Source organism: Microcoleus sp. D2_18a_B4 (assembly GCF_036702475.1).
Classification (GTDB): domain Bacteria; phylum Cyanobacteriota; class Cyanobacteriia; order Cyanobacteriales; family Microcoleaceae; genus Microcoleus.
On record NZ_JAUBTL010000062.1, the window covers coordinates 1 to 45,508 of the forward strand.

At 45.5% G+C, this 45,508-nt stretch carries 37 protein-coding genes; 19 read left to right on the plus strand and 18 right to left on the minus strand.

Annotated features, from left to right (window positions below):
- The 4 genes from QUB04_RS26750 to QUB04_RS26765 all read right to left on the minus strand — a co-directional run.
- On the minus strand, positions 1–2,198 hold a 2,198-nt coding region (locus tag QUB04_RS26750; RefSeq protein ID WP_333289110.1), incomplete at its 3' end, for an AAA-like domain-containing protein.
- Positions 2,198–3,922 (minus strand): AAA-like domain-containing protein, encoded by a 1,725-nt coding sequence (locus QUB04_RS26755; RefSeq protein WP_333289111.1) that lies wholly within the window; start codon positions 3,920–3,922, stop codon positions 2,198–2,200. The genes QUB04_RS26750 and QUB04_RS26755, both read right to left, overlap by 1 nt.
- 292 nt (positions 3,923–4,214) lie before the next feature.
- Entirely contained in the window at positions 4,215–4,946 is a 732-nt protein-coding gene (locus QUB04_RS26760) for a WecB/TagA/CpsF family glycosyltransferase (RefSeq protein WP_333289112.1), read from the minus strand.
- A gap of 206 nt (positions 4,947–5,152) precedes the next feature.
- The gene (locus QUB04_RS26765; protein ID WP_333038037.1) at positions 5,153–5,290 is read right to left on the minus strand and encodes a hypothetical protein; all 138 of its coding nucleotides are present in this window, start codon (positions 5,288–5,290) and stop codon (positions 5,153–5,155) included.
- A 111-nt stretch (positions 5,291–5,401) separates the two neighbouring features.
- Here QUB04_RS26765 and QUB04_RS26770 point away from each other — a divergent pair, with 111 nt between their 5' ends.
- The 3 genes from QUB04_RS26770 to QUB04_RS26780 all read left to right on the plus strand — a co-directional run bounded on the left by QUB04_RS26770 (position 5,402) and on the right by QUB04_RS26780 (position 9,588).
- Entirely contained in the window at positions 5,402–8,611 is a 3,210-nt protein-coding gene (locus QUB04_RS26770; protein WP_333289113.1) for a glycoside hydrolase family 15 protein, read from the plus strand.
- A 190-nt stretch (positions 8,612–8,801) separates the two neighbouring features.
- A complete protein-coding gene (locus tag QUB04_RS26775) occupies positions 8,802–9,146 on the plus strand; it encodes a hypothetical protein (protein WP_333289114.1) in 345 nt (114 codons plus the stop codon).
- Entirely contained in the window at positions 9,136–9,588 is a 453-nt protein-coding gene (locus tag QUB04_RS26780; protein ID WP_333289115.1) for a DUF7689 domain-containing protein, read from the plus strand. Before QUB04_RS26775 ends, QUB04_RS26780 begins: the two co-directional genes overlap by 11 nt.
- Before the next feature lie 298 nt (positions 9,589–9,886).
- Here QUB04_RS26780 and hisB read toward each other — a convergent pair whose 3' ends face one another.
- Entirely contained in the window at positions 9,887–10,525 is a 639-nt protein-coding gene (hisB, locus tag QUB04_RS26785) for an imidazoleglycerol-phosphate dehydratase HisB (RefSeq protein WP_333289160.1), read from the minus strand.
- 207 nt (positions 10,526–10,732) lie between these two features.
- Positions 10,733–11,509: an enoyl-ACP reductase FabI gene (fabI, locus tag QUB04_RS26790; protein WP_333101974.1), complete on the minus strand. Its 777-nt coding sequence runs from the start codon at positions 11,507–11,509 to the stop codon at positions 10,733–10,735.
- 329 nt (positions 11,510–11,838) lie between these two features.
- Here fabI and ntcA point away from each other — a divergent pair, with 329 nt between their 5' ends.
- The 3 genes from ntcA to QUB04_RS26805 all read left to right on the plus strand — a co-directional run bounded on the left by ntcA (position 11,839) and on the right by QUB04_RS26805 (position 15,737).
- Positions 11,839–12,504, plus strand: coding sequence for a global nitrogen regulator NtcA (gene ntcA / locus QUB04_RS26795; RefSeq protein ID WP_006634020.1), 666 nt, complete (start codon positions 11,839–11,841; stop codon positions 12,502–12,504).
- A gap of 77 nt (positions 12,505–12,581) precedes the next feature.
- Positions 12,582–14,249 (plus strand): DUF3084 domain-containing protein, encoded by a 1,668-nt coding sequence (locus QUB04_RS26800; RefSeq protein WP_333289116.1) that lies wholly within the window; start codon positions 12,582–12,584, stop codon positions 14,247–14,249.
- Between the two features lie 363 nt (positions 14,250–14,612).
- Complete coding sequence (locus tag QUB04_RS26805; protein WP_333289117.1) at positions 14,613–15,737, plus strand: formylglycine-generating enzyme family protein; 1,125 nt, start codon at positions 14,613–14,615, stop codon at positions 15,735–15,737.
- 161 nt (positions 15,738–15,898) lie between these two features.
- Here QUB04_RS26805 and QUB04_RS26810 read toward each other — a convergent pair whose 3' ends face one another.
- Positions 15,899–16,120: a hypothetical protein gene (locus QUB04_RS26810; protein ID WP_333289119.1), complete on the minus strand. Its 222-nt coding sequence runs from the start codon at positions 16,118–16,120 to the stop codon at positions 15,899–15,901.
- 193 nt (positions 16,121–16,313) lie between these two features.
- On the opposite strand from QUB04_RS26810, the gene QUB04_RS26815 reads away from it, so the two are divergent.
- A complete protein-coding gene (locus tag QUB04_RS26815; RefSeq protein WP_333289120.1) occupies positions 16,314–16,724 on the plus strand; it encodes a pre-16S rRNA-processing nuclease YqgF in 411 nt (136 codons plus the stop codon).
- 79 nt (positions 16,725–16,803) lie between these two features.
- Here QUB04_RS26815 and QUB04_RS26820 read toward each other — a convergent pair whose 3' ends face one another.
- From QUB04_RS26820 to QUB04_RS26830, 3 genes are all read right to left on the minus strand, one after another.
- Complete coding sequence (locus QUB04_RS26820) at positions 16,804–17,403, minus strand: hypothetical protein (protein WP_333101970.1); 600 nt, start codon at positions 17,401–17,403, stop codon at positions 16,804–16,806.
- Between the two features lie 139 nt (positions 17,404–17,542).
- A complete protein-coding gene (locus QUB04_RS26825) occupies positions 17,543–18,016 on the minus strand; it encodes a hypothetical protein (protein ID WP_333289121.1) in 474 nt (157 codons plus the stop codon).
- Positions 18,017–18,581: 565 nt separating this feature from the next.
- Positions 18,582–20,162, minus strand: coding sequence for a photosystem II high light acclimation radical SAM protein (locus tag QUB04_RS26830; RefSeq protein WP_333289124.1), 1,581 nt, complete (start codon positions 20,160–20,162; stop codon positions 18,582–18,584).
- Between the two features lie 375 nt (positions 20,163–20,537).
- On the opposite strand from QUB04_RS26830, the gene QUB04_RS26835 reads away from it, so the two are divergent.
- From QUB04_RS26835 to QUB04_RS26880, 10 genes are all read left to right on the plus strand, one after another.
- Complete coding sequence (locus tag QUB04_RS26835; RefSeq protein WP_333140261.1) at positions 20,538–20,927, plus strand: DUF1830 domain-containing protein; 390 nt, start codon at positions 20,538–20,540, stop codon at positions 20,925–20,927.
- 239 nt (positions 20,928–21,166) lie between these two features.
- Positions 21,167–21,757 carry a hypothetical protein gene (locus QUB04_RS26840; protein ID WP_333289125.1) on the plus strand — a complete coding sequence of 197 codons (591 nt, stop codon included), beginning with the start codon at positions 21,167–21,169 and terminating at the stop codon, positions 21,755–21,757.
- Positions 21,758–22,955: 1,198 nt separating this feature from the next.
- Positions 22,956–24,137: a BMP family ABC transporter substrate-binding protein gene (locus QUB04_RS26845; protein ID WP_333289126.1), complete on the plus strand. Its 1,182-nt coding sequence runs from the start codon at positions 22,956–22,958 to the stop codon at positions 24,135–24,137.
- A 441-nt stretch (positions 24,138–24,578) separates the two neighbouring features.
- Positions 24,579–25,865, plus strand: coding sequence for an RNA-guided endonuclease IscB (gene iscB, locus QUB04_RS26850; RefSeq protein WP_333289127.1), 1,287 nt, complete (start codon positions 24,579–24,581; stop codon positions 25,863–25,865).
- A gap of 72 nt (positions 25,866–25,937) precedes the next feature.
- A complete protein-coding gene (locus QUB04_RS26855; RefSeq protein WP_333289130.1) occupies positions 25,938–27,044 on the plus strand; it encodes an ABC transporter permease in 1,107 nt (368 codons plus the stop codon).
- Between the two features lie 45 nt (positions 27,045–27,089).
- Positions 27,090–28,016: an ABC transporter permease gene (locus QUB04_RS26860; RefSeq protein ID WP_333289132.1), complete on the plus strand. Its 927-nt coding sequence runs from the start codon at positions 27,090–27,092 to the stop codon at positions 28,014–28,016.
- A gap of 28 nt (positions 28,017–28,044) precedes the next feature.
- On the plus strand, positions 28,045–28,734 hold the full coding sequence (biuH, locus tag QUB04_RS26865) for a biuret amidohydrolase (RefSeq protein WP_190735225.1): 690 nt from the start codon (positions 28,045–28,047) through the stop codon (positions 28,732–28,734).
- Positions 28,735–28,988: 254 nt separating this feature from the next.
- Positions 28,989–30,578 (plus strand): ABC transporter ATP-binding protein, encoded by a 1,590-nt coding sequence (locus tag QUB04_RS26870; protein ID WP_333289134.1) that lies wholly within the window; start codon positions 28,989–28,991, stop codon positions 30,576–30,578.
- A 17-nt stretch (positions 30,579–30,595) separates the two neighbouring features.
- Positions 30,596–30,958, plus strand: coding sequence for a cupin domain-containing protein (locus QUB04_RS26875; protein WP_333289136.1), 363 nt, complete (start codon positions 30,596–30,598; stop codon positions 30,956–30,958).
- Complete coding sequence (locus QUB04_RS26880; protein WP_333289138.1) at positions 30,949–31,626, plus strand: cysteine hydrolase; 678 nt, start codon at positions 30,949–30,951, stop codon at positions 31,624–31,626. Before QUB04_RS26875 ends, QUB04_RS26880 begins: the two co-directional genes overlap by 10 nt.
- Before the next feature lie 226 nt (positions 31,627–31,852).
- Here QUB04_RS26880 and QUB04_RS26885 read toward each other — a convergent pair whose 3' ends face one another.
- The 8 genes from QUB04_RS26885 to purL form a co-directional block, all read right to left on the minus strand.
- Positions 31,853–32,938: a DUF3474 domain-containing protein gene (locus QUB04_RS26885; protein WP_333289140.1), complete on the minus strand. Its 1,086-nt coding sequence runs from the start codon at positions 32,936–32,938 to the stop codon at positions 31,853–31,855.
- A 733-nt stretch (positions 32,939–33,671) separates the two neighbouring features.
- A complete protein-coding gene (purF, locus tag QUB04_RS26890) occupies positions 33,672–35,138 on the minus strand; it encodes an amidophosphoribosyltransferase (protein WP_333289142.1) in 1,467 nt (488 codons plus the stop codon).
- A gap of 726 nt (positions 35,139–35,864) precedes the next feature.
- Positions 35,865–36,335: a hypothetical protein gene (locus QUB04_RS26895; RefSeq protein ID WP_333289144.1), complete on the minus strand. Its 471-nt coding sequence runs from the start codon at positions 36,333–36,335 to the stop codon at positions 35,865–35,867.
- A gap of 11 nt (positions 36,336–36,346) precedes the next feature.
- Positions 36,347–36,634 carry a hypothetical protein gene (locus tag QUB04_RS26900; protein WP_333289146.1) on the minus strand — a complete coding sequence of 96 codons (288 nt, stop codon included), beginning with the start codon at positions 36,632–36,634 and terminating at the stop codon, positions 36,347–36,349.
- Positions 36,631–36,879, minus strand: coding sequence for a type II toxin-antitoxin system ParD family antitoxin (locus QUB04_RS26905; protein ID WP_333289148.1), 249 nt, complete (start codon positions 36,877–36,879; stop codon positions 36,631–36,633). The genes QUB04_RS26900 and QUB04_RS26905 overlap by 4 nt, the downstream gene beginning before the upstream one ends.
- A 242-nt stretch (positions 36,880–37,121) precedes the next feature.
- Positions 37,122–39,158 carry a bifunctional serine/threonine-protein kinase/formylglycine-generating enzyme family protein gene (locus QUB04_RS26910; RefSeq protein ID WP_333289150.1) on the minus strand — a complete coding sequence of 679 codons (2,037 nt, stop codon included), beginning with the start codon at positions 39,156–39,158 and terminating at the stop codon, positions 37,122–37,124.
- A gap of 276 nt (positions 39,159–39,434) precedes the next feature.
- On the minus strand, positions 39,435–41,261 hold the full coding sequence (locus QUB04_RS26915; RefSeq protein ID WP_333289152.1) for an SUMF1/EgtB/PvdO family nonheme iron enzyme: 1,827 nt from the start codon (positions 41,259–41,261) through the stop codon (positions 39,435–39,437).
- Between the two features lie 200 nt (positions 41,262–41,461).
- Entirely contained in the window at positions 41,462–44,053 is a 2,592-nt protein-coding gene (gene purL / locus QUB04_RS26920) for a phosphoribosylformylglycinamidine synthase subunit PurL (protein ID WP_333289154.1), read from the minus strand.
- Positions 44,054–44,188: 135 nt separating this feature from the next.
- On the opposite strand from purL, the gene QUB04_RS26925 reads away from it, so the two are divergent.
- Together QUB04_RS26925 and QUB04_RS26930 are read left to right on the plus strand one after the other, a co-directional pair.
- Positions 44,189–44,794, plus strand: a complete 606-nt coding sequence (locus QUB04_RS26925) for a pentapeptide repeat-containing protein (RefSeq protein ID WP_333289156.1) — start codon at positions 44,189–44,191, stop codon at positions 44,792–44,794.
- A 35-nt stretch (positions 44,795–44,829) separates the two neighbouring features.
- Complete coding sequence (locus QUB04_RS26930) at positions 44,830–45,435, plus strand: hypothetical protein (RefSeq protein WP_333289158.1); 606 nt, start codon at positions 44,830–44,832, stop codon at positions 45,433–45,435.
- Positions 45,436–45,508 lie beyond the last annotated feature (73 nt).

A 45,508-nucleotide genomic window follows, 5' to 3' on the forward strand; every position in this document is an offset into this window, starting at 1 on the left:
CTGCTATGGCCGGTGAGGGTGGCAATCGGTTTTTGGGTTTGCAGGTTCCACAGTTTTATCGTGTTGTCATCGCTTGCGGTCGCCAAGGTTTTGCCATCTGGGCTAAAGGCGACACTCATGACCCAACTGCTATGGCCGGTGAGGGTGGCAATCGGTTTTTGGGTTTGCAGGTTCCACAGTTTTATCGTGTTGTCATCGCTTGCGGTCGCCAAGGTTTTGCCATCTGGGCTAAAGGCGACACTCCTGACCGAACTGCTATGGCCGGTGAGGGTGGCAATCGGTTTTTGGGTTTGCAGGTTCCACAGTTTTATCGTGTTGTCATCGCTTGCGGTCGCCAAGGTTTTGCCATCTGGGCTAAAGGCGACACTCCTGACCGAACTGCTATGGCCGGTGAGGGTGGCAATCGGTTTTTGGGTTTGCAGGTTCCACAGTTTTATCGTGTTGTCATCGCTTGCAGAAGCCAAGGTTTTGCCATCTGGGCTAAAGGCGACACTCCTGACCCAACTGCTATGGCCTTCCAAACTATTGCGCTCTTTGACTTCGGAAACAGCTTGTTGCAGCGTCTCGATCACTAGTCCTTTGATGTCTTTTGTACTCTCGGCTGAAGGATCTAGTTGTTTGAATCCTTGCCCTGCCTTCAATGCTTCCAGCAGTGCTTGAAATGTCTGCTCAGAAATAAATGCTCGAGTGGAAAAAGCACTTTTCATGACCGTATGTGATAACTTATTAACGTGAGAGACTCGGTTGCTGGTAAAAGAAATTGCCCAATTTGCAATTAACAGAGCCACCCCAGCAAAAACCGAGGTTCCAATTGTAATCCATCGTGCCTTTTGCTGTGCCTTGGTTAGCGTCTGATTCGCTTCAGTCAAAAGTTGATTAGCTTGTCTCTGAGCTGCTAAATCTCGTTCAACTTCCCGTTGTTGTAGTTCCCGACTGGCATTTAAAAACTGATAATCTAAATCGCTCAAACTTTTGCCGGCCGCCCAAGTTTGAGCATCTTGCAACGCCTGACCCCGCAACACTCGCGATTCATCTTGGCAATCAGAATCTTGCCAAGCTTTAAAACTTTCGCTGTAAGGGCGGAGATTCGCTAATTCTTTTTCTACCCAATCAAGGTTAAAAATAAATTGATAAATTGGGTTATAAACTTTAAGTTTAGCAGATTTTTTAACTACCAAACCTGTTAATCGTAGTTCCATTTGTTCGGGAGTATCATCAGCCACTATCTGATTGTTTTGTAAAATTTGCTGATATATCCCCAGCAACCGACTTGCACGTTGTTGGCTCCGTAAAATGCGGTTTCTAATCGTCTTTAAATGCTCCGGCTCATCCTGTCCTTCCCAATTCTCAATCACCTTCTTTTCGACTAAATCCGCTACCAAATCAGGGTGAGTCTCGATTAATTCGGAATTCAGATAATTTTTGAGCAATTTACAAACTTTTTGCGTTAAAAATGGCTGTCCCCCAGTCCAAGATAATATCGCTTCTAACAACGCTTGAGAATTTTCTGTTTTAGTTTCTAACCCAACTGCCAAAGGTTGTGCTTCTGCTAATTGAAAACCCGTTAACTCAATTGCCCGCCCGATATTAAACGGAGTGCGAAGGTGATTACTAATTAGATCGGAAGGTGTTGCTACTCCAATCAAAGCAAAGGTTAGGCGGTTATATCCTGGTTTATCTGCACGCTGATTAAAACAATCGCGAATAACGGCAAAAAAGTCATCAATATTAAATGGCAGAGCCAATACACTATCAATTTCATCAATAAATATCACGATAGATTTATCGATTAATTCCAGCAATACCTCTGGAATAAACTTGCTGAAGCGTTGGACGGGAGAGACGAATTCGTTACTTGTCCACCATTCATAAGAATCAAAATGATTATAAAGTTCAAAACTATTTACCAGGGAGTCAATAATTCCAAAATACCACTCTTGAGGCGTAATATCTGACGTGCCAATTGAGGTGATATCAACAGCAGCACAGGCAAATCCTTCTTGCTGCAATCTCGCCATTGTCTGCACCCGCAAGCTAGATTTTCCCATCTGTCGCGAGTTGAGAACGTAACAAAATTCTCCGGCTTTTAATCCGTCATAAAAATCTTGGTCAGCTTGTCTCCTAACATAGGTTGGTGCATCTACAGGTAGGCTACCACCTACTTGATATTCGTAATGTAAATCAGGTTTGTCATTCATTAATCAACTCCCAATCGATCTTTAAAATAAAGGCGGTAGAGATTGCACAGAGGAATTACATCATTACCCCGCAGGTTCACCAAACCCAGACTGCGAAGTTTAAACGCTAGATTTGCTTCTAATCGTACCGGATTGGAACTAGCAATTACTTGTTTCATTGCTGCTTCCAAATTAGGATCGGCTGTGAGGTTAAATAAATGGCGACGTAAATGATCGCCATAAATTCCTTCTTCTGTAGGTGCCATTTGTAAAAATTGTTTTAGGTTCAAAGAACCGCGATCAATTTCATAGAGGGCTTTTCTTAACAGGTAAGGATGTCCGTCCACCATTCCTATCAGTTGTTCAATTTCACGGGCAGACCACTTCAGTTGATGTTTTTGTACTAATTCATTAATTTGTTGATGGTTGAATTCCGGCAACTCAATTGGTAAGCCGACATTAAACGGCGATTGGTTGATATTGAGGGGAATATAAACTTCTTTGGAATGGGAGATGACTAAACGCAGTTTTTTCCAAGCTGGTTCGTTTTTCCCTTTTTCATGCCACGCCCGCAGTAATCCAAAAAATTCTTGGGCAATCTCAGGATACTGAAAAACTTGATCAACTTCATCTAATCCCAAAGTTAAGGGGGAAGTAATGGTTGCCAACAGATAGCGCTGAAAATAGTTGCCGCATTTTTGCTTGCTCCCCATGCCTTGTTTCCAGTAGTCTGCTACTCGATATTCTAAGTTTAATTCATTGGTGATGTCGCCACAGAACCACTGCAACAGCTCATCAAGGTTGGTAAGAAAACTTGCATCAGCAGATTGAAAGTTTAAATACGCAGTTTGATGTCCTTGTTCCCTTGCCTGGTGCAGAATGCGCTGTAATAAAGAGGTTTTTCCCATTTGACGGGGTGCTTTTACTCGGATCAAAGCTCCTGGTTTGAGAATGGTTTGGTAGCAGTCGGATTCGATGGGAGGACGATCGATATATAGCTGACAATCTAAGCTAACAGAACCTTCTGGGTTATCTAAGTTGGAAATTGAAATACCCGGTGAGGTGATGGATCGGGTATTTTCAACCGCAACAGGTGGATCTTCAACATTCTCGCTCACTGCTGGATCTAAAGCCTCTCTCCCTTCCACTGTTGTCTCTACAGGAGAATCAGGCTTTGTCTTCAATACCGGCGTCAGTTCTTCAGGAATGCCGGCCATACTAATACTGGTACAACCCCATTCATAGGCGAATTCGACAGTTCTACCGGCACCCAATGCGTCATAAAATCCTACTGCGAATTCTCTGGCAGCATTATCACCGACGGCTTGGTTCATGCCAATCACATAAGGAATATGGGCAGCGATGGCTTTGGCTTGCACTTCTGAATAACAAGCGTTTAGTACCACACACTCTACTTGATCCTGAAACAGTTTAAAGAGGCCGGCTAATGCTTTTGCATTCACCAGCTTAATTTGTCCTGTGTCATCTTCAAGGGCTAACCCGCCTTCTCCTGCTCCATGTCCGGAAAAATGGACAATTTCTGGATTAAAATCTAAGACTGCTCGCTGCATTTCTCTGGGTGTCACCGCCCACTGTTGCTCAAGTTGAAATTTGTCACGCTTTTTAGAACGTTGCAACCCATCTGCAATTTCTTGAACCTCTTTACCTAAGCGCAGCGGCGTGGAGTTTTTGGGGTTAGCTGCCAAAAACAAGATGGTTTTTTTCTTTCTTGGGGAACTACTCATAAATGGGACTTTTACTAAAGGTGATTCGCTATTACTCCCTTTGGGCCCCAAGAATATCTAGTGAAGAGGACAAGGCTTTGCTGCGGGCTTTTATAGATATTGGCTCGCGATCGCCCCTACAAGATATTATTGTTTTTTCATGCCGATCTACTTACTAGATTAAGTTTACCAGCTCTACGGTAATATACTGTATCATGTCACGTAAATTAACCAGAATTATTGTAAAGACGGGTTCACGCGCGATCGGCAATATCAGCCATAACTCCCGTAAACCCGATTCGATTGGGAACTTTTAAGCTCGAAAATCCCCCAAAGCTTTCAATGCAAATTGTGGCAAAGCTAACATCCTGCGCCAGCGCCAAGGTTCTTGATAAAGCCGATACAACCATTCTAAATGATTGTCGCAAAACCAAGCCGGCGCGCGGGTTTTTGTTCCCGCCCAAATATCGAAACTGCCGCCAACTCCCACCCAAATCGAATCAGGGCAAAGGTGTCGATGTTCGGCAATCCAAAATTCTTGGCGCGGCACTCCCAAGCCTACAAAAATTAGTTTTGGCTGCATTTGTTTGAGGCTTTCACGGAAGTCTTTCTCTTCATCGGCGGAAAGATAACCGTGTTGAGAAGCAATCGACAATCCGTTAACTTTTTGCTGCCAAGTTTTGGCCGCCGCAGCAGCCACTCCTGGGGAACCTCCAAAGAAAAATAGTGGTTCCGAATCAGGCAATTTTCCGGCTTGTTGCAGCAGCGATTCTGCTAATTCAATCCCCGGATAGCGCTGGGCTGGTTTGCCACGCAGCCGCAAGTACAGCACCACTCCCGAACCGTCGGGAATCACGAGTTCAGCAGAGCGAATTACATCCGCTAAGGCCTGATTTTGCTCGGCTTGCATCGCCATTTCAGCATTCAAAGTCACCACATGACTTCCTAACCCTTGATGCAGACGCTCCATCAGCCAACCTGCATAATCATCTAATATGTGAACTGGTAGTCCCAGCACTGAAAATTGTGGGCGCGATCGATCCATATTTTTTTCTTTGAGATTCCTACACACCTAGTTATTTAAATTAGCTTAGATTGGCGATCGCCGCTAGACCAGTTTTGGTCGCAAAAAAGCCGGTTTGTGCCACCCAGAGTCTGTTAAGTCATCGTTCGGTGGCCAGAAACCGGTTTTTTTGTAAGCGACGGATCGCGCAAGTTCATTAGAGTTTGCCAGCCAAGTGCGATCGAGCATTAGCGTTCGATTTTTTTGACAGAGCCGTCGGCGTACCATTCCATCGGTACTAGCTCAATTTTACCATTAATTTTCACTGTAGAGTAGACAACTTTCACGAAAGGGACGCTGTTGTTATTGTGGTTTTGGGTAGACATGGCAATTACCTTTTTGTGTTTGGATAACTTGAGAAATAATCTAATCTCTGATATATTTAAAAGTCTATTCACCGCAAATCTACTCGCATCAGGAAAAAGCAGGAAAACGAAATGGCGATCGCAAAAAACCAGCGGCAAACCAGGTTAGATTATTACTACGAGCAAATCAAAACCATCATCCTCAAGCGCCAGAACCCAATTACAGGTTTGCTGCCGGCGAGTACCGCCGTTAACGCCCACGGCGACTACACCGATGCCTGGGTGCGCGACAACGTGTACAGCATTCTCGCGGTTTGGGGTTTGGGTTTAGCTTACCGCAAAATAGATGGCGATCAGGGCAGGACATTTGAACTCGAACACAGCACAGTCAAACTGATGCGCGGCTTGCTGTTTGCGATGATGCAGCAATCGAGCAAAGTAGAACATTTTAAAAATACTCAGTCGCCGCTAGATGCCCTGCACGCTAAATACAATACTCAAACTGGAAGTATTGTTGTCGGGGATGACCAGTGGGGACATTTACAGTTAGACGCTACATCTATATTCTTATTAATTCTTGCTCAAATGACGGCTTCCGGGCTGCACGTAATTTTTACAATTGATGAAGTCAATTTCGTGCAAAATTTAGTTTACTACATCGGTAGAGCCTACCGCACGCCGGATTACGGAATTTGGGAAAGAGGTCATAAAATCAATCGAGGCAATGCAGAATTGAACGCCAGTTCTGTTGGCATGGCTAAAGCAGCGCTGGAAGCAATAAATGGGTTGGATTTGTTCGGAATTAAAGGCTCTCAAGCATCGGTGATTCACGTTTTGCCCGACGAAATTGCCAGAAGTCGCATAACTTTGGAATCGCTTTTGCCTCGCGAATCTAGTTCAAAAGAAGTAGATGCCGCTTTATTGAGCGTGATTAGTTTTCCGGCTTTTGCTGTTGAAGACCGAGAATTAATAGAACGGACTCGAAATAAGATTATTGACAAATTGCAAGGAAATTACGGCTGCAAGCGGTTTCTGCGGGACGGACACCAAACAGTGTTGGAAGATGCCGATCGCCTGCACTACGAACCCACAGAATTAAGGCAGTTCGAGCACATTGAATGCGAGTGGCCGCTATTTTTCACTTATTTATTGTTGGACGGCATATTTCAGGGAAATCAAGCCCAAGTGCAGGAGTACCAGCAGCGTTTGGAATCTCTAGCAGTTGATCGCTCTGGTTTGCCGCTACTACCCGAATTGTACTACGTCCCCGCCGAAAATATAGAAGCAGAAAAACTAAATCCCCGCAGCCAGCAGCGCTTACCCAATGAAAATATTCCCCTAGTTTGGGCGCAAAGTTTGTATTTTCTCGGTCAATTGCTAAATGAAGGATTAATCGCAGTGGGCGATATCGACCCGCTGGGAAGGCACCTGTCAGTGGGCCCGCACAGAGAACCTTTAGTGCAAATTGCACTGTTAGCTGAAGACGAAGACTTGCAAGCAGAATTAGCCGCTAACGGCATTGCCGCACAAACTCCAAAACAGGTAGAACCAATTCAAGTCCGCCAGACTAAAGAATTATCAGCTATTTACACGCAAATTGGACGCAACGACCAATTAGGTTTAACCGGCCGCCCTGTGCGCCGTCTGCGGAGTTTAACAACTTCTCGGGTGTTTAAAATTCGCGAAGAGGCGATCGTATTTCTCCCCTCCTTTTTGAACAGACAAGAGTTTTACTTAACTTTAGATTACCATTTTTTAGTAGCTCAAATCAAAAGCGAAATAGCTCACATTCACCGCCACTGGTATCAGTTAGGACGCCCTACGGTAACGCTGATGCTGACTCATACGATGCTGGAAACCGGTCGGGAAGCGTTGTTAGAATTAATGAAAGAATTCCGGGATGGACACTGCAACAACACGCCAGTTAAACTCGGAAATCTTAAGCAGTTAATGCTGACCGCTGGCACCGAAAGAATTTATTCCATGCACGATTTTGAATTTACCGAATCTCCGGTGACAGGTGCAGTAGAAACGCGCAGCTATCTAACTTACCATCCTGAAAAAACTTTGCCTTTGGGTCATACGCAAGAATTTAAATTAGAGTGCGAAACTAATACTCAATTCTTGCTAACTAGCCTGCGCGATTCAGAAAACTTGTACGAACACATTGAGTTGCTGCACACGTTAGTTCGCCTTAAGGGATTAAATTTTGATACAGGATTTGGAGGGGCGGAACAAACAGTTAAAGTTGTGGATTTGGTTAACGAAGTTTATACAAAAGCTGGAGAAAGTTCGCAATCAAAAATCCAATGGGCAGTCATCCGCCATGCCGCAGGTTTGCTGGACAAGGTTGATATCAGCTTATCCGATGCGGTGACAGACATTTTGGTACGGCAAAAACAGATTGCTGTGGGGAAAGCCTACAGCGAAGATTCGATAATTTCGCGACCGGGATCTTACACGGAAGTGATGGACAAAATTCGCCAATTCTGCGGAGAAGACATTCGCGATCGAGTTCTAACTCAAGAAGTTCTCATCTACCTTGGTCTGCTAATTAAAGCCGAACCCCAGTTATTTAAAGGCCTGCTGACGCTGAGAGTTAGCTACTTTATTTTGCTCTTAACAAGCGAATTAGCCCGCGAGTTAGGAGTTACGCAAAATGAAGCTTACGAATATTTAATGCAGCTAAGTCCCTTTGAAATCAAAAATCGCCTGCGCCAAGTGTTGACGGAATACGAGGAAATGAATCAAATCCTCAAACAGCAAGAATCCCTGCGCGTCAAACAGCCGGAAAAAGATATTGAATGGGTAGTAGCGCCAGTTTCTGAAGAACCAACCATGCCTGGGGGAGGATGGCGCCGGAAACGGCAAATGGAAGGTACTGTCAATCGCGTACCGAAGGATTTTTATCCGAGTGTTTGGGGACTGCTGCGGCACTGCAAAGGCTTGATAATTGGCGACAAATTAGAGCGGCGCAATCGGTTAGATAGCCATATCATTTTATCGGAAATGACGCCGGGGGAAAAGAATTTCGCGCTACAAATTGAGCATTTGCTGAATAAAATTGTGGCACCCGAATACCGACAAGTCAATATTGAGGCGCTGATGGAGTTGGCTGCGATCGCCCAGCGCAACCCAGAATTGCAAGTAGAAGAATACATCGTTTTAGATGTATTAGTCGGTCACGCAGTGCGGCTGAATTGGCAAGGAAAACACCCGGAAAGAGCGGGTAAATACGACGAAGATAAAGCGGCGGCTTGGCAAGCTTTTTACAATACTTCGCCTTACGTTTGCGCGAGTCATGTACTCGATGCTTTCCGATTCTTGACGAAGTTTGGATAGACAGGAATAAAGCAAGCGTGTCACACTCAAATCGAATTGTAGGGTGCGTCCGATGAAGTTATATAACGATTATCGAGGTTTTCCAATCTGACGCACCTTAGTCAAATCGAATTGTTTATGCTTTAGCTAATTGGCTGAATACTTTGGGAAGGTAAGGTAATATAGATTTATGAAGTAGCGACGGCTTGACATGAAACTACCAGATCGCATCACAACCTATAAATACCCGATTAAAAGTCAGGTAGAACTCGAAGCGGAGTTTAATAGCCTTGCAGAAGAATGGCGTGCCGAGACAAGGATGCTGTCATTAGTTACACAAAAATCAATGCACCCAGCTTATCAAAGAATTATTGGCATGGGACAGCCTGTTGTACCGTTAATTTTTCGCGATCTCGAACAAAAACCAGATCATTGGTTTTGGGCGTTGAGGGCAATTACTGGTGATAATCCGGTAAAACCAGAGCAGCGCGGTCGAATGAAACAAATGGCTCAAGCGTGGATACAATGGGGAAAAGAACACGGTTATGAATGGTAGGCTGGAATATCGCAAACTCTTGAGATTTCCTAATTTAGAGAATACTGAATATGAAGTAACAAGTGAAGAAACAGTAGATTATAATTGCTTTGCTTTCGTAGCTGGTGAAGAGGACTGTAGATGGGACCCGGTAGACCCAGATGGATACTGGCCCGATGGTGTACCAAGAGAGTTAACGTTGGATGCTTTTATCAAGGCTTATCAAACTATTGGATATCAATGTTGCGATAATGGTGACATTGAATCGGGCTTTCAAAAGATAGCAATATACACCTATAACGGTGAACCACAGCACGCTGCAATACAAGAAGAGAATGGTATGTGGAAAAGTAAATTAGGGGATTGGGAAGATATCCAACATGAATTAACAGGGTTAGAAAATCCTAATTATTATGGGGTAGTTCAACAATTTTTAAAACGACCTGTAAATCTACTAAAGTAGAGCGAGTATCTGCAAAAATTTATGCTGTAGTTGCTAAGATATTAATTCTGATTGCACTCCTTATGATACCGAGGAGACGGCAATGCCGTGTCCCTACCCAAAATAATATTGTAGGGACACGGCAGTGCCGTCTCCTAATTTCTGCTAATAATTCCGATGCTACCGGATTTGATATGATTGGGGGCGCTCGCTCTTTTTGTTAACCGCTGATGAACGCTGATGGGAAATGGTGTTATTAATATCATTATTTTGATTTTCAGGTTCGTAGTAGCGCGCAAACGCTACTACAAACCCCATACTACAAAACTCCTTTAGAACTCGGAATCCGAGTAGCGCGCCGCGGATCGATTTCTACCGCCATCCGCAGAGCTCGCGCAAATGCCTTAAACGCCGCTTCCACAATGTGATGAGAATTCCCGCCCTGCAACTGTCGAATGTGCAGTGTCATCTGAGTGTGGTTCACCACCGCCGAAAAAAACTCTCTCACTAATTCAGTATCGTAAGTGCCGATCCGCTGGTTGGGAATTTCCAAACTGTAACTTAAGTGAGGCCGTCCCGAAAAGTCTAGCACTACTTCAATTAAAGCTTCATCCAAAGGTGCGATGAAATGTCCGAAGCGAGAAATGCCCGATCGATCCCCGACAGCTTTTGCTAGGGCTTGGCCCAAGGTAATTCCCACATCTTCGTTTGTGTGGTGGTCGTCAATCTCCAAATCCCCGATCGCCTGCACGTCCAAATCGATCAATCCGTGAGAAGCAATCTGGTGCAACATATGGTCTAAAAACGGAATCCCGGTAGACGCCTTGCAAGTTCCCACACCGTCGAGATTGAGGCTGGCCGTGACATCCGTTTCTAGTGTCGTGCGTTTCACCAAGGCGGCCCTAGCTGGTTGAACTGAAGTTGCAGGAGGCACAGAAGGGCGATCGATTATCTCCATAATTCGCAATTGGTCATTCATTAGTTATTGATAATTAGTAATTGAAGATTACAGCTTGATAAGCGCTAATTCTCAAGTGTTTAGTTAAGAGAATTATGCAAAACTCAAAACTATCGAAAGGGGCGGCTTTTGCATAAAACTTACTTATTAAAGTAAAAGTTTATTGTCTAAACCCGCCCCTACATAACTCAAAACTCTCGACTACCGTTACATTCCCATGATTTCGTAACCGGCATCGACATACAAAACTTGACCCGTAATCCCGCTAGCGAGATTGCTGCACAGAAAAGCCGCAGCATTTCCCACTTCCTGCTGAGTCACCGTCCGCCGCAGCGGGGCAACTTCCTCAACGTGGTGGATCATGTCCAGAATACCGCCAACTGCTGACGAAGCCAGAGTCCGAATCGGGCCAGAAGAAATCGCATTTACCCGAATATTTAACGGGCCGAGTTCAGCAGCCAGATAGCGAACATTCATTTCCAAAGCCGCCTTAGCAATTCCCATCACATTATAGTTAGGAACTACCCGGACGCCGCCCAAATAAGTCAGGGTCACAATACTGCCACCCTCGGCCATCAGCGGTTTAGCAGCAGCACAAAGCCGCACCAGCGAGTAAGCGCTAATATCCAAAGCATTGGAGAAACCTTGGCGCGAAGTGTTGGTGAAATCTCCCGAAAGTTCGTCCTTGCCAGCAAAAGCCAGACAGTGGATCAGGACATCTAACTTGCCCCACTTGTCGGCGATGGTTTTAAAAGTAGACTCAATTTCGCTCTCGTCTTGGACATTGCAGGGCAAATACAGACTGGGATTGAGCGGTTCCACCAGTTCAGCGACTTTACGCTCGTGCTTGCCTTTCTCGTCCTTCAAATAAGTTATGCCGAGGTTGGCCCCAGCTTTGTGGAGCTGCTGAGCGATGCCCCAGGCGATCGAGCGATTGTTGGCAATGCCCGTAACAAGAGCATTTTTTCCGGTCAAATCTATCATCTGTAGTTTATCTAAAAGCAACTTGCACCGTTCTCATTGGCTATATCTGACAACCCCGCCAGTTTAGACACAACTGATTCAGATTTAACTGATTCAGACACAATTGAGACACAATTGAGACACAATTGATATTAATTTTGCTGTGGAGCTACATGGGGGCGGAATTGAAAAAGTTAAGAGAAGGGCTAGATTTAATCATACAGTGCGTGTTTACCTTAATATTAGATGGAAGTAACCGAATCCTTGCATATTGGAGGTTGGGCAGTATATTTACTCAATAAGGTTAATCCGCAAGTTATAAAGTATTGATTAGTACAAAGGATCTAGTCGTGACGCATGATAGACCGCTAGCAGCCGTGTTCCGCCAAATCAGCGGCGGGGCGTTTCCACCCATTGTGGAAACCTTTGAACGGGGCAAGACAATTTTTTTCCCTGGAGACCCGGCTGAGCGCGTCTACGTTCTCATTAGAGGTGCTGTGAAGCTCTCCAGGGTGTACGAAGCAGGTGAAGAAATTACAGTCGCCCTCCTGCGCGAAAATAGCGTATTTGGGGTGCTGTCTCTGATCACGGGACACCGATCGGACAGGTTTTACCACGCGGTAGCCTTTACGCCGGTGGAATTGATCTCGCTGCCGATCGAACAAGTCGAGAAAGCGCTTAAGGAAGACCCGGAATTATCGATGGTGATGCTGCGGGGACTGTCGTCTCGGATTTTGCAAACCGAGATGATGATCGAAACGCTGGCCCACCGAGATATGGGATCGAGACTCGTCAGCTTTTTGCTGATTCTGTGCCGGGATTTTGGCGTGCCCGGTACAGAGGGGATTACGATAGATTTGAAGCTGTCCCACCAAGCGATCGCCGAAGCGATCGGCTCGACGCGGGTAACGGTGACTCGTTTGCTGGGCGATCTCAGGCAAGAAACCATGATCTCGATCCACAAGAAAAAGATCACAGTCCACAACCCGGTGGCCCTAAGCCAGCAATTCACTTGATGCCGAGAAAGTATAGGATTTTGGATTTTGGATTTTAGATTCAATCCAAAATCCAAAATCCAAAATCTAAAATCGGAATGACTGCTGGATACATCCTGGTATTTGTAATTTTAGTGTTGGGGGGTGTGATCGCCACTGTCAGCGATCGCCTTGGGACGAAAGTCGGCAAGGCAAGGTTGAGCTTGTTCAAGCTTCGCCCCCGCGATACTGCTGTTGTTGTGACAGTGATGGCCGGCAGCATCCTGTCAGCAATTACTCTGGGCATTTTGTTTGCTACTAGCAAGCCGCTGCGAACGGGAGTTTTTAGAATAGACGAGATTCAAAAAAGGCTCAACAACGCCCGCAGAGAAATCAACCAAGCCACTCAAGAAAAAAATCGAGTTGAAAGTGAATTAGCTCAAGCCAGAGCCGCTCAAGCGCAAGCTAGAGCCAATTTAGAGCAAATTAATCAATCCCTCCAAGCAGCTAATGCTGAGCAAGCTCGGACGCAAACAAAATTAAACTCGCTGCGGGCCCAGCTCAACAGCGTGCAAGCAGCCAAGTCTAAAACTGAAGAGCAGTTAAGTCAGGTAGAAGCGGCTAAATCTAAGACAGAAGAACAGCTCAGCAGCGTGGAAGCAGCTAAATCCCGCACCGAAGAACAATTGAAACTGGTGGAAACGATTCGATCGACTACACAAGCTCAGCTCGATCGCACCGAGAACCAATTGAAAACAGTTTCTGCTCAAAAAACGACTTTAGGCTCGGAAATCGCCCAACTGCAAGAAGAGCGCCAACAGTTAATCGAGCAGCGAGAGCAGGTAAAAACTCAAATTGCCCAGCGCGATCGAGAAATTGCCCAACGCGATCGAGAAATTGTCGCTCGCAACGAACTAATTGCCCAGCGAGACAAGGAAATTGCCCAGCGGGTGCAAAATCTGGCAGAGCGCGATCGAATAATTGTCGAGCGCGACAAAGTAATTGCCGAGAGGGAAGCACTCCTAGAAACCTTGGCACAGCAACAAACTCAACTCGAACAGCAACAAACTGTCTTGCAGCAACAAGTGCAAATTTTGGAACGCGACTTTCAGGCAATCCGCGAGGGTACAGTTGCCATCAGGCGCGGTCAAATTTTAGCGGCTGGCGTCGTTCGCATTATCGAACCCGGTATGGCAAGTGGCGCGATCGATCGGCTCTTGCAAGAAGCAAATAAAACCACCGTCGAACTGATGCAGCCGGAAAATAAGAAGGCTAAAGAGCAGGTTATTCAAATTACTAAAGCAGAAATCGATCAACTAATTAGTCAGATTAAAGATGGTCAAGACTACGTGGTGCGGATTGTCGCCGGCGCTAATTACCTGCGGGAAGAAAAGCTAATTAAGGTATTTGCAGAAGCAGAAATCAATCGAGTTGTGTTCCGCGCTGGAGATGTGATTGCAGGGGTTGCTGTCGATTCCGTGACTTTGACCGACGAACAGGTGCGGCAGCAGTTGCTGCAATTGATAGAAGCTTGTCAATTTCGGGCTCGCCTGATCGGCGTTGTCGGCGGTAGAGTCCAAGTGGCCGACAATCAGGTTGAAACTTTAGCTGGTTTTATCGAGCGGTTGCAGCAGTACGATAAACCGCTGGATGTTCAGGCGATCGCCGCAGATGTCACTTACATTGCCGGCCCGCTTAAAATAGATTTAGTTGCTCGTGAAAACGGAGTCGTTGTTTTTCGCACCGGACAACAGATTCAAGGCCAAGGAGACTTGAAACTTAGATAATAAGTGCGATCGACTTATCGAATTATTGCAAAAATTTTGGGCGATTGAATTACAATTTTGCTTGACATTTTCGCGCCCTTGACATATCATTAAATCATGGGAATCTGTGTCCCCATATATATAGCAATCGTAGGGTGTGTCGCCACCAAAAATCTGGAAGCACCACCAACAATCTCACAGCGACGCACCGCACCCAATTAGTAGGGTGTGTCGCCACCAAAAATCTGGAAGCACCACCAACAATCTTACAGCGACGCACCGCACCGCTAAGAGCGCAAAGAAAGAAATTAAGAATCGAACTCTGAGATATTGGCATCACAAAACAAAATTTTGCTCAATTAAAAAGCAGGAGCGTGCGGTGTAATGTCAGACAATCAAAATGAACCCAGAGAATACGATGCCGTCCGTGGCGGTCAAAATTCAATTCCTGTCAATGCTGCGGTACTCGGAGGCATTCCTGGTGTTAAAAGCCGCTTAGCCTCACCCATTGTCGAAGTGAGAATCGCCGCCCTCTCCGAAGCACTCAAATATGGAGAAGCTGGCTTAGATGTGATAATGCAAGCCTTGCGCGAGGAATCAATGCAGGTGAAATTGGCTGCCTATTCACTCCTGAAAGATAGAGATGATTTAAAGATAAAACCGCAGTTTCAAGACTATCTCCCTACATTTGAATTTGATGTCATCACAGTGGATGCTGAAGGAAAAGAAAACAGTCGTAGAAAGTCTTTTGCTCATTACTTCCCGGAAGACTTAGGTAATGGAGTTGTGATCGAAATGGTTTACATTCCCGGAGGCACATTTATGATGGGTTCGCCAGAAACAGAGGCAGGTAGCCGGCCTCACGAACGTCCGCAGCATCAAGTAACTGTACCAACTTTTTATTTAGGAAAATACCCCATCACTCAAGAACAGTGGCAAGCAGTGATGGGACATAACCCATCGAAATTTAAAGGTGCGAAACGACCTGTAGAACAAGTAAGTAGTGGGGGTGTGGTATCTTTCTGTCAGAAGTTGTCGGAGAAAACAGGGAAACACTATCACTTGCCGAGTGAGGCCGAATGGGAATATGCTTGTCGGGCCGGTACGACAACAGCTTTTCATTTCGGGGAAACTATTACTCCAGATTTAGTTAATTATCAGGGCTATTATCCTTACGCTTCGGCGCCGAAAGGACTTGACCGCCGAGAAACTACTCCGGTGGGAAGTTTTCCCCCAAATGGGTTTGGCTTGTACGACATGCACGGCAATGTTTGGGAATTGTGTAAGGATTACTGGCATGATAACTACAATGGCGCACCCTCTTTCGGCAGCGCTTGGGACACAACCGGTTGTCCTAATCAAGTGCGTCGTGGAGGTTCGTGGGACTACGATGCGGTCGATTGCCGTGCTGCCAACCGATCCTACACTCTTGCGGGCAACTCGAACAGGAATTTGGGTGTTCGCGTTGCTGCTTTGCTGCGGCTTCCGGTTTTCTCCTCTTCCCTGTGAGGACTCTTCTTTGCCCTTTATCCTGTTTCCCTTTGCACTATTTCATCTTTCCCCTTTTGCGTGAGTCAGGGCGCTTTAATTTTTTTGGTACTCATCTTTGCACGCAACTCAAAATAGTAGGGTGCGTCGCCATCTGCAATTTGCAAATCAAATCGACAATCTCACAGCGACACACCGCCTGCACAGAGGTGAGAGAAACCGGGTTTTTGCGCGTTGCTGTGAGAAACCGGGTTTTTGAGTTCAATCAAAACTGGGAAGCAAATATTGTGACAAAAACCCGGTTTCTGATTTGTGCGCGTTGCTGTGAGAAACCGGGTTTTTTCGATAAATCCAAACTGGCAAGCAAAGATTGTGGCAAAAACCCGGTTTCTGATTTTAGGCATTATATGGCCGCACGGATTCCCATGATGATATAATATGTCAATCCTGCAAAAAAGTCAAGCAAAATAAGTACGATCGCCCGCAAAGATTTTGAGACATTCAAGAATGCAAGTGTCAAATTAGATATAGGTTGGTGATGGGTTTCCTCTGCCACAACAGCGCAACTACAAACTTATTAACTCAGAACTAATAAATATGATTTTAGGTTTCGATCCCGGTAAAGACAAGTGCGGCATCGCCGTGATGGGTAGAGATAAGAACGTCTGCTACCATCAAGTTGTGCTGTCTGACGAAGCAATATCTACAATTCAATCACTGTGCAAACAGTTTTCGATTGAGTTATTGGTACTCGGAGATCAAACGACTTCTAAGAGTTGGAAACAAAAACTGACGCAGAGTTTGTCGCCTTTGATAAAAATTGTTCAGGTTGACGAGAGGTACAGCAGCTTAGAAGCGAGGGAACGCTACTGGCAAATGTACCCTCCGACCGGACTTTCTCGCTTGATTCCCGAGGGAATGCGGACGCCGCCGAGACCGGTGGATGATATTGTGGCGATCGTCCTAATTGAAAGATATTTGAACAAACAGTTGACAGTTGACAGTTGACAGCGAGGTTTTCAAGCAAGTTCTAAAAACTTTGGGTTTCGTGGGAAATCCTATTTTTTACTGGATCAGTTAAATCTAGCTAATCTTGTTGAACCATCCACACCAAGAATCCTAAAATGGTTTCCACCGGAAGCAGCGGATAATCGGTAAGGTCGATCGTCACTGTTGTTCCTGAAAGCTTGAGAAAACGCCATTGAGTGCCGCTGCTGATACAACCGTAAATAGTGGCGATCGGGTGTTCTGCTGCTTCGTTAAAGCGCTGTGCCGCTACCATTTCAGCAATACATTGACCGATACCTTCGTTCAGATCGGCTTTTTTTGCTTCCACAACTACGATCGCGGGTGCTTCTACGGTAAGCTGTTCGGGCGATCGGCTAATTAAAAAATCGACGTATCCGGTGAGCTCGCAACTGGGGTCAACATTGAATTCCCGTCCCGAAAATAAACTGATTTGGCGGTTCATCAAGCGCCGGACTTCTTGCAAAACTGGGTAGACAATCGCTTCCGATCTGGCTTTTTCTGAACCAACTGCGATCGTCCAAGGCAAATCTTCTAATTCGCTACTCAATCTCGGACTGGGATTAATTGATTCTACCTCCGGAAAAAACCGAGTTCCCTCCACGATAGTTAACTGAAAGTCTTTTTTAGCTCTAGTAATTGTGAATTGACTGTAAGGCATAATCCGATAGCTTTTTTGATAATACAGACTTTTATTCTTATAATTATGCCTAAATTTGAAAGAATCTGCAATTTGTTTGAGTTCAGCTAATAAAATGTACCCTGAATTAATCAGAGCGATCGTTGAATAACAGTGAGTGTTACTTAATGACAGCTTCGGTCAAAATTACCTTACCATTCTGGCGGACTTGTAGGCGTTGGGGGTTAATCGAGTAGATAATATTGCCGTTAGTCGCTTCATAACTTCCGTCATCACCTGCTGTTACTTGCATGACATTGATTTGGGTGCCATTTATTTTGCTGAGGCCGCGGTAAAAAATATCGCCTTCCTGGGTTTTGCAAATGTATATAGAAAAGTTGGGCGTTGCGAAAAATTGCACCATTTGATCCCTCGGACATCCCTCAACTTGAGCAATTTGCAGCGGTTGATTATTGCCCAAAGTGTTGGGTGCGGGTTGATTTAGTGCAGTTGCTTCTGCTGAGGCTGTCAAAAAGCCGTGAAGCGAAGCTATCCCGTTCCCCGCAGGGGTTCCCGAAGGGTAGGGAATCGCACTAATGCCTGCCATAATTAGAACTACTTCTTTAATGCCCTTAACTGTATCTTTATAAAACATCCTGTTACTCCTGGTTTTAACTATATAATTACATCTTAAGCGATATTGGCTGGATATTAATAATATTTAATATCAGAGGTGAGAGGTGCAGGGAACACGGTACACCGTCGGTTTAACTAAGGTGCGAACTGTTCACCCTACACCAGTGAAAATACATAAGTATCTCAATGCGATCGCAGGAAAGCAATCTCTTGCATTGAGGAGATTTTTAAGATTTTATGACTTGTTCACGCCGATCGGAGAAACCGGGTTTATTCATATATTTCTCGTTACTAAACCTTTGATTTTCGTAGAAACCGGGAATAAGCGCCCCCATGTCGCGAACTGACTCTGTTATATCAATTCCGGTTGCATTGGAATGATTAAACCGCAGAGAACGCAGAGAACGCAGAGTCAGAGAACAGAGAGATGAATACAGGACGATGAAGGGCGGATTTGATATTACACGGTAATGTTTATTTGCACTTACCTATTTATTGAATAATAAAAAGGGAAACAGAAAACACATTTTTTCTTCCATTTCCCCTTTTTTCACGGACGGTCGTCCTGACTGCGAACCTGGTAATTAATTAACTGCTGCCAACTGTTTGTCTTTGATTTCCACCGGCGCGGTTAATGCCTCTTCCAAATCGGCACAGCCGAGTTTTTCCTCCAAAATTGCCATCACTTCGCGGCCGAAATCATTGGAATTACGCTGCCACGCTTCTAAACAAATTTGTCCGAAGAACGAACCCAAAGGTTCGGGATTCCATAGCAATTTGCGCGCTGTCCAAGGCATCAAACTCATGGGATCGTAACCAGGTTGCAGAATCTCCTTTTTAAAGGCGTATTCTTCCAAAATTGTGTGTGGCTGCAACCCGATAAAGAAAATAGCGGGTTCTACTTTATCCGCTCCGAAAATCCGCTCTAATTCTCGGTGATAAGCAATTGTTTGCCGGATGGTTTCAAAGGTTTCGTCAATGACGTTAAACGAGTAATTAACGGAAACCACATCGTTGTAACCGGCTGCTTTTAAATCGCGGCAATTTTCCAAAACTACTCGCAAGTTGTAGCCCATCCGCATTTTGCGAACCAGTTCCTGGGAACCGCTGGTGATACCGATTTCAAAGTAATTCATCCCCGTTTTTACCATCAAATCGCACAACTCTGGTGTGAGATTATCCGCACGGATGTAAGCGGCCCAGTGTATGTCGTCCATGCCGGCGGCGATGATTTTTTGCAATAATTCAACTGCATCATCGATGAATTTGCGCGCGGGGATAAATTGAGCGTCGGTAAACCAGAAATTGCGGATACCTCGATCGTACAATTGCCGAATCTCCGCCACCACCTCATCCGCCGGATTGATCCGCACTTGTTTCCCTTCAATCACCGTATAAATGCAGTAACAGCAATTGTGAGGACAGCCGCGCTTGGTTTGGACTCCGACGTAGAAGTCCATATCCTGTAGATAATAGGAAAACTCCGGCCAAATCGTTTCGATGTAGTTATAGTCGCAAGCACTTTTCTCGATGTTGGCTGGCTTTTCGTGAATTAGCCTCTCCCGCGGCACGGTTTCTCCCACCACATAACACCTTTCCTCGGCCAAATCTTCGCCCTTAATCAACTTCTCCAGCAAAGCTTCGCCTTCCCCCACCGAAACCACAGTTCCCGTCGGCAAACTGCGGCCCAACTGCTCGTAAAACACGCTCACAGCACCGCCTCCGACCACTGCACGAGCTTCGGGGCGGTATTTCCGGGCCCGCTTCAATCCACGCTTAATCAGTCCCAAATTGCGCCATAGTTCGGTGTAGTAAGACGCGGCTAAACGCAGTCCTCCGAGTGCTCCCCGGAACTTGATCAGCGGATTTTTGGCGTAGTAAAACTCGAAGGCATTTTGCAACGGGTTGCCGCCCCGGCCGCCCACGGGCGCGTAAATTTGAATGTCCCGCCAAGAGAAAACTAGCAGCGTCGGCTTAAACTCGTCTATGCTGGCATCCAAAGCTTTAGCGAAATCCAGGGGGGGTACGGCACCTAAATCGAAAATGCGTTGTTCGACATCGGGAAACAGCTTGTGTACGTGATCCGACAGATACACAACTCCGATCGGGAAAATCGGATTGCAAGGGAGGCGAACGTACAGGACTCGGTTTTCTCGGTTTTCCATGATTGCCATATCCTAAAGTGGAACTTTTTCAGCTATGTTAATATTCTTTTAATATAACTTTACAATCTGTCTAATTTTCGCAATTTGACATTAAATATTCTTAAATTTTTTTAAACTGGCTAAAAGCCGAGCTTGTTGGTGTCGATCGGCGAGAGCAGCAGAAAAAAGCTAATTTTTAAGTCAATACAGCGTATTTTGAATGAAAATCCCACCTAGGAGTCAAAAAAAGTATAATTTTACGAATAAATTTTAATTTAAGTTCGATCGGTCTCTCATGTATTAGGGAGTTGGTAGTCGGCTTTACAGTAGGCGGGATCGCCTAGTGTTAGCCTGAGAAGATAACTAAAACTTTTAGGCAAGGCTCCCTCAGCAGTTATGGCTCAAATTCTTGACCCCGTACCCTCAGACACCGACAGCAAGATTCTGTGCTGCTACGTCAACGCCACCAGTCAGATTCAGATTGCTCGCATCGCCAACATTCCTAACTGGTACTTTGAACGAGTGGTGTTTCCCGGACAGCGCTTAGTGTTTGAAGCGATGCCCGCTGCAGCATTGGAAATTCACACCGGGATGATGGCCAGTGCAATTTTGTCGGATAAAATTCCTTGCGATCGCTTGCAGATTAACGAAGGCCCCTATTCAAACGTCCATCCTAGCAGATCCCCAGAGGCTGTTCAGGGCGATCGAACAATCATGGCCGGCCGCCCCAAATCCAGAGAAATCTCAGAACCTTTGACTGTACCGGCACTAACCGCCGTTGATTAATCGGAGTTGTGAGTTTTGAGTTATATAATTGTCAGCTTAATTGATAACTCCGCGCTCAAAATTCCAACTTCTGCAAAGCGGTAAAAACTCAACAGTTAAGAATCAAAGTTTCTGAAATGAATTTTAGATCAAAACTCACAACTGGAAATATTGTCCGGTTTTTCGTATTTCCCTGAGTGTGCTTGGCTGCCTCGACAACTGTGCAAAAATATCATTAAACAGCTTCTCGAATTTCAGCCATGTCAGCACAACCGATCGCATTTCCCCCATCTTCTGCCCCAGTATTTGAGCCGGCGGTATTCCGGCTTTCTCCCCTGATTAGAATCACGCTGTTGAGTTTGTACACAGCCCTGACAATTCCCTTGCCTTTTTTGTCGGAAGTAACGAAAGCACCGGTTCCCCCGGCTGCACTCTGGGCGGCAATTGTTGTCGGGGCTGTGGGCCTCTACGGCGTGCTCAGTGAAAGGGTAATTTTGAGCGAGGAAGGGATTGAAGTCACATATCCCAAGTGGTTTCCGCGTTTGTTTCGCAAGGGTTGGTCCCTACCTTGGACTGAGGTAAAAGCTCTCAAACCTCGATCGACTGGTCAAGGAGGTTTAGTTTACTATTTTTTGAGTCATTCGGGTGAAGGTTATTTGTTGCCAATGCGGGTGGCTGGATTTGGTAAATTAGTCGGTTTGGTGGAAGCAAAAACAGGTATTGATACTAGAGATGTCCGCCCTTTGTCGCAGCCTTGGATGTATCTTATTTTGCTGGGATGTACGCTGCTGCTGCTGTTGGTGGATGCGTGGACTATTGTCACGGCGATCGGGCTTAAAGGCAATCAGTAATATTATCAAGGAAATTGGGTCTAAAACCCTGTCCTTCTAGGACGGCTTTAATTTCTTAAATCCCTTCCTAAAAGTCAGGAAATTTCTAGTAGACTAGAGTAGTCAAGGTTAAACTCCTGCGCCCGGAGTGCATAAAAACAGTTAACGACACACTTTGGCGCGTAAACCGGGGGACAAAGAGTGGCGAAAACTCTATAAACAGCTAGGGGCTTAACACAGTTCCTTTAACCAGAGAAACAAACTATTTAGTCTTGTTAAGTAGGGTAGGGCATACCCGAACTCTAGGTAAATATCCTAGTACGCTTTTGGAGATAGACCCTCTGGGGTTGCTGTGAGTTGAACTCGTCAATTGGTATTTTGTACGGTTGAAAGGTTTAAGAAGTGCCGAAAGGACATAGCGCTTAAAGGTCAGTCGATGAATTAAGAATCCCCACGCCTTTAGGCTGGGGAGTGTCAACTCCGGTACAACTCACCGAAGAGCACCATTCTCAAGAACAGGCAAGATGCCTGTTCCACAAAGACTGAATTTTCTTGTGGAACAGGCATCTTGCCTGTTCATAAAAAGCTTATTGAGAATGGTGCAACATCTCCGGTACAAGAACCGTTATAGAGTTGGTAGTGAAGACTTCAGTCCTCATAAAACTTGCTCGGATTATTGACTCTTATTAGAAATCAATAACATTTTTTCTGATTTTATAAGATCGATTTCTATTATTTTTGATTCAGCCTCGACTTATTTTTACGTTGCCTCCAAGACTGAAAAGCTAGTGGCGTGCCAGAACTCAAAAAATATTTTTTGTTTGTGGTGAACATTCTTGTTTAATTTTGTTTCTAGCGAACTTTTTGGGAGACAATTTGGCGAATATTATTAAGTTTTTATAAAAAAAGTTACCACTAAAAGTAATTGGTATAAGATAAACATCATTAAATTTTAGGGGATTCAACTTTCCTAAAATAACCTTTCCAGCAAAAACTAATTTTATATTAGAATTAGTTTTGGTTTACCATGTATCTTTTTCATTAAATTCACGATGTGATGTGAATGTAAATAGTTATTAGCGCATTTAATCTCATTGCTGAATAGCTCGACTAAAAGCTGGCAAATGTAGCGTGAATCTATCTAGCAATTCCCAGCAAGTATAAGCGTTACAGCTTAGCTATGAATTCGTCTTAAATACTTTTAGTGAGAACATAGAGAATGAGTACCCAAAAGTCATTGTTTATACCTCGGCGTCAAGTAATTCGTGGGATTTTATCTACTACAGCGTTTGCAGTCACCTCGCGCCTTTGGACTGGATGTACTCCTGCTAAAGAGGTTCAAGCAAACTCGCCTGGAAAAGATAAGCCAATTGTGATGGGATTTATTTATGTTGGCCCCAAAGATGACTACGGCTACAATCAAGCCCAAGCCGAAGGGAACGCTGGGGTTTCAAAATTAGCCTGGGTAAAAACCGTAGAGGAAGCAAATGTTCCTGAAACTACATCGGTACAAGAAACCATGAGGAACATGATCGAACAGGATGGGGCAACGGTTCTGTTCCCTACGTCCTTCGGGTACTTTGACCCCCATATTCTGAAACTGGCAAAGGATTACCCGGAGGTACAATTCTTCCACTGCGGTGGACTTTATCAAGAAGGTAAACATCCAAATAACGTTGGCAGCTATTTTGGCTACATTGATGAGGGTGAGTATGTAGCAGGCATTGTTGCCGCCCACGCCTCTAAAACCGGAAAATTAGGATTTATTGCTGCTAAACCCATACCCCAAGTATTACGCAATATCAATAGCTTTACATTAGGGGCACGGAGTATTAAACCCGAAGTTACAACTCAGGTGATTTTTACAGGAGATTGGTCTTTGCCTGTTAAAGAAGCTGATGCTGCTAATAGTATGGCTGACCAGGGTGTTGATGTAATTACCTGTCACGTAGATAGCCCCAAAGTGGTGATAGAAACCGCTGAGAAACGAGGCATTTTCTGTACTGGCTACCATGCGAGTCAAGCCCAACTTGCGCCCAAAGGATATTTAACAGGTGCCGAGTGGGACTGGACGAATGTCTATTCTAAGTATGCTGAAATGCTTAATGCTGGCAAGACGCTAATGAACGGAGGCATTCCCCATTTAGTACGTGGTGGTTTGAAGGATGGTTTTTTGAAGCTGTCGCCCTACGGTAGCGCCGTAACTGCCGAAGCGCAAAAAGATGCTGATGCTGCTAAGAGTAAGTTTCTTGATGGCAGCATGGTCATTTATAAGGGGGAAATAAAAGATAACACCGGGAAAGTTGTGATTGCTGAAGGTAAGGATTACAAGCAGCAAGACGCAGAACTAGAAAAGATGAATTGGCTGGCATCAGGCGTCATCGGCAAAGTTACGAGTTAATTAGCTGATGTGCATTCAAAATTGTCTAGCGGACAACTTAAACGCTGATTAGCTTAGTAGGGGCCCGCAGGTTTGCCCCTACATACCCCTTCCTTTCGCTAAGAAAGTATTTCACGCCCGTCGGCAACTGCTATACAAGCAAGTTTTTAATTCAACACTCATTATTTTCTTAGTAATTCATCTTTTATTCTGATGGTAAACTACCCGCCGCTAATTCGGAGTACCGAATCTAGCGGGGGCTTTTAAGAGAAGCCCAGAGTTTACCCGACTAAGTACCTTGTGTACTTCGTTTTAGAAGCCATCACACCTACGGATACGAAGCCAGTCTGTAGCTCTGTGGTCAACGATTAAACAGACATATCGGGTCGAAGTCAGTGTCGTTGACGCGACAAACTTCTAAAACATTGTCAAGGCTAACATTACCCGCAAGGAGACTCACTCGTGAGTAAAGTTTTCGTTCTGGACACCAACAAACAGCCTCTCAATCCTATTCATCCAGGTAGAGCGAGAATGCTGTTAGCTCAAGGGAAAGCTGCTGTACTTCGCAGCTATCCCTTCACACTAATACTGAAAGAGGAGGTGTTAAATTCTCAAGTTGAACCACTGCAAATAAAGATCGATCCGGGTGCCAAGACCACTGGAATAGCGCTGGTCAACGATACCACAGGCGAAGTTGTTTGGATAGCTGAACTACAACATCGTGGCTTCCAAATTCGGGATGCTTTAACTTCACGCCGTCAATTACGACGGTCACGCCGTAACCGTAAGACGCGATATCGCAAACCACGCTTTCTCAACCGCACTCGACTAAAGGGTTGGCTACCACCCTCTTTAAACAGTCGCGTTGCTAATATTTTGACTTGGGTTAAACGACTATCTGCACTGTGTCGAATTACTGCCATTTCTCAAGAATTGGTCAGATTTGACACACAACAGATGGAAAGCTCCGAAATTAGCGGGGTTGGTTATCAACAAGGAACTTTAGCCGGATACGAAATTCGTGAGTTTCTTCTTTCCAAGTTGAACAGAACTTGTGCTTACTGCGGTGTAAAAGACACCCGACTTGAGATTGAACATATTCAACCTCGGTCAAAAGGAGGTTCAAACCGAGTCAGCAACCTGTGTTTAGCCTGTGTCCCTTGTAATCAGAAAAAGGGTAATCAGGATATCAAAGACTTTCTCAAAGGTAAACCTAACTTGCTCAAACGAATCTTGGCACAAGCTAAAAAACCCTTGGCTGATACGGCAGCCGTTAATGCGACCCGATGGAATCTGTACGAAAACCTTAAAAAAACAGGCTTACCTGTTGAAGTTGGCACAGGGGGTCGCACAAAGTACAACCGCACGATTCGAGGTTTAGACAAGACGCATTACTGGGACGCGGCTTGCGTGGGAGCATCTACTCCAGAACGGTTAATCACAAAGGTCGTCAAGCCCTTACTGATTGCCGCTAAAGGGCATGGAACCCGTCAGCAATGCCGCACAGACAAGTTTGGTTTTCCAGTTCGTTATTGTTCTAGAACCAAATTCCACAAAGGTTTTCAGACAGGTGACATTGTAAAAGCCAATGTTACCTCTGGGAAGAAGGTTGGGACTTACGTGGGTCGAGTAGCTACTCGTGCCACTGGAAGTTTCAACATCTCAACAACCGATGGGCTAGTTCAAGGAATTAGTCACAAATACTGCATACACATTCACAAAAAGGATGGCTACGCTTATGTTGCCTAGACCCCGCCCCCCTTTTCCTCCCACCACCAATCTGGGTACAGATATGGTGGGGGTTTCCAAGGGGGAAGAAAGATGATTAACCGTCAAAACTGGCGTACAACTTTGGAAGCGGTTGGTATCCCGATCGCCGCCATCGTCTTCTCATTGGTATTATTTGGAATTTTTTGTGCTGGGGCTGGATCTAATCCCTTTGCTGTCTATGCCTCAATCTACAAAGCAGCGTTTGGCAGTTGGCATTCATTCCAAAACACCCTGATCAGGGCTGCACCGTTGATGTTGAGTTCCCTGTGTACGGCTTTGCCTGCCCGTTTGGGGTTGATGATTATCGGCAACGAAGGCGCTTTAGTAGTTGGGGGTCTGGGGGCTGTCGCCGCTGGACTGGCTTTATCTTCTGCACCGCCGACGTTAGTCCAAATTGCAATGGCGCTGGCAGCAATTGTCTGTGGAGGTGTGTGGATTGGTGCAGTGGGAGCTTTGCGCTATTACCGGGCAGTGAATGAGACAATTAGCAGCTTGTTGTTGAACTATATTGCGATCGCCCTGCTGAATCATTTAGTCGGCGGCGTGATGCGGGACCCCAGCAGTGTCAATAAAATTTCTAGTTACCCAATTCCTGATGTGAATATGTTAGGAAATATTCCAGGAACCCGCGTTCACTACGGTCTAATTTATGGGTTGGTTGCTTGTGCGATCGCCTACTTCCTGATCCAACGTACTACATTTGGCTTTGCAGCGCGGACAGCAGGAGGTAACATCCGCGCTGCTCGAATTGCCGGACTTCCTGTAGGCAAGTTGACAATGGCAATCTGTTTCCTAGCTGGCTCTTGTGCGGGTTTGGCAGGCATGGTGGAAGTCGCCGCCGTGCATGGTCGAGCTAACGAATCACTTAATGCTAACTATGGCTACAGCGGTATCTTAGTCGCATTCATTGCTCGACACAACCCTCTTGCTGCGACTATTGTGGCTATTCTGCTTGGCGGCATTCTGGCTAGTGGTGGCATCTTGCAACGGGCACATGGACTGCCCGATGCAACGGTTTTAGTGTTCCAAGGTTTGGTCTTTTTGGTAGTTCTGTATAGCGAATCGCTCTACGGACGTTTGCCATTTTTCAAAGAACAGTCAACCGATAGTCCTCAGCAGCCACCTTCTAGCGAGCAGCCATCAGTAGCCACTGTCTAACTAAGCAATACGTTAAGCCCAAATCTCAAATCGGAGGAATCAACAATGGCAGCAGAAGTATTAGGTTGGTGGGGAGTACCTTTAGGTATCTTAGCAGGAACTTTGCGGGGTAGCGCTCCGTTTCTGTTCGTCAGTTTAGGCGAATGCCTGACTGAAAAAAGCGGCAAGATTAATTTGGGGTTAGAAGGGACACTGTTAACGGGTGCCATGAGTGCCTATGCTATTTCTTATCAGACTGGATCGCCTTGGTTAGGTGTTTTAGCCGCTGGTTTAGCGGGTATGGTACTAGGTTGTATCCACGCTTGGCTGTGCATACAACCAAAAGTAAACGACATTGCCGTAGGCATCGCCATGATTATTTTTGGTAGCGGCATTGCTTTCTTTTTTGGCAAACCTTTTATTCAACCAAGTGCCACCCAGTTGCCTAGTTTACCTCTGGGTGCTTGGAGTCATCTGCCTCCAGTGCAATCAGCGCTACAAATTTGTCCCCTATTTTTGTTAGGTGTAGCGATCGCCCCTCTAATGCAGTGGTTCTTTAAATCAACTCGCTGGGGGTTATTTATTCGTGCAGTTGGGGATAGTCCCGATGCTGCCAAAGCAATGGGAATCTCCATTAATAAAGTTCGTATGCTCTGCATTATCGCGGGCAGTTTTTTAGCTGGAATTGGTGGTGCTTATTTATCCCTTTACTATCCCGGTAGTTGGACAGAACGCATCTCTAGCGGTCAAGGACTGATGGCGGTAGCGCTGGTAATTTTTGCCCGTTGGAATCCAGTTCAGTGCTTATACGCCTCGTTGCTATTTGGGGGAGCACAGGCGATCGGCCCCGCTTTGCAATCAGTAGGGGTCGATTCCTATTACTACTTATTCAATGCTTCGCCCTACATCCTGACGCTGGCGATCATGATTATTACTTGTTCGCCGAAACGAACTTTGACAGGCGCGCCTGGATCTTTAGGAACTAGCACATAAAACAGGAATTTATCGCAAGGAAGAAAACATGGGACGTTTTGTAGAAGCTGAACCATATCCTTATCCTTACAATGGCGATTTGCGCCCAGAAAATACGGTGCTGCTGATAATTGATATGCAAATTGATTTCTGCGGCATTGGTGGATATGTTGATAAGATGGGCTACGACTTGTCACTGACTCGCGCTCCTATTGAGCCAATCAAGCAAGTCTTAGAAGTGGCACGGGCGAAGCACTTCCATATCATGCACACCCGCGAAGGACACCGCCCCGACTTAGCAGATTTACCAGAAAACAAGCAGTGGCGATCGCGCCAAATTAACGCCGGAATTGGCGATCCCGGCCCCTGCGGTAGAATTCTCGTTCGAGGTGAAGCAGGCTGGGAAATCATTCCAGAACTCGCACCTTTGCCTGGTGAAGCGGTGATTGACAAGCCTGGAAAAGGCTCCTTCTATGCTACGGATCTAGATCTGTTACTGAAACGTAAGGGCATTCAAAATATTGTTTTGGCTGGCATTACAACCGATGTCTGCGTGCATACCACAATGCGAGATGCAAACGATCGCGGTTATGAATGTTTGCTCTTATCTGACTGTACAGGCGCAACAGATTATGGCAACCATTTGGCGGCACTTAAGATGATCCAGATGCAGGGAGGAGTGTTTGGAACGGTTGCTGATTCAGAAGCATTTATCAAAGCTTTGAATGATGAATTTTGAGGAAAAAGTCAAGTTATATTATGTTAGGTGGGAACGGGAGTTTAAGAGTAATGTGAAACTTTATCGGTAGGAATCAGGGGTTAAATTTTAACCGCCGATGAAAACAGATAAACGCAGACAAACGCAGATAAGAAGGCAAATATTACTAAGTGAGGTTAATACTTAAAACAGTGAAATCAACCGGGCGGTCTCACTAAAAATTTAAATCTCATAAGTAGCCGATAAGCGGGAAACTTTACAACGGAGACAAAAACATGACGGAAGTAACTGATTCTATAGATCGAAAATTAGCACTGGAAATTCACGACTCAAAATTCCCAATTCAAAACTTTATTCAACCACCAGAACTAGAGGTGGTTAACATGACTAAGCGGTTTGGCACGATGACTGCACTTGATAACTTCTCGATGACGCTAAAACCAGGGACGTTTCATGCTTTGCTGGGCGAGAACGGAGCAGGCAAAAGTACCCTTGTTAAATGTGTCATGGGTTTCTATACTCCTACTTCAGGCAAAGTCTTGATTGATGGACAGGAAAGTGCGATCGCAAGTCCTCGCGATGCTCATAAGTACGGCATTGGCATGGTTTACCAGCACTTCACCTCTGTGCCTGCGATGACGGTAGCGGAAAATCTGGTTTTGTCCCGCTTTGATAGCCCTAATTTGATTAATTGGAAAGCCGAGTACGATCGGTTGAAGGCTTTTATGAAAACTGCTCCTTTCCGAGTTCCTCTAGATACCCCGGTGTTTCAATTAGCTGCCGGGGAAAAACAAAAGCTAGAAATTCTTAAACAGATATATCTTCAGAGTCGGATCTTGATTCTGGACGAACCTACTTCGGTGCTTACTCCGCAGGAAGCCGATGAGGTTTTAGGTTTACTGCGCGCAGAAGTTACTGCTGGAAGATTAAGCGTGTTAATTATCAGTCACAAATTCCGGGAAGTGATGGCGTTTTGCGATAGCATTACGGTGCTGCGTAAAGGAAAGTTTGCAGGTCAGGGTTTGGTAAAGGATCTGACTGTCTCGGATATGTCTGAAATGATGATGGGTGAAAGGCGTGAGCCAAAACAAGTTGAAAAGACAGCCCCCCCAACGACTATTCCTGTCCTTGAAGTTAAAGACCTTCATGCCGATAAAGACAACGGTCTGGAGGTATTGACAGGAGTAAATCTCACAGTTCACAGCGGCGAAATTGTTGGGATTGCAGGTATCTCTGGCAATGGTCAGCGGGAACTGGTGGAGGTGTTGGCTGGTCAGCGTTCTGCTACAGGTGGAAATGTGCTGGTCAATGGCGAAGTTTATACAGCAACACGAGCCGAGATGTTTAAACATCAGGTTTTCGCACTACCAGAAGAACCCCTTCATAATGCTTGTGTGCCACACATGAGTGTGGCAGAAAATTTAGCCCTGCGGACGTTTGACCGCCCTCCTCAAGCTAAAGCAAGTATCTTACTCATCCTGAAAGAAATTAGGCAGGCGGCTAAGAGCTTAATTAATACTTTCAAAATTAAAACGCCTTCGCCAGATACGCCTATCGGCAATCTGTCGGGGGGAAATGTACAGCGCACAGTATTAGCGCGGGAACTCTCTTCCGAACATATTAGGTTACTAATTGCCGCTAATCCTTGCTTTGGTCTAGATTTTGCTGCTGTGGAGTACATTCACGGTCAGATTATTGAGGCTCGCAACCGAGGTGTAGCTGTGTTATTGGTGAGCGAAGATTTAGATGAACTGCTGAAGTTGTCCGATCGAATTCTAGTAATAAGTGGCGGGAATTTTACTTATGAAAGTGCGATCGCAGATGCAGATTTTGTTCAGATCGGTAAGAGTATGGCAGGACACTAATCAATTTGGGAATACCTATGACTGAACTACTGAACAAAACTTTGCTCCTTAAGGATTTACCTAATATCGCCGCGTGGCAGAATGAGTTGGCTTGGCAACCATTCCGTGATGGGGTGGAAATCTACCGACTTTATGGTGACAACACAAGTGGATCGGCTGCTGCTATATTGCGGTATCAGCCGGGAGCAAGTGTCCCAAGGCACACGCATACTGGTTTTGAACATATTTATGTACTAACTGGATCGCAAACTGACCAGAATGGCGAACACCAAGCCGGAACTTTTGTGATTAACCCGCCTAACAGTAATCACAGTGTTGTCAGTCAAGCTGGTTGCATAGTTCTAGTAATTTGGGAAAAACCTATATCGCTATGGTCTTAATATCTGCCCAACCTTATGATTATGAACTGCCAGTCTCTGGCGGTGTGGCTTTGGTTATCATCGATATGCAGCGAGATTTTTTGCAGCTTGGGGGATTTGGCGAAGCTTTAGGCAATGATGTCAGCCAACTACAGGCGATCGTGCCAACGGTAAAGCAGTTGTTAGAGGCATTTCGCGATCGCCATCTCCCTATTGTTCACACTATTGAAGGTCATCAACCTGACCTTTCTGATTGTCCTCCCTCTAAGCAAAAGCGGGGTCAAAGTAAACTAAAAATTGGCGATCGAGGCCCAATGGGACGAATTTTAATTTTGGGGGAGCCGGGGAATTCAATTATCCCAGAATTGACACCTAGGCCTGATGAAATAGTAATTAATAAACCAGGCAAGGGCGCTTTTTATCACACTAATTTGGAATTAATTCTTCGTGAAAAAGCGATTACTCACCTAATTTTTACTGGAGTCACGACTGAGGTTTGCGTTCAAACAACTATGCGTGAGGCTAACGATCGGGGGTTTGAATGTTTACTCGTTGAGGATGCTACAGCCAGCTACTTTCCAGAGTTTAAAGAGAGTGCGATCGATATGATTCGCGCCCAAGGCGGTATTATTGGTTGGACTGCAAAGGCTGAAGTAGTAATACAAGCTTTGGAAAAATCGCAGTCTTAAATTTAAAAACTGTGGGCTATCCCGGATGTTTGGGGTACAAACCAGTGGCTGATATATTTTTTCGTAACAGGCTTTCGGGCCTGTTCCACAAAGAAGAGACCTCTGGGTTTGGGGTGGCTTGTCACCCCTCCAGATGTGGAACATTTTATTATCAAACACGCGCAAAAAAGAAAAACCCGGTTTCTTTAAGAAGCCGAGTTTTTGCATATTCTATTGTTTCTTTAAACTACTTAACTTCAGCCGATCGCCGACTGTTAGGTGATTCGTAGTAAACTCCAGAACCTGTATCGGAGACAAAATGACAATCCCAGTAAGAGCGAATAAAGCTCTTCCAAATTGGATCGGTTGACTTGCGATAATAATCGCCCAACACTGGTTTAATTGCTTCCGTTGCTTCCTTCAAGTGATAGTGCGGCATTGTCGAGAAAATGTGGTGGGCTACGTGGGTGCCGATATCGTGATGGATGGAATTGATGATTCCGTAGTCGCGATCGATCGTAGACAATGCACCTTTCAAGAAAGACCAATCATCTCCGCGGTACCAAGGAATATCCGCCTCAGTGTGGTGCAGGAATGTTACCAAATCCAGCCACATCACGAACACTACATAGGGAACCAAGTAGAACTTGAGTAAAAACAGCCAACCAAACTGATAGGTTAGCGCGCCTAAAAAGCCTACCATCAGTACCAAGGATGCGGAACTTGTCAACACATCCCATTTTTCGGAGGGACGGAAAATCGGGCTACCGGGCATGAAGTGAGAACCTACCCGATCGGGCGATCGGCGAAATAGATAAATTGGGTAGGCAAATAACATCAAATAAAAGCGTCCCAGCTTTTCGTACCAAGGCATTTGATTGTATTTGCTTTCCGATACCGGATACCAGCTTTCATCGTTATCTAAGCTGCCTGTATTTGCGTGGTGGGTTCTGTGACTAATCCGCCAACCGTGGAAGGGCACGAGAATTGGAGCGTGGGAGAGGTGTCCGATCAGGTTGTTGAGCCATTTGCTCTTAGAAAATGAACCGTGTCCGCAGTCGTGGCCCACTACAAACAATGCCCAAAACATGGTTCCTTGCATCAACCAAAAGATTGGATAAAAGAGCCAGGAATCGAGGGTGTAGGCGATCGCATACAAACCTGCGATGATGCCAATATCTAAAAAGAAATAAGCCAGAGATTTCCATGCCGAGGGCTCAAAACAGTGGGCTGGAATGGCTGCCTTGATATCAGCAAGAGTAAAAGGTAACTCTGTTGTACGAGAGGATGAGCCTGGATTGCTCGCGGGATTGAGAACAGTATTTGATTGCACGAAGTTTCCGATTTAAGCTGACTTGAGAAACCGCATTCCGCCTTCTTTTAACAGTCAATCGATTTTAGATTTTAGATTTTAGATTTTAGATTCACTCCACAGATGAATCTGGGGGGTTAACTAATATCTAAATTTTTTGGCTCTCCCGGACAGGAGTCGGGGGGTTGTATCCCCTATGCAGGTGAGGTAACATTCAACCTGCAAGGAGCCATATTTTTACTCTGCAAGGGTTTCTAAAGTTATTTAGTTCGCATGAATAGCCCGTCCGCGATTCTCAAGCAAGTTGGCTTGTGGAATACTTGTGTGGGAAAAATTAGTGCGATCGACCCTGTTATCTGAAAAAATCTCATGTGCCCGTTGTTGGTGCGAAATGCGACTTCAATCTGAGAGTGGACATCTGGAGGAACTACCTCCAGTCTGCAGGTAGCATACAGCGTTTCGAGCAGGAATTGTGAACGAGAGTGTAGGGAAAAACCACCGATTTTAGATTGGCGATTTTAGATTCAAGCACAAATCTCCAATCTCCAATCTCCAATCTCCAATCCGAGGGTTCGGTTTCACACAAGTTCTAGCCAAGCGACTGTTCACTACAGTTCACCAATTCTGCAAGAATTGCTAAAGCTAAGTTAATGTAACATTTCTACACACATTCTGGCAATGACTTACCAGAAAAACTTGAAAATCCATAAATTGCGGAAAGTGACGGGCGATCGCTTTCTCGCTTTTGGATTTTCTAGGTTGCAGCTTTTTCTAATATGAGCTTAGACCGTTTTACCATTTCTGGAACGTCGATCGGATAATCACCGGTGAAACAAGCCGAACAAAAACTCATCGGGTCTTCGTTAGTCGCCCTTAGCATTCCATCCCAACTCAAGAAAGCCAAAGAATCTACCCCAATTTGGGTGCCGATTTCTGCGACTGACTTAGTAGCAGCAATCAACTGATCTTGATTGTCTGTGTCGATCCCGTAGAAACAAGGATGTGTCACCGGTGGCGAAGAAATTCTCATGTGAACTGCGGTTGCGCCAGCATCCCGCAAGGCTTTGACGATTTTTCGACTGGTTGTACCGCGCACGATCGAATCGTCGATAATAATTACCCGCTTTCCTTCCAAGACATCTTTGAGAGGGTTGAGTTTCATGCGGATTCCTGACTCCCGCATTGTCTGAGTCGGTTGAATAAAAGTGCGCCCCACGTAGCGGTTTTTAATCAATCCTTCGGCGTAAGGAATGCCGGAAGCTTGAGAAAAGCCGATCGCCGCCGGGATTCCAGAATCGGGAACGCCGATGACTATATCAGCATCAGCCGGAGATTCTGCTGCCAACAAACGCCCGATCCGCAGTCGGTAGCTGTACAAACTTTCACCTTCCATTTGGCTATCGGGGCGAGCAAAATAGATCATTTCAAAGATGCAAAGTTTGCGCTTCTGCTGCTGACTCCAGTGGAAGGAAGCCATACCTTCCTCTGTAATCCAAACTAATTCCCCCGGTTCTACGTCCCGCAAAAATTCAGCACCGATAATATCCAAGCCACAAGTTTCCGATGCTAAAACGTATCGTACCGGAGTTGTGGGGAGGATGCCAATTACCAGCGGGCGGACGCCCTGGGGGTCGCGGACTCCCATCACGCCTTTGGGAGTGGCGATCGTCAAACTAAAGGCTCCTTGGCACATAGCAAACGCACTGATCGCTGCTTCCAGCCAGTCTTTGCCCTTGTCTACCTCGGAACCGATCGCCACTGCGATCGCCTCTGAATCGGTCGTGCTGACAAACTCGCACTTCCGAGACAGCAATTCTTCCCGCAATTCTTTTGTATTGACAAGATTCCCGTTATGTGCTAATGCCAGACTTCCCAAACGAGTTTCGACAACCACAGGCTGAGCGTTGACCACGCGCGACGAGCCGGTAGTAGAGTAGCGAGTGTGTCCTACGGCTAAGTTACCGGGCAAGTGACCTAAACTCGATTCGTTGAAGACTTGGGAAACCAGTCCCATATCTTTGTGCAGGTGGACTTTTTCACCGTCAAAGGTGGCAATTCCTGCTGATTCCTGACCCCGGTGCTGCAAGGCATACAAACCGAAGTAGGTCAACTTGGCGACATCTTCACCCGGTGCGTAGATACCGAAAACGCCACAAGCTTCCTCGGGCTTGTCGGGTTTGCTAGAATGCTCGTCAGCCGCGAAGGAATGGTTGGGAATCATAGATGGGTGGGTTCCTAATGGGGAAGGTGGGTTAGGGGGACAGTTTCAGCGGGAAATCTTGTTTGCGAAAGCGTCGCATAACTTAACATTCCCTTAATCTTGCCACGGATCTGTCATTATTTCCAAATCGTGTAGCATTTCAGACAGAAGCGATGCGGCGTTTAATGGCATTGTAGTATCGATCGCCCCCTGATCCTATATTAACCTTGATTAATTGTGGGCGAGGGAATCGGCGATTGAAAAATACTGTTGGCGAATTCGCCAAGGGTGTTACCCCTCACATCACGAATGCAGCATTTTCTTTCGTTCTGGCTACTTAATAGCTATATGGTTAATTAAATATTTAGTCCAAAGCCACTATTTTTAGGGGGTGAGGGGTGAAACAATTTTTAAATTCGCCAACAGTCTCTTGAAATCGCTTAAAAGTAAAACTCTCGTCTCAGGAGAGGGGAACGAATAGATCGGCGATCGTGCAATGGCAAATAAATTATAAAATTGCTTCACGGGCTTTTTGAAATATTAGAATTTAAGGGCGATCGAGCTTGACTTTTCTGTGAGATTGACATACTATATTATCATGGGAATCTGTGCGGCCATGTAAAGTCAATTTTGGGCGCGATCGAGTATTAAGTAATGTCGTATTGTGTAGGTGCGTCGGTATGAGATTGGCCTCTTACTTGGAGATTGTTTCAGGCGACGCACCCTACAGCTTCAACCCACGCACCATCAGGTTTTCGTTGGTGTAGACGCGGTTTCAACCGCCGATTCCAATTCTTGAAAAATTTTGTAACTACCGCAAACTACTTCGATACAAATATCCCCTTCCAGTCGAAAGTAGAAAAGAGCCGAAGAACCTGTCTCAACCAAACCGGCTTGATTTTGAAAAGGATAGGACAAAGTAGATAAAATTTGACTCTTATCTTCTGTCAATTGTCTTAATTCTGCGTTACCCACCCAGAAGCAAGACTCTTCTGAGTCGGAGTGGACTGGTTGAGAGATTACCTGATGAACGAGTTGATAGAATTCGATGGAAGTGTCATAAATCCCGGTTCCGAATGTAAAGTCTAAGCGCAAGGTTAAAGGTTGGGGGATTAGAGTAATGCCTGCAAGGTCGGCACTTTTCAAGTCTTCTATGCAAAAATGTTTTAAAGGGCGATTCCCTACGGGATAGCTACGCTTCACGGCTGTAAGAGTCATATAATTATATTTTATCCGGTACTGTGGGTGCTTGAACCTGGGATAAATTGAATCTGATTGCCAAACTGGTCGTATCGGCGGCGGTAACTTTTACCGTGATCGTTTTTAATTTTAGGCCCGGTTCGGACAATTTCACCAGCGGGTCTAATATGAATTAAACTACCATCAGGATGCTCGAATGTTTCATATCCACCCTCTGTTTTAGTTTTGAATACAAAGCCGCTATCTGCTATAATCACTAGGGCTTCTGACTTGGTTTGGGCCGTTAAATTAGGCAACTGCTGAGATGCTACATTCATCGCTGCTGTCGGTCAAGTTTCTGCACCAACTGAGCGCGTTTTTGCTCCCACCAATCATCGGTAATCTCTATAGAATTGCCACTATCCAAACCAGCCAACAATAACGACTCAACCCGTGCGGATCTTGCTTGTTCTTGGCGAATTAGGTGCAAGATGTATTCCGCTGCATTACTGTAGCCTCCGATTGCCACTTGTTCGTTAATAAAATTTTGAATTGAATCGGGAAGAGGAAGATTGAGGGTCATATTTTTTATCCTTCCTAATGTGTGACCTTGGCATATTTTAACTATTATAGGACTTATGCACGGGTGGTCAGAAACCGGTTTTTTTGCCCAGAAGACGCGCTACAAACCGCAAAAACCGCAAAAAACCCGGTTATGAAGCTTTTGATGCGTCCAGGACTATATTTATCAACCAGGTTAACACCGCCAAGCCTTAAAAGAAAAGTCCTCGCGGGAGACTAAAGCACAACACCAGAAACCGGAGACTACGCGGAAACCAAAGCCACGCGAAAACCGATGTCCGAGTAACGATCGCCCGCCAAATTGCTAAGACGATACGCACTGCGACAATTCACCGCAGCGTCCTTCCAGGAACCGCCACACCGCACCCGGCGATCGCTTCGATCGTTGTCGAGATGACTGCACCATTCCCAAACATTTCCGTGCATATCATAAAGTCCAAAAGCATTGGGTGAAAAATTCCCGACATCAGTTGTTTGTTTGCGGTAAAGTCCCTTCGATGCCCCAGGGTAGGGATTATTGCCATTATAATTAACTAAATCCGGGGTAATTGTTTCACCAAAATAGAAAGGTGTTTTAGTTCCGGCGCGGCAAGCATATTCCCATTCCGCTTCTGAAGGTAAGCGATAAGTCTTGCCAGTTTTTTTAGAAAGCCGCTTGCAGAATTCCACAGCGTCATTCCAGCTTACTTTTTCGACAGGAAGTTTCGCACCTTTGAACTCAGAAGGGTTATTTCCCATCACCGCTTGGTATTGTTCTTGAGTGATCTCATATTTACCCATAAAAAAAGCAGGGATATTTACAGTACGCTGCGGCCCTTCATAGCTACTTCGTCCTGCTTCCGTATCGGGCGAACCCATCACAAAACTGCCGCCAGGAATTGCTACCATGTCTAGAGTAATACCATTCCCCATATTTTCTATAAAAGCCTGTGCTTTTCCTTGACGGCGGTTAGCGATTTGCCCCGTTGAGTTGACTGTCACTGTTTCAAAAGTAAAGCTTTTTAAAGCATTGGAAGATGGCTTAGGTTGTGGAGTTTCGGGTGCGAGTTTTGGAGATGGTTTGGGAGATGGTTTTGGCGATGGACTTTCTGCTACAGATTGTGGAGATGGTTTTGGCGATGAACTTTTGGCTGTAGTTTTTGGAGATGATTTTTGAGCTGATGATTTAGGAGATGGGGCCGCCTTGTTGGATGAAGGTTGAAGATTTGGTGAAGATGAAGAAGATTTGTTGTTCAACAAACTTTGACCCAGCACAGCTAATGCAAATCCTCCCCCAGCAAAACCCGCTAATTGCAAGAAACCTCGCCTGGTTGTGTTAGTTCGTAACGGCAAAGAGTGCTGTGGAATCACAGGAATTGTGGGAATTGGTGTCGGTGCGGGAGATTGTCTTGACTGACCTTGAAAATCTCTTAAAACTTCCTCTGCTGATTGATAGCGCTGCTGCATATCTTTTGCCAACAACTTAGATAAAATTAATTCCAATTCCTTGTCTATGGGACTCTTCAAATGTTGCTGCCAATTTCCTGTCCAGCTATAACCGTGTTCCGTCCACAAACCATAAGGATGTACCCCCGTCAGTAGATGAAAAGCCGTCGCCCCCAAGCTAAACAAATCGCTGGCTGCATAAGCTTCACCCCCTTGCATTTGTTCAAGCGGTGCATAACCATGCGAACCAATTTGCGTTCCCTGTCGCGATATCACTGTTCCCGACAACTGTTTGGAAACTCCGAAATCAATCAGCACTAACACACCGTCGCTGCGACGGCACATAATATTCTCAGGCTTGATATCTCGGTGAATAATTTTTTGTTGGTGAATAAACTTGAGAACAGGTAGAAGTTCGAGTAATAGTTGCTTAACTTGGCTTTCTTGCCAAATTCCCTGATTTTGGAAAAGCGTCAACAAATTATCACCATCGACAAACTGCTGTACGAGATACAAATATTTGTCTTGTTCAAAATAGGCATCAAGTGATGGAATTTGGGGGTGTTGTCCTAGCTGTTGCAGTTGTCGGGCTTCTTGCTGAAATAATTCTACAGCTTTGTTAATCGCCCAAGTTCCCTGGACATCGGGTGCTAATTGTTTAACGACACAGCGTTGATTTAGTCTATCAATATCTTCTGCTAAATAAGTTCTGCCGAAGCCACCTTGACCGAGGAGTTTGATCATGCGGAAACGATTTCGCAGGATGGGTCCGAGTTGAAGACCACAACTGATGCAATATGTTTGCCCGTCGGGGTTTTGAGGATTGGGGCAGTCGGGATTGATACAGCAAATCATTTATTGTCTGAATGATATTGTTTATATTGTATAGATTGACTGGGCGATTGAATCGACGATTGATAGGGCGATTGAAAAAATTAGCCTAATTTGTAGGGTGCGTCGCTGTGAAATTTTCTAGGCAATTTGCAGATTTTTAATGCGACGCACCTTACTATTGTGTGGTGCGTCGCTGTGAAATTGTCGATCTTCCTTACAGATTTTTGATGCGACGCACCCTACCACTACTACTACTTAGCTCGCGGGAGACTACAGCACAGAACCAAAAACCGGAGACTACGCGGAAAGCAGAGCTACGCGAAAACCGACGGGCCTGCGGCGATAGACCGCCGAACCCCCGTCATGAAGGGCACCACGGCAATGGACCGCACAGTCGTTCCAGGAACCACCACGCTGCACTCGGTCATTATCTGTTCCAGTTTCCCAAGAACTTCCGTCAGTCGGTGCGCCACTATAATTACGATGCCATTTATCGCTGCACCATTCCCAAACATTGCCATGCATATCGTATAAACCAAACACATTGGGCGGAAAACTCCCCACATCTGTTGTTTGTTCGCGCCAAAATCCCTCTGATGCAGCACCGTAGGGATAATTGCCATTATAATTAACTAAATCTGGCGTAATTGTGTCACCAAAATAGAAAGGTGTTGTAGTTCCCGCGCGACAAGCATATTCCCATTCCGCTTCCGATGGTAAACGATAAGTCTTGCCTGTTTTTTGAGTAAGTTTACGGCAGAATTCCACAGCCTCATCCCAATTTACATTTTCTACTGGACGTTTCGCACCTTTGAAATTAGATGGGTTATTTCCCATCACTGCTTGGTATTGTGCTTGAGTGACTTCATATTTACCCATAAAAAAAGGAGGGATATTCACATTATGCTGCGGCCCTTCATTGTCACGTCGTCCTGTTTCCGTACTGGGAGAACCCATCACGAAACTGCCACCAGGAATTGCTACCATGTCCAAGATTGCACCGCTACCTAAATTTTCACTAATAAATTGTGCTTGATGGCGTTGACGGTTAGTTATATTACCCCGTGCATTAACTGTCACCACTTCAAAGTCAAACCTTTGTAAAGTCAGCGTGGGAGTTGATATTGGCGCAGGATTTGGTGTCGGCTTGGGAGTTGATATTGGCGCAGGATTTGGTGTCGGCTTGGGAGTTGATATTGGCGCAAAAGTTGGTGTCGGCGCAAAAGTTGGTATTGACTGACGTCGAAAATCTTTGAGAACTTCCTCTGCTGATTGATAGCGCTGCTGGATATCTTTTGCTAACAACTTAGAAAGAATCAATGCCAATCCCTTGTCTATGGGAATTTTCAAATGTTGCTGCCAATTTGCAGTCCAACTATAACCATGTTCCACCCACAAACTAAAAGGATATACCCCCGTCAGTAGATGAAAAGCCGTCGCCCCCAAGCTAAACAAATCACTGGCTGCATAAGCTTCACCCCCTTGCATTTGTTCAAGCGGTGCATAACCATCCGAACCAATTTGTGTTCCCAGTCTCGACATCACTGTTCCAGACAACTGTTTGGAAACTCCGAAATCAATGAGAACTAACAAACCATCGCTGCGACGGCGCATAATATTCTCAGGCTTGATATCGCGGTGAATGATTTTTTGTTCGTGAATAAACTTGAGAACAGGTAAGAGTTCGAGTAATAGTCGCTTAACTTGGCTTTCTTGCCAAATTCCCCGATTTTGGAAAAGCTTTAATAAATTATCACCATCGACAAACTGTTGTACGAGATACAGATAGTTGTCTTGTTCAAAATAGGCATCTAGTGATGGAATTTGGGGATGTTGTCCTAGCTGTTGTAGTTGTTTGGCTTCTTGCTGAAATAATTCTACCGCTTTGTTAATCGCCCAAGTTCCCTGGACATTTGGTGCTAATTGTTTAACGACACAGGGTTGATTTAGTTTATCAATATCTTCTGCTAAATAGGTTCTGCCGAAGCCGCCTTGACCAAGAAATTTGATCATGCGGAAACGGCTTCGCAGAATTGGTACGAGTTTGACGCCACAATCGATGCAATATGTATGCCCGTAGGGGTTTTCAGGCTTTTCGCAGTTGGGATTGATACAGCAAATCATTTGTTTTATGAATGATAATGTTTATATTGTATAGATGAATTGGGGGATTGACACAGCTAATTTGTAGGGTGCGTCGCTGCGAAATTTTTGATGGAATTTACAAATTTGAGATGGCGACGCACCTGACTATTGTGTGGTGCGTCGCTGTGAGATTTTTGATCTAACTTACAGATTGTCGATGCGACGCACCCTACGGCTAATCAAACAGATCCAATTCGACGCTCGATCGCATTATAGAATCGATCGCCCATCTCACCCATCGCAACCTCAATTAACACTTGATTATCAGCACTCACAACCCGCAAAGGTGATTCAGCACAGCAAACCACACCAATTTTATGCCACATTTTTGTCAAATGTTCTTGCAGGTAAGACTCCCAAATCTGTTGATTTTTCGGTGCGACTGAAACTACAATGCAGTTGCCCATTTCACCAAACAAAATTTCATCCCAGCGGCCGACCTTTTCCGAATTGTAACTGAGATGAATTTCCGCACCCATTTTAGCAGAAATACAAGATTCCGCGAGGGCGATCGCAATTCCACCTTCCGCACAATCATGGGCAGAACATACCCAACCTTGCCGAATTCCATCGCGACAAACCGATTGCACTTTTCTTTCTAACTCAAAATCTATCCTTGGCGGTTTCCCAGCGACAATCCCGTGAATTGCCGCTAAATATTCCGAACCTCCCAAAGTAGGAGAAGTTTCGATTTTTGAGCTTTCAGATAGCGAAGATTCACCCAAATCCATCCGTGTATCCGTGTCATTCTCCGTGTCGTGCCGCCCCATTCCCAGCACATAAATTAAATCACCTTTCTTTAGCCAAGCTTGACCAGAAAGCTTCGTCAAATCGGGAATTAACCCCACCATTCCGATTACCGGAGTCGGATAAATTGGTTGAGGATTCCCCTCAGCATCAACCGTTTCATTGTAAAGAGAAACATTGCCGCCAGTAACAGGCGTTCCCAACTCCCGACAAGCATCAGCAATCCCGCGACAAGCTGACGCTAACTGCCAATATCCGATAGGCTTTTCAGGACTGCCAAAATTCAAATTATCCGTAACTGCCAGAGGTTCAGCGCCCACACAACTTAAATTTCTCGCTGCTTCCGCTACGACTGCTTTTGCACCTTCATAAGGATCGAGATAAACATAACGAGAATTGCAATCAACCGTTGCAGCAACTCCGGGAATAGCCCCCTGCGGCGCTTCCTCCTTGCTAAGGGGGGGAGAAAGTTTGGGAGTTTCCCTACCTTGTGCCTTTGTAAATAGAGGAATTACCTCTTCTTCCTGTTTGCTTTCGGAAGCTAGAGAAACAGCATTTTCTCTCAGTAGATCCCCCTTAGCAAGGGGGTGTACTTCTAACCCGTTAGCAAGGGAAGAGTGGCAGGGTTCTAGCGGACGCAATCTGACAACCGCAGCATCAGCGCCTCCCGGTAAAACAACAGTATTGTTTTGCACTTGATGGTCGTATTGGCGATAAACCCAGCGTTTAGAAGCGATGGTGGGAGTATCTAAAAGCGTCAGCAAAATCTGATTCCAAGTTTGGAAATTGCCGTTAATTTCGATACCTTTAACTGTGGATTGTGGCAGGGAATCTGCCGTCCATTCCCATGCTTTTTTAGCATATTCTGGCGGCTCTGTCAACAATTCTCGGTGATAAATTGGCGTGTTATCTGCCAAAGCAGTTGCGGTAATTTCGGCAGCGATTTCGCCTTTAAATAGAATTCGGACGATCGGCTCTTCGATGACTGTACCCGCTACTACGGCGTGCAATCCCCATCTGTGGAAAATATCGATTAATTCCTGTTCCCGTCCTTTTTGGGCAACAAACAACATCCGTTCTTGGGATTCTGAAAGCAGGTATTCGTAGGGAATCATGCCACTTTCTCGAACGGGAACTTTGTCTAAATCGAATTCAATGCCGACGCCGCCTTTGGCTGCCATTTCTGATGTGGAACAGGTGATTCCCGCCGCACCCATGTCTTGGGCGGCGACGACTGCACCTGTTTTGAATGCTTCTAAACAAGCTTCAATTAAGGATTTTTCTAAAAATGGATCTCCTACTTGGACTGCGGGGCGATCGTCCATTGATTTGTCGGTCAATTCTGCACTGGCAAAACTTGCTCCTCCCATGCCATCTCTGCCAGTAGTTGAACCGACATAAAGCACGGGATTTCCGATTCCCGATGCCCCGGATTTGACGATTTCTTGAGTTTCCATTAAACCCAAGGCCATGACGTTAACTAGGGGGTTGCCGGAATAAGCAGGATCGAAGTAAACTTCGCCGCCAACTGTGGGTACTCCGATGCAATTTCCATAATGGGAAATTCCCGATACTACGCCTTTGAACAATCTCTGAGTTTTAGCATCGTCTAAGTTGCCGAAACGTAGGGAATTTAAAAGTGCGATCGGGCGAGCACCCATTGTGAAGATATCGCGGAGAATCCCGCCGACACCGGTTGCTGCACCTTGGAAAGGTTCGACTGCTGACGGGTGGTTGTGGGATTCAATTTTGAAGGCGAGTTGCAAGCCGTCTCCCAAGTCTACGACGCCGGCATTTTCTCCAGGCCCGACGAGAATTCGATCGCCCTCTGTGGGAAACTGTTTTAATAGTGGCCGCGAATTTTTGTAACAGCAGTGTTCGCTCCACATGACGCCGAACATTCCCAATTCAGCTTTATTAGGATGGCGGCCAAGACGCTGAACGATTTCTTCATATTCTTCAGGTGTGAGTCTTTCACCGGCAATTTGTTCGGGGGAAAATGGGGATTCGGAGATGGGAGACATGGAAACTCGTTATAAACCACAGGCTTTATTTTAAATGCCCTGTGGTTGCTTAATCTAAAATCTATAATCTAAAATCTATAATCCCACCCCTTTGGTTGGTTAATCTAAAATCTAAAATCTAAAATCTAAAATCGAATGACTCAACCTCGAAATCTCAATTTTGCTAACCAAAACTTGCGGAACCGTTCTTTTAAAGGGCTTGACTTGTCAGGGGCGAATTTCAGCGGTTGCGACATTCGAGGCTGCAATTTCACCGGGGCGATTTTGAGGGGGGCAAATTTTCAGGGTGTCAGAACCGGACAAAGCCGCAGGCGGGTGAGAAATTTGATTGCTAGGGCTGGGGTGACAGCGGTGACAGTGACGGCTGCTGGGGCTTTGACTGGACTGATAGCCGGGGCGGATGCGGGGGCTGTGGCTGTGGCTGGAACCGCTGCGACGGCGATTGCTGCGACTCGGTGCGAGGCTGGAATTGTGGCGGGGGCTGTGGCTGGGGCTGCTGCTGCGATCGGGGCTAGCGGTATTGTGACATTTTTGGGCGGAGATACTCTCAGGGGAATTGTCTTGTTTTTGGTTTCTGGGGTAATTCTTGGGTTAACTGCGATCGGCTTTTTTATTGCTGTTGAAGAAATAGAAAAATTATCGATAACGTCGTTTAGAAAGGCTGATTTAACTGATGCTGTTTTCGATCGAGGGGCGGTTCTAGATGCAGATTTTTCCGATGCGCGAGGAGTGCCGTGGTAGACAACCTGCTTCTAAAATCTAAAATCTAAAATCATATGACTAAGTTTCCCCACGATCAGTTTGCAAAAGAATACCTGCAAGAGTTATTGTCGCCTCTTGGAGAAGTAGAAACGAGCAAAAATGTCACTGCTGAAGTTAGAGAAATTGATGTTTGGTTTCAACCAACTTCTTTTGAGGGCGAATATGTCCAAAGTTTGGGTTTGTTAGGTAAAATGGCTGCAACGGCGGCCATAATTGAACCGTTTCGCAATCCTGTGACTGCTGAGGGAATTTTTAGCTGTGTCGTTAAGTTATTAAATAGTAGGGCAGAACTGGGGCGGCGGGCTAATCGACAAGATCAACGTTTTGAGGAAAGACAATTACCGATGTTGTGGATTCTCACTCCTACTGCTTCGGAGGCTTTATTAAGCAGTTTTGGTTTTCGGACTCCTGAAGAGTCGGAGGGCTGGGGGAGAGGAGTTTATTTTTTATCGGAGGTTTGGAGAGTTGGCTTAATCGCTATTCACCAGCTAGCGAGGACTCCAGAGACTATGTGGTTGCGGATGTTGGGTAGGGGCCGGGTGCAGCAAGGGGCGATCGCGGAATTAACTGCATTTCCCATTGATGCTTCAATTCGAGCTAATGCGCTACAATTACTGTAAGGATTCAGGTCTAAGATTGGGGAACAAGAGAAGGCATAAAAAAGTTACAAGAATGGGCAGATATAGCCTTACG

Bases quoted from the DNA above. Each gene is read 5' to 3' on its own strand.
- QUB04_RS26755 (WP_333289111.1), bottom strand. From the start codon at position 3,922: ATGAGTAGTTCCCCAAGAAAGAAAAAAACCATCTTGTTTTTGGCAGCT.
- QUB04_RS26760 (WP_333289112.1), bottom strand. From the start codon at position 4,946: ATGGATCGATCGCGCCCACAATTTTCAGTGCTGGGACTACCAGTTCAC.
- QUB04_RS26765 (WP_333038037.1), bottom strand. From the start codon at position 5,290: ATGTCTACCCAAAACCACAATAACAACAGCGTCCCTTTCGTGAAAGTT.
- QUB04_RS26770 (WP_333289113.1), top strand. From the start codon at position 5,402: ATGGCGATCGCAAAAAACCAGCGGCAAACCAGGTTAGATTATTACTAC.
- QUB04_RS26775 (WP_333289114.1), top strand. From the start codon at position 8,802: ATGAAACTACCAGATCGCATCACAACCTATAAATACCCGATTAAAAGT.
- QUB04_RS26780 (WP_333289115.1), top strand. From the start codon at position 9,136: ATGAATGGTAGGCTGGAATATCGCAAACTCTTGAGATTTCCTAATTTA.
- hisB (WP_333289160.1), bottom strand. From the start codon at position 10,525: ATGGAGATAATCGATCGCCCTTCTGTGCCTCCTGCAACTTCAGTTCAA.
- fabI (WP_333101974.1), bottom strand. From the start codon at position 11,509: ATGATAGATTTGACCGGAAAAAATGCTCTTGTTACGGGCATTGCCAAC.
- QUB04_RS26800 (WP_333289116.1), top strand. From the start codon at position 12,582: ATGACTGCTGGATACATCCTGGTATTTGTAATTTTAGTGTTGGGGGGT.
- QUB04_RS26805 (WP_333289117.1), top strand. From the start codon at position 14,613: ATGTCAGACAATCAAAATGAACCCAGAGAATACGATGCCGTCCGTGGC.
- QUB04_RS26810 (WP_333289119.1), bottom strand. From the start codon at position 16,120: ATGCCTAAAATCAGAAACCGGGTTTTTGCCACAATCTTTGCTTGCCAG.
- QUB04_RS26815 (WP_333289120.1), top strand. From the start codon at position 16,314: ATGATTTTAGGTTTCGATCCCGGTAAAGACAAGTGCGGCATCGCCGTG.
- QUB04_RS26820 (WP_333101970.1), bottom strand. From the start codon at position 17,403: ATGCCTTACAGTCAATTCACAATTACTAGAGCTAAAAAAGACTTTCAG.
- QUB04_RS26825 (WP_333289121.1), bottom strand. From the start codon at position 18,016: ATGTTTTATAAAGATACAGTTAAGGGCATTAAAGAAGTAGTTCTAATT.
- QUB04_RS26830 (WP_333289124.1), bottom strand. From the start codon at position 20,162: ATGGAAAACCGAGAAAACCGAGTCCTGTACGTTCGCCTCCCTTGCAAT.
- QUB04_RS26835 (WP_333140261.1), top strand. From the start codon at position 20,538: ATGGCTCAAATTCTTGACCCCGTACCCTCAGACACCGACAGCAAGATT.
- QUB04_RS26840 (WP_333289125.1), top strand. From the start codon at position 21,167: ATGTCAGCACAACCGATCGCATTTCCCCCATCTTCTGCCCCAGTATTT.
- QUB04_RS26845 (WP_333289126.1), top strand. From the start codon at position 22,956: ATGAGTACCCAAAAGTCATTGTTTATACCTCGGCGTCAAGTAATTCGT.
- QUB04_RS26855 (WP_333289130.1), top strand. From the start codon at position 25,938: ATGATTAACCGTCAAAACTGGCGTACAACTTTGGAAGCGGTTGGTATC.
- QUB04_RS26860 (WP_333289132.1), top strand. From the start codon at position 27,090: ATGGCAGCAGAAGTATTAGGTTGGTGGGGAGTACCTTTAGGTATCTTA.
- biuH (WP_190735225.1), top strand. From the start codon at position 28,045: ATGGGACGTTTTGTAGAAGCTGAACCATATCCTTATCCTTACAATGGC.
- QUB04_RS26870 (WP_333289134.1), top strand. From the start codon at position 28,989: ATGACGGAAGTAACTGATTCTATAGATCGAAAATTAGCACTGGAAATT.
- QUB04_RS26875 (WP_333289136.1), top strand. From the start codon at position 30,596: ATGACTGAACTACTGAACAAAACTTTGCTCCTTAAGGATTTACCTAAT.
- QUB04_RS26880 (WP_333289138.1), top strand. From the start codon at position 30,949: ATGGTCTTAATATCTGCCCAACCTTATGATTATGAACTGCCAGTCTCT.
- purF (WP_333289142.1), bottom strand. From the start codon at position 35,138: ATGATTCCCAACCATTCCTTCGCGGCTGACGAGCATTCTAGCAAACCC.
- QUB04_RS26895 (WP_333289144.1), bottom strand. From the start codon at position 36,335: ATGACTCTTACAGCCGTGAAGCGTAGCTATCCCGTAGGGAATCGCCCT.
- QUB04_RS26900 (WP_333289146.1), bottom strand. From the start codon at position 36,634: ATGAATGTAGCATCTCAGCAGTTGCCTAATTTAACGGCCCAAACCAAG.
- QUB04_RS26905 (WP_333289148.1), bottom strand. From the start codon at position 36,879: ATGACCCTCAATCTTCCTCTTCCCGATTCAATTCAAAATTTTATTAAC.
- QUB04_RS26910 (WP_333289150.1), bottom strand. From the start codon at position 39,158: ATGATTTGCTGTATCAATCCCGACTGCCCCAATCCTCAAAACCCCGAC.
- QUB04_RS26915 (WP_333289152.1), bottom strand. From the start codon at position 41,261: ATGATTTGCTGTATCAATCCCAACTGCGAAAAGCCTGAAAACCCCTAC.
- purL (WP_333289154.1), bottom strand. From the start codon at position 44,053: ATGTCTCCCATCTCCGAATCCCCATTTTCCCCCGAACAAATTGCCGGT.
- QUB04_RS26925 (WP_333289156.1), top strand. From the start codon at position 44,189: ATGACTCAACCTCGAAATCTCAATTTTGCTAACCAAAACTTGCGGAAC.
- QUB04_RS26930 (WP_333289158.1), top strand. From the start codon at position 44,830: ATGACTAAGTTTCCCCACGATCAGTTTGCAAAAGAATACCTGCAAGAG.